Annotated in this window: 57 protein-coding genes and 1 tRNA gene (1 of these 58 running past the window's edge); 20 read left to right on the forward strand and 38 right to left on the reverse strand. The window is 73.4% G+C overall.

Annotated features, from left to right (window positions below; all coding sequences use genetic code 11):
- The 6 genes from Ae505Ps2_RS32815 to Ae505Ps2_RS26905 all read right to left on the reverse strand — a co-directional run.
- On the reverse strand, nt 1–297 hold a 297-nt coding region (locus tag Ae505Ps2_RS32815), incomplete at its 3' end, for a helix-turn-helix domain-containing protein (protein WP_249265403.1).
- Between the two features lie 296 nt (nt 298–593).
- Entirely contained in the window at nt 594–1,379 is a 786-nt protein-coding gene (locus Ae505Ps2_RS26890; protein ID WP_075311161.1) for a hypothetical protein, read from the reverse strand.
- A 1,076-nt stretch (nt 1,380–2,455) separates the two neighbouring features.
- Nucleotides 2,456–2,623: a hypothetical protein gene (locus Ae505Ps2_RS32200; protein ID WP_158071511.1), complete on the reverse strand. Its 168-nt coding sequence runs from the start codon at nt 2,621–2,623 to the stop codon at nt 2,456–2,458.
- A gap of 90 nt (nt 2,624–2,713) precedes the next feature.
- Nucleotides 2,714–2,785: transfer RNA gene (locus tag Ae505Ps2_RS26895), tRNA-Val, on the reverse strand.
- A 13-nt stretch (nt 2,786–2,798) separates the two neighbouring features.
- Entirely contained in the window at nt 2,799–3,263 is a 465-nt protein-coding gene (locus Ae505Ps2_RS26900; RefSeq protein WP_075311159.1) for a peroxiredoxin, read from the reverse strand.
- Nucleotides 3,260–3,691, reverse strand: a complete 432-nt coding sequence (locus Ae505Ps2_RS26905; RefSeq protein ID WP_020624178.1) for a DUF3052 domain-containing protein — start codon at nt 3,689–3,691, stop codon at nt 3,260–3,262. The genes Ae505Ps2_RS26900 and Ae505Ps2_RS26905 overlap by 4 nt, the downstream gene beginning before the upstream one ends.
- A 372-nt stretch (nt 3,692–4,063) precedes the next feature.
- On the opposite strand from Ae505Ps2_RS26905, the gene aceE reads away from it, so the two are divergent.
- Together aceE and Ae505Ps2_RS26915 are read left to right on the forward strand one after the other, a co-directional pair.
- On the forward strand, nt 4,064–6,856 hold the full coding sequence (gene aceE / locus Ae505Ps2_RS26910) for a pyruvate dehydrogenase (acetyl-transferring), homodimeric type (RefSeq protein WP_075554103.1): 2,793 nt from the start codon (nt 4,064–4,066) through the stop codon (nt 6,854–6,856).
- A gap of 224 nt (nt 6,857–7,080) precedes the next feature.
- Nucleotides 7,081–7,284 carry a cold-shock protein gene (locus Ae505Ps2_RS26915; RefSeq protein WP_020624180.1) on the forward strand — a complete coding sequence of 68 codons (204 nt, stop codon included), beginning with the start codon at nt 7,081–7,083 and terminating at the stop codon, nt 7,282–7,284.
- 77 nt (nt 7,285–7,361) lie between these two features.
- Here Ae505Ps2_RS26915 and Ae505Ps2_RS26920 read toward each other — a convergent pair whose 3' ends face one another.
- Complete coding sequence (locus Ae505Ps2_RS26920; RefSeq protein ID WP_075312988.1) at nt 7,362–8,108, reverse strand: pirin family protein; 747 nt, start codon at nt 8,106–8,108, stop codon at nt 7,362–7,364.
- 9 nt (nt 8,109–8,117) lie between these two features.
- On the opposite strand from Ae505Ps2_RS26920, the gene Ae505Ps2_RS26925 reads away from it, so the two are divergent.
- The 5 genes from Ae505Ps2_RS26925 to Ae505Ps2_RS26945 all read left to right on the forward strand — a co-directional run bounded on the left by Ae505Ps2_RS26925 (nt 8,118) and on the right by Ae505Ps2_RS26945 (nt 13,135).
- Entirely contained in the window at nt 8,118–9,497 is a 1,380-nt protein-coding gene (locus Ae505Ps2_RS26925) for a helix-turn-helix domain-containing protein (protein WP_075311155.1), read from the forward strand.
- A gap of 141 nt (nt 9,498–9,638) precedes the next feature.
- On the forward strand, nt 9,639–10,562 hold the full coding sequence (locus Ae505Ps2_RS26930; protein ID WP_075311153.1) for an ACP S-malonyltransferase: 924 nt from the start codon (nt 9,639–9,641) through the stop codon (nt 10,560–10,562).
- 5 nt (nt 10,563–10,567) lie between these two features.
- Nucleotides 10,568–11,548, forward strand: a complete 981-nt coding sequence (locus tag Ae505Ps2_RS26935; RefSeq protein ID WP_075311151.1) for a beta-ketoacyl-ACP synthase III — start codon at nt 10,568–10,570, stop codon at nt 11,546–11,548.
- Nucleotides 11,549–11,601: 53 nt separating this feature from the next.
- Nucleotides 11,602–11,844 (forward strand): acyl carrier protein, encoded by a 243-nt coding sequence (locus tag Ae505Ps2_RS26940; RefSeq protein WP_020623056.1) that lies wholly within the window; start codon nt 11,602–11,604, stop codon nt 11,842–11,844.
- A 43-nt stretch (nt 11,845–11,887) separates the two neighbouring features.
- Entirely contained in the window at nt 11,888–13,135 is a 1,248-nt protein-coding gene (locus Ae505Ps2_RS26945; RefSeq protein ID WP_075554104.1) for a beta-ketoacyl-[acyl-carrier-protein] synthase family protein, read from the forward strand.
- Between the two features lie 43 nt (nt 13,136–13,178).
- On the opposite strand, the gene Ae505Ps2_RS26950 is transcribed toward Ae505Ps2_RS26945, so the two are convergent.
- From Ae505Ps2_RS26950 to Ae505Ps2_RS26960, 3 genes are all read right to left on the reverse strand, one after another.
- Nucleotides 13,179–13,724 (reverse strand): hypothetical protein, encoded by a 546-nt coding sequence (locus tag Ae505Ps2_RS26950; RefSeq protein ID WP_075311149.1) that lies wholly within the window; start codon nt 13,722–13,724, stop codon nt 13,179–13,181.
- 43 nt (nt 13,725–13,767) lie between these two features.
- Complete coding sequence (locus tag Ae505Ps2_RS26955; RefSeq protein WP_075311147.1) at nt 13,768–14,259, reverse strand: DUF3145 domain-containing protein; 492 nt, start codon at nt 14,257–14,259, stop codon at nt 13,768–13,770.
- A gap of 225 nt (nt 14,260–14,484) precedes the next feature.
- Nucleotides 14,485–15,561 carry an MBL fold metallo-hydrolase gene (locus Ae505Ps2_RS26960; protein ID WP_075554105.1) on the reverse strand — a complete coding sequence of 359 codons (1,077 nt, stop codon included), beginning with the start codon at nt 15,559–15,561 and terminating at the stop codon, nt 14,485–14,487.
- A 223-nt stretch (nt 15,562–15,784) separates the two neighbouring features.
- On the opposite strand from Ae505Ps2_RS26960, the gene Ae505Ps2_RS26965 reads away from it, so the two are divergent.
- The 3 genes from Ae505Ps2_RS26965 to Ae505Ps2_RS26975 are packed head-to-tail and all read left to right on the forward strand — an operon-like array spanning nt 15,785 to nt 17,058.
- Nucleotides 15,785–15,997 carry a helix-turn-helix domain-containing protein gene (locus Ae505Ps2_RS26965; RefSeq protein ID WP_020623051.1) on the forward strand — a complete coding sequence of 71 codons (213 nt, stop codon included), beginning with the start codon at nt 15,785–15,787 and terminating at the stop codon, nt 15,995–15,997.
- A 15-nt stretch (nt 15,998–16,012) separates the two neighbouring features.
- Nucleotides 16,013–16,765, forward strand: a complete 753-nt coding sequence (locus Ae505Ps2_RS26970; RefSeq protein WP_075333656.1) for a methyltransferase domain-containing protein — start codon at nt 16,013–16,015, stop codon at nt 16,763–16,765.
- Nucleotides 16,766–16,821: 56 nt separating this feature from the next.
- Nucleotides 16,822–17,058, forward strand: coding sequence for a hypothetical protein (locus Ae505Ps2_RS26975; RefSeq protein ID WP_020623049.1), 237 nt, complete (start codon nt 16,822–16,824; stop codon nt 17,056–17,058).
- A gap of 4 nt (nt 17,059–17,062) precedes the next feature.
- Here Ae505Ps2_RS26975 and Ae505Ps2_RS26980 read toward each other — a convergent pair whose 3' ends face one another.
- Complete coding sequence (locus tag Ae505Ps2_RS26980) at nt 17,063–17,533, reverse strand: NUDIX domain-containing protein (protein ID WP_075311141.1); 471 nt, start codon at nt 17,531–17,533, stop codon at nt 17,063–17,065.
- Nucleotides 17,534–17,610: 77 nt separating this feature from the next.
- On the opposite strand from Ae505Ps2_RS26980, the gene Ae505Ps2_RS26985 reads away from it, so the two are divergent.
- Nucleotides 17,611–18,612 carry an alpha/beta hydrolase gene (locus Ae505Ps2_RS26985; RefSeq protein WP_083695141.1) on the forward strand — a complete coding sequence of 334 codons (1,002 nt, stop codon included), beginning with the start codon at nt 17,611–17,613 and terminating at the stop codon, nt 18,610–18,612.
- A gap of 12 nt (nt 18,613–18,624) precedes the next feature.
- Here Ae505Ps2_RS26985 and Ae505Ps2_RS26990 read toward each other — a convergent pair whose 3' ends face one another.
- The 5 genes from Ae505Ps2_RS26990 to Ae505Ps2_RS27010 form a co-directional block, all read right to left on the reverse strand.
- Nucleotides 18,625–19,266, reverse strand: coding sequence for a hypothetical protein (locus tag Ae505Ps2_RS26990; RefSeq protein ID WP_075554106.1), 642 nt, complete (start codon nt 19,264–19,266; stop codon nt 18,625–18,627).
- A gap of 108 nt (nt 19,267–19,374) precedes the next feature.
- On the reverse strand, nt 19,375–22,245 hold the full coding sequence (locus tag Ae505Ps2_RS26995; protein WP_075311137.1) for a vitamin B12-dependent ribonucleotide reductase: 2,871 nt from the start codon (nt 22,243–22,245) through the stop codon (nt 19,375–19,377).
- A 141-nt stretch (nt 22,246–22,386) separates the two neighbouring features.
- Nucleotides 22,387–22,878 carry a transcriptional regulator NrdR gene (nrdR, locus tag Ae505Ps2_RS27000; protein ID WP_020623044.1) on the reverse strand — a complete coding sequence of 164 codons (492 nt, stop codon included), beginning with the start codon at nt 22,876–22,878 and terminating at the stop codon, nt 22,387–22,389.
- A gap of 626 nt (nt 22,879–23,504) precedes the next feature.
- Nucleotides 23,505–24,356, reverse strand: coding sequence for a hypothetical protein (locus Ae505Ps2_RS32205; RefSeq protein ID WP_075554107.1), 852 nt, complete (start codon nt 24,354–24,356; stop codon nt 23,505–23,507).
- A 163-nt stretch (nt 24,357–24,519) separates the two neighbouring features.
- Nucleotides 24,520–24,744 carry a hypothetical protein gene (locus Ae505Ps2_RS27010; RefSeq protein WP_139318963.1) on the reverse strand — a complete coding sequence of 75 codons (225 nt, stop codon included), beginning with the start codon at nt 24,742–24,744 and terminating at the stop codon, nt 24,520–24,522.
- Nucleotides 24,745–24,986: 242 nt separating this feature from the next.
- Between Ae505Ps2_RS27010 and lexA the strand changes: the two genes are divergently transcribed.
- Nucleotides 24,987–25,745: a transcriptional repressor LexA gene (gene lexA / locus Ae505Ps2_RS27015; RefSeq protein WP_075554108.1), complete on the forward strand. Its 759-nt coding sequence runs from the start codon at nt 24,987–24,989 to the stop codon at nt 25,743–25,745.
- Between the two features lie 28 nt (nt 25,746–25,773).
- On the opposite strand, the gene Ae505Ps2_RS31465 is transcribed toward lexA, so the two are convergent.
- The 5 genes from Ae505Ps2_RS31465 to Ae505Ps2_RS27040 all read right to left on the reverse strand — a co-directional run bounded on the left by Ae505Ps2_RS31465 (nt 25,774) and on the right by Ae505Ps2_RS27040 (nt 30,972).
- Complete coding sequence (locus Ae505Ps2_RS31465; protein WP_075333659.1) at nt 25,774–26,856, reverse strand: hypothetical protein; 1,083 nt, start codon at nt 26,854–26,856, stop codon at nt 25,774–25,776.
- Between the two features lie 35 nt (nt 26,857–26,891).
- On the reverse strand, nt 26,892–28,355 hold the full coding sequence (hflX, locus tag Ae505Ps2_RS27025) for a GTPase HflX (protein WP_233147622.1): 1,464 nt from the start codon (nt 28,353–28,355) through the stop codon (nt 26,892–26,894).
- A gap of 81 nt (nt 28,356–28,436) precedes the next feature.
- Nucleotides 28,437–29,306 (reverse strand): diaminopimelate epimerase, encoded by an 870-nt coding sequence (dapF, locus tag Ae505Ps2_RS27030; RefSeq protein WP_020624396.1) that lies wholly within the window; start codon nt 29,304–29,306, stop codon nt 28,437–28,439.
- Entirely contained in the window at nt 29,303–30,217 is a 915-nt protein-coding gene (gene miaA, locus Ae505Ps2_RS27035) for a tRNA (adenosine(37)-N6)-dimethylallyltransferase MiaA (RefSeq protein WP_075312984.1), read from the reverse strand. Before miaA ends, dapF begins: the two co-directional genes overlap by 4 nt.
- A 56-nt stretch (nt 30,218–30,273) precedes the next feature.
- Complete coding sequence (locus tag Ae505Ps2_RS27040) at nt 30,274–30,972, reverse strand: hypothetical protein (RefSeq protein ID WP_075311127.1); 699 nt, start codon at nt 30,970–30,972, stop codon at nt 30,274–30,276.
- A 312-nt stretch (nt 30,973–31,284) separates the two neighbouring features.
- On the opposite strand from Ae505Ps2_RS27040, the gene Ae505Ps2_RS27045 reads away from it, so the two are divergent.
- Nucleotides 31,285–32,565, forward strand: a complete 1,281-nt coding sequence (locus Ae505Ps2_RS27045) for a DUF349 domain-containing protein (protein ID WP_075312982.1) — start codon at nt 31,285–31,287, stop codon at nt 32,563–32,565.
- Nucleotides 32,566–32,569: 4 nt separating this feature from the next.
- On the opposite strand, the gene Ae505Ps2_RS27050 is transcribed toward Ae505Ps2_RS27045, so the two are convergent.
- Together Ae505Ps2_RS27050 and miaB are read right to left on the reverse strand one after the other, a co-directional pair.
- Nucleotides 32,570–33,016 carry a hypothetical protein gene (locus tag Ae505Ps2_RS27050; RefSeq protein WP_075311125.1) on the reverse strand — a complete coding sequence of 149 codons (447 nt, stop codon included), beginning with the start codon at nt 33,014–33,016 and terminating at the stop codon, nt 32,570–32,572.
- The gene (gene miaB, locus Ae505Ps2_RS27055; protein ID WP_075311123.1) at nt 33,013–34,509 is read right to left on the reverse strand and encodes a tRNA (N6-isopentenyl adenosine(37)-C2)-methylthiotransferase MiaB; all 1,497 of its coding nucleotides are present in this window, start codon (nt 34,507–34,509) and stop codon (nt 33,013–33,015) included. Before miaB ends, Ae505Ps2_RS27050 begins: the two co-directional genes overlap by 4 nt.
- Nucleotides 34,510–34,572: 63 nt before the next feature.
- Here miaB and Ae505Ps2_RS27060 point away from each other — a divergent pair, with 63 nt between their 5' ends.
- Nucleotides 34,573–35,538: a TAXI family TRAP transporter solute-binding subunit gene (locus tag Ae505Ps2_RS27060; protein ID WP_075311121.1), complete on the forward strand. Its 966-nt coding sequence runs from the start codon at nt 34,573–34,575 to the stop codon at nt 35,536–35,538.
- Here the strand turns inward: Ae505Ps2_RS27060 and Ae505Ps2_RS27065 are convergent.
- Genes Ae505Ps2_RS27065 through Ae505Ps2_RS27080 form a run of 4 tightly spaced genes read right to left on the reverse strand, consistent with a single transcriptional unit; the run spans nt 35,532 to nt 39,089 of the window.
- Entirely contained in the window at nt 35,532–36,485 is a 954-nt protein-coding gene (locus tag Ae505Ps2_RS27065; protein ID WP_075311119.1) for an NADP-dependent oxidoreductase, read from the reverse strand. The genes Ae505Ps2_RS27060 and Ae505Ps2_RS27065 overlap by 7 nt on opposite strands.
- A gap of 54 nt (nt 36,486–36,539) precedes the next feature.
- Nucleotides 36,540–36,932, reverse strand: a complete 393-nt coding sequence (locus tag Ae505Ps2_RS27070) for a MerR family transcriptional regulator (RefSeq protein ID WP_075311117.1) — start codon at nt 36,930–36,932, stop codon at nt 36,540–36,542.
- Between the two features lie 3 nt (nt 36,933–36,935).
- A complete protein-coding gene (locus Ae505Ps2_RS27075) occupies nt 36,936–38,390 on the reverse strand; it encodes a HAMP domain-containing sensor histidine kinase (protein ID WP_075311115.1) in 1,455 nt (484 codons plus the stop codon).
- Between the two features lie 15 nt (nt 38,391–38,405).
- Nucleotides 38,406–39,089 (reverse strand): response regulator transcription factor, encoded by a 684-nt coding sequence (locus Ae505Ps2_RS27080; protein ID WP_075311113.1) that lies wholly within the window; start codon nt 39,087–39,089, stop codon nt 38,406–38,408.
- 134 nt (nt 39,090–39,223) lie between these two features.
- Between Ae505Ps2_RS27080 and Ae505Ps2_RS27085 the strand changes: the two genes are divergently transcribed.
- The 4 genes from Ae505Ps2_RS27085 to Ae505Ps2_RS27100 all read left to right on the forward strand — a co-directional run bounded on the left by Ae505Ps2_RS27085 (nt 39,224) and on the right by Ae505Ps2_RS27100 (nt 42,486).
- Entirely contained in the window at nt 39,224–39,952 is a 729-nt protein-coding gene (locus Ae505Ps2_RS27085; RefSeq protein ID WP_020622568.1) for an amino acid ABC transporter ATP-binding protein, read from the forward strand.
- A gap of 41 nt (nt 39,953–39,993) precedes the next feature.
- Nucleotides 39,994–40,878 (forward strand): glutamate ABC transporter substrate-binding protein, encoded by an 885-nt coding sequence (locus Ae505Ps2_RS27090; protein ID WP_043276813.1) that lies wholly within the window; start codon nt 39,994–39,996, stop codon nt 40,876–40,878.
- 97 nt (nt 40,879–40,975) lie between these two features.
- Nucleotides 40,976–41,623, forward strand: coding sequence for an amino acid ABC transporter permease (locus Ae505Ps2_RS27095; RefSeq protein ID WP_020622570.1), 648 nt, complete (start codon nt 40,976–40,978; stop codon nt 41,621–41,623).
- On the forward strand, nt 41,620–42,486 hold the full coding sequence (locus Ae505Ps2_RS27100; protein WP_075311105.1) for an amino acid ABC transporter permease: 867 nt from the start codon (nt 41,620–41,622) through the stop codon (nt 42,484–42,486). The genes Ae505Ps2_RS27095 and Ae505Ps2_RS27100 overlap by 4 nt, the downstream gene beginning before the upstream one ends.
- Before the next feature lie 53 nt (nt 42,487–42,539).
- Here Ae505Ps2_RS27100 and Ae505Ps2_RS27105 read toward each other — a convergent pair whose 3' ends face one another.
- Both Ae505Ps2_RS27105 and Ae505Ps2_RS27110 read right to left on the reverse strand, forming a co-directional pair.
- Nucleotides 42,540–43,280, reverse strand: a complete 741-nt coding sequence (locus Ae505Ps2_RS27105; RefSeq protein WP_075554109.1) for an AAA family ATPase — start codon at nt 43,278–43,280, stop codon at nt 42,540–42,542.
- Nucleotides 43,277–45,280, reverse strand: coding sequence for a prolyl oligopeptidase family serine peptidase (locus Ae505Ps2_RS27110; RefSeq protein WP_233147623.1), 2,004 nt, complete (start codon nt 45,278–45,280; stop codon nt 43,277–43,279). The genes Ae505Ps2_RS27105 and Ae505Ps2_RS27110 overlap by 4 nt, the downstream gene beginning before the upstream one ends.
- Nucleotides 45,281–45,329: 49 nt before the next feature.
- Between Ae505Ps2_RS27110 and Ae505Ps2_RS27115 the strand changes: the two genes are divergently transcribed.
- Nucleotides 45,330–46,238, forward strand: a complete 909-nt coding sequence (locus Ae505Ps2_RS27115; RefSeq protein ID WP_075311099.1) for a LysR family transcriptional regulator — start codon at nt 45,330–45,332, stop codon at nt 46,236–46,238.
- 10 nt (nt 46,239–46,248) lie between these two features.
- Here the strand turns inward: Ae505Ps2_RS27115 and Ae505Ps2_RS27120 are convergent, their stop codons facing one another.
- The 4 genes from Ae505Ps2_RS27120 to Ae505Ps2_RS27135 form a co-directional block, all read right to left on the reverse strand.
- Nucleotides 46,249–46,959, reverse strand: coding sequence for an SDR family oxidoreductase (locus Ae505Ps2_RS27120; protein WP_075311097.1), 711 nt, complete (start codon nt 46,957–46,959; stop codon nt 46,249–46,251).
- A 77-nt stretch (nt 46,960–47,036) separates the two neighbouring features.
- On the reverse strand, nt 47,037–47,897 hold the full coding sequence (locus Ae505Ps2_RS27125; RefSeq protein WP_233147624.1) for a CoA ester lyase: 861 nt from the start codon (nt 47,895–47,897) through the stop codon (nt 47,037–47,039).
- Between the two features lie 2 nt (nt 47,898–47,899).
- On the reverse strand, nt 47,900–48,229 hold the full coding sequence (locus tag Ae505Ps2_RS27130) for a hypothetical protein (protein ID WP_020623684.1): 330 nt from the start codon (nt 48,227–48,229) through the stop codon (nt 47,900–47,902).
- Nucleotides 48,230–48,301: 72 nt separating this feature from the next.
- Entirely contained in the window at nt 48,302–48,970 is a 669-nt protein-coding gene (locus tag Ae505Ps2_RS27135; RefSeq protein WP_075311095.1) for an alpha/beta hydrolase, read from the reverse strand.
- 68 nt (nt 48,971–49,038) lie between these two features.
- On the opposite strand from Ae505Ps2_RS27135, the gene Ae505Ps2_RS27140 reads away from it, so the two are divergent.
- Complete coding sequence (locus tag Ae505Ps2_RS27140; protein WP_075311093.1) at nt 49,039–49,317, forward strand: hypothetical protein; 279 nt, start codon at nt 49,039–49,041, stop codon at nt 49,315–49,317.
- Between the two features lie 80 nt (nt 49,318–49,397).
- Here Ae505Ps2_RS27140 and Ae505Ps2_RS27145 read toward each other — a convergent pair whose 3' ends face one another.
- The 5 genes from Ae505Ps2_RS27145 to Ae505Ps2_RS27165 all read right to left on the reverse strand — a co-directional run.
- Nucleotides 49,398–50,159 (reverse strand): succinate dehydrogenase/fumarate reductase iron-sulfur subunit, encoded by a 762-nt coding sequence (locus tag Ae505Ps2_RS27145; protein ID WP_075311091.1) that lies wholly within the window; start codon nt 50,157–50,159, stop codon nt 49,398–49,400.
- Complete coding sequence (locus tag Ae505Ps2_RS27150) at nt 50,156–52,060, reverse strand: fumarate reductase/succinate dehydrogenase flavoprotein subunit (protein WP_075554328.1); 1,905 nt, start codon at nt 52,058–52,060, stop codon at nt 50,156–50,158. The genes Ae505Ps2_RS27145 and Ae505Ps2_RS27150 overlap by 4 nt, the downstream gene beginning before the upstream one ends.
- Nucleotides 52,061–52,068: 8 nt before the next feature.
- Nucleotides 52,069–52,869, reverse strand: a complete 801-nt coding sequence (locus Ae505Ps2_RS27155) for a hypothetical protein (RefSeq protein WP_075333661.1) — start codon at nt 52,867–52,869, stop codon at nt 52,069–52,071.
- A 239-nt stretch (nt 52,870–53,108) separates the two neighbouring features.
- Complete coding sequence (locus Ae505Ps2_RS27160) at nt 53,109–53,858, reverse strand: succinate dehydrogenase/fumarate reductase iron-sulfur subunit (protein WP_075554110.1); 750 nt, start codon at nt 53,856–53,858, stop codon at nt 53,109–53,111.
- Nucleotides 53,859–53,872: 14 nt separating this feature from the next.
- On the reverse strand, nt 53,873–55,633 hold the 3' portion of the coding sequence (locus Ae505Ps2_RS27165) for a fumarate reductase/succinate dehydrogenase flavoprotein subunit (RefSeq protein ID WP_020623677.1). It continues 207 nt past the right edge of the window; 1,761 of the gene's 1,968 nt are visible here — the last part of the coding sequence; its start codon lies beyond the right edge, outside the window — the gene reads right to left on this strand; it ends in the stop codon at nt 53,873–53,875.

The following is a 55,633-nucleotide window of genomic DNA, read 5'->3' on the forward strand; positions in this document are numbered from 1 at the left end:
ATACTCGGTCGGCAACCGGCCCGCGATCGAGGCCGGTGACCAGCCACGACGCAGCAGAGCGTGCACGATCCCGCGCAACCGCGGATAGCGGTCCACCGCGAGCTGCTTCGGGCGCGCCCGCGCCGCCTGGGCCCGTTCCTGCGCTGCCGCGGCCCGGTACTCGTGGCGTCCGCCGTGGCGACGGACCTCACGAGAGATCACCGACGGATCACGACCCACCACCGAGGCGATCTGCTTGTAGGACAAGCCTTCCGCCAGACCCCTCGAGATCTCCTCCCGATCCGACAACATCAACATTTCACGCACGGAACATCCTGTCCCGCCCAACTCGCCAAGATCAAGTGCTACGACCGGCAGAACTCACCCACCCCTCGGGCTACATCGCATTGATCACAGAGCCTCCGGAGGCAGGATTGAGCCAGGCATCAGGACGCCGTCACCGATGCGATGACGGGAGATCCCCCGCGATGCGTTGGGAGTCCCACAAGGGGCCACGGCGATGACGATCCGCTGATCGACAAAAGGTTCCACCGAGGGTATCGACCCGCCAGACGCGGAGCCGCGGAAGACGCCAGTAACGGCCGGGCACATCCTCAGCGTCTCGCGAACTCATCGACAGACGCGGCGCCGGTCAGTACAGCTTCGAGGTCCGCCGAGAGCTGATCCCACTGCAATTCCCAGCAGAGGACGAACCTCTCGTCGTCTGCACGTACAGCCGCCCTTCCGAGTCGTCGAAACCCGACGTCGCACCAGTCCAGGTCACGCTTCCGATACTTGACGACTGAGGTTGCCGCGTACCGATAGCGGGACTGTGCGGAGTGCGACCGGTTCGGGAGCGCCTCGATCTCCGACAGACTTGGATTCATATCGCCGGCGAAGTCGAGGCGCTGCAGAAGCGGAGATCTACCGTACTCCGCACGAACTGCGACGACACGAAAGAGTGCCACCCTGCCGCTTTCTGACATATACTCCAGAACGTCGCCCGCTTCGAGATCGGTTTCGTATCGCCATTCGCGGCGGATCGTTCTCCGTGCTGACTGCTCGCCTGCAATCTGCTCGGCCACTCTCTCCAGAACTGCCCGGCGTCGATCGACCGTCCTGGGTCCGAAGTCTTCCCAGCGCACCAGGTCCGATCCGTTCGCCATGAAACGCGCCGCTCGCTCGCGGACTTCGCTGCTGAGTCGCCCGACCTTGAATTGAGTCATCGCGAACGCGATCCAGAACTCGGGGACGTCGTCCTCCTCGATCTCTGCATACTCCGCGATGATGCGGGTTTCCACTTCCTCATCCGACACCTTGCCGGAGAGCAGTTCCCGGTACTCATCACGTACATCGCACGCCAGATCACTGGAGAACAAGCCGGTACCCCACGCGCCCATAGGTACGACGATAGGCCGCGCGGCGCCAGGAGCACCGACCCGATCAGAGGAAACCAGAACGGGAAGGGCCACCGCAATCACAACTAGGGCGCGGCCGAAACGATGGGAATGGGCAGACACACCGTGGTCATGCTTCGCTCTCCAGTTCCCGGACACGGGCGCGCATCCGACGGACGACCACACCATGTAGCCCAACAGAACGAGCCAACCGGCGACGAGCCCGAGGTGCAAGTACCGATCCCAGCCATCCCGGCTGACGGCGTTGAGCGCCCAGACAATGACGAGTATCGGGTAGTGCCAGCTCAGCCGGGTCTGCTCGCGACCAACCCGCAGGGCCAGGCCGCGTTGTGCGACCGGGATCGGATCGCCGCGTCTCAACGCCCTCGACAGAGCAGAACGCTCACGGCGGGACGGAAGCTCATTCAAGGCCAAGGTGGGCCAGGGCTCCCCCGGCAGCCACATTCTCTTCCCCAGTCGACGGCGCGACAACGATCGGCCGCTCGCCCCGGCTCCCCGACGAGAACGCCCCCGCAGCAGTTCGGACGCCTGGTGCACCGTGCTCGGCGCGAGCCCCTGCTCCGCGGCCAACACCTTGCCCCTAGGAAGGTGCCCACCCCACCGTCATTGCCCCGGACTCGATCTGCTTCGGCATCTGCGCCCCCGAGTACAGCTAGGCTGACACCGCGCCCACGCCAGTACGCACCGTTCAGCACGAAGTGGAGGTGCCGGATCGTCGCCGGCGCGAGCGGCCGACAGCAGCGCGGACGGCACCGGCCGTCGCACTCGTGCTCCCGCGGCGTCCGGTGATCGACGCGCTACGCCGACCCCGAGCAGTGGTCGCGACAGCGACGCAGCTCGGCGTAGAGCGAGTCCAGCGCCTCCGCCCCGACGGCGCCGGCCTTCGTCCTCCCCAGGAACGGACGGACATGCAGCTCCAGGTACCGGGTGTAGGCCCGGTGCGTGGTCGCGCCAACGTCGAGGGTCTCCAGGTACCGGTCGAGCAGCTGGTCCAGCGTCGCGCTCGTGCGGGGGCTGCGCTGCTCGTCGACGGCGTTGAGGAGCCGGGTGCGCGCGGCCTAGGCACGGGCCTCCTGGCGCGGGCTGGGCTCGATCACCCCGACGAGGGTGTTCCGCTTCCCCGATACCGGCTCCTGCCCGCCGTAGACGCGGACGCGCAGCGGGCCGCTCGGCAGCCTGTCGATCGTCCCGCGCTGCCTCCGGCGACCGGCCCTCGCCCATGTCATCGACCGAGGACACGAGCCCTTCGTGTCACGAAACGTGTCACGAAGACCGAGCGGTGATCTTGATTGCAGTAAACCTGCTGGTCAGATGCGTGGGCGCGGCAGGGTTCGAACCTGCGACCGCTCGGGTGTAAACCGAGTGCTCTCCCGCTGAGCTACGCGCCCGGGACGGACATCTTCACACGGCCGACAGCGCCCGCCGCCACCCGTCCTGGTCCCGCGGCTCCCCCGGCCGGTTCACCTCGGTGAACGAGACGGTGCCGTCCGGTCTGACCAGGAACGTCCCCCGCAACGCCATCCCCTTCGCGGTGTCGAACACCCCGTAGGAGGACGCGACGGCCCCGTGCGGCCAGAAGTCCGACAGCAGCGGGAACCCGAATCCCGCGGACGTGGCCCAGGCCGCCAGCGAGAACGTCGGGTCGCAGGAGATCGCCAGCACCTGGACCGAGGAGTTCTGGAAGTCCCCGAGCGTCGACTGCACGGCCTCGAGCTCCCCGCCACAGATCCCGGAGAACGCGAACGGGTAGAAGACGAGCAGGGCCGAGCGCCCCGACCCGAGCACCGACGCCAGCGAGACCGGCTGCCGGTTCTGGTCGGGGAGCTCGAAGTCCGGGGCGACCGCGCCCTCGACGACTGGGCTCAGCGCTTGCCCTTCCCCTGCTTCGGCGGCACGAGCTTCGACCCCACCCAGTCGTCCCCGAGCGTCGCGTTGGACGTCTGCGACAGCCCGGCGGTCGGAGCCGCCTCGGCGATCTCGGAGGGCTGGATGTGGCCGTCACGGCCGGTCTTGGGTGTCAGGACCCACACGAATCCCTCGTCCGAGAGGGGTGTTCGGGCGTCGACCAGGGTGTCGATCAGGTCGCCGTCCCCGTCGCGGAACCACAGGAGCACGACGTCGATGACCTCCTGGGCGTCCTCGTCGAGGAGCTCCTCACCGGTCGTGTCCTCGACGGCCTCTCTGACCTGGTCGTCGATGTCGGTGTCGTACCCGAGTTCCTGGACGATCATGCCCGGCTCGATGCCGAGCTTTGCCGCGATGTCGGACGCACCGGCATCTGCCGCGGTCACCACTCGTTCCCCTTTCACGCTGCTCACGCAGTCCATCGTCTTCGGTTCCGCGTGCGGGCGCCACCCTTCGCGCGAAATCGGATGGGGCATCCGATCACGGGGGCCCGACCCGATGCAACCGGCCCGGGGTTCGCGCCCCGGTGACGCGCAGGTCACCCCGCCCTCCGTTCAGTTACGTACGAGTAGTACCTATCCTCGCGGCAAGAGCCCGACTTCGTGAACGACGAGTTTCGGGACCGCGCCGGAACAGGCACGATGGACCGAGCCACGGCCACGACTGCCGAGTCCGGCCGGCGACGTCGCCCCACATGCCGGCGGCGGGTACGACAGGGCCGGGCGATCCCGGCCACCGACGGAATCAGGCAGGGAGAACCCTTGACCGCGCAGAGCAGCAGGGCCGGCAACACCGACAACGGGGAGCCGCGCCGCGTCAACGTCATCCGGGACGGGTTGGCAGCCCACCTCCCGGACATCGACCCGGAGGAGACGGCCGAGTGGCTGGAGTCCTTCGACGCGGTCCTCGACAACGCCGGCCGCCAGCGCGCCCGCTACCTCATGCTGACGATGCTGCAGCGCGCCCGCGAGAAGCACGTGGGCGTCCCGTCGCTGACCGCGACGGACTACGTCAACACCATCCCGACCGACCGTGAGCCGTGGTTCCCCGGCGACGAGGACGTCGAGCGCACCTACCGGCGCTGGGTGCGCTGGAACGCTGCGATGACCGTGCACCGCGCGCAGCGGCCGGGCATCGGCGTCGGTGGGCACATCTCGTCCTACGCCTCGTCGGCGACCCTGTACGAGGTCGGCTTCAACCACTTCTTCCGCGGCAAGGAGCACCCGGGCGGCGGCGACCAGATCTACATCCAGGGGCACGCCTCCCCCGGCATCTACGCCCGCGCCTTCCTCGAGGGGCGCCTGTCCGAGGACCGCCTCGACGGCTTCCGCCAGGAGCTCAGCCACGCCGGCCCGGGCGGCGGCCTGCCGTCGTACCCGCACCCGCGCCTGATGCCGGACTTCTGGGAGTTCCCGACGGTCTCGATGGGCATCGGCCCGATGAACGCGATCATGCAGGCGCGGTTCAACCGCTACCTGAGCGGCCGCGGCATCAAGGACACCTCGCAGCAGCAGGTGTGGGCCTTCCTCGGCGACGGCGAGATGGACGAGCCCGAGTCGCGCGGTCTGATCCACGTCGCGGCCAACGAGGGTCTGGACAACCTGAACTTCGTCGTCAACTGCAACCTGCAGCGCCTCGACGGCCCGGTCCGGGGCAACGGCAAGATCATCCAGGAGCTGGAGGCGTTCTTCCGGGGCGCCGGCTGGAACGTCATCAAGGTCATCTGGGGCCGCGAGTGGGACGCCCTGCTGCACGGCGACCGCGACGGCGCCCTGATCAACCTGATGAACACCACGCCGGACGGCGACTTCCAGACCTACAAGGCCAACGACGGGGCCTACGTCCGCGACCACTTCTTCGGCCGCGACCCGCGCACCAAGTCCCTCGTCGAGCCGATGAGCGACGCCGAGATCTGGAAGCTCAAGCGCGGCGGCCACGACTACCGCAAGGTGCACGCGGCCTACGCCGCGGCGACCGCGCACCACGGCCAGCCGACCGTCATCCTGGCCAAGACCATCAAGGGCTACGGCCTGGGCACGCACTTCGCGGGCCGCAACGCCACCCACCAGATGAAGAAGCTCACGCTCGACGACCTCAAGCAGTTCCGCGACGAGCAGCGCATCCCGATCTCGGACTCCCAGCTCGAGGCCGACCCGTACCTGCCGCCGTACTACCACCCGGGCGAGAAGGACGAGGCGATCCAGTACCTGCGGGAGCGCCGTCGCCAGCTGGGCGGGCCGCTGCCGTCGCGCCGGACCGCCAGCAAGCCGCTGGTGCTCCCCGGCGACAAGGTCTACGACTTCGTCAAGAAGGGGTCCGGCAAGCAGGAGGTCGCCACGACGATGGCGTTCGTCCGGCTGCTGCGCGAGCTCATCAAGGACAAGGAGATCGGCGCGCGCTTCGTGCCGATCATCCCGGACGAGGCCCGTACCTTCGGTATGGACTCGATGTTCCCGAGCCAGAAGATCTACAACCCGAACGGCCAGAACTACACCTCGGTCGACGCCGACCTGATGCTCGCCTACAAGGAGTCCGAGCAGGGCCAGATCCTGCACGAGGGCATCAACGAGGCCGGGTCGGTCGGGTCGTTCACCGCGGCGGGCACGTCCTACGCCACGCACGACGAGCCGATGATCCCGGTCTACGTCTTCTACTCGATGTTCGGGTTCCAGCGGACCGGCGACTCGATCTGGGCCGCCTCGGACCAGATGGCCCGCGGCTTCCTCGTCGGCGCCACGGCCGGTCGCACCACGCTGACCGGTGAGGGCCTGCAGCACAACGACGGCCACTCGCTGCTGCTCGCGGCGACCAACCCGGCCGTCGTCGCCTACGACCCGGCGTTCTCCTTCGAGGTCGCGCACATCGTCCAGGACGGGCTGCGCCGGATGGTCGGCGAGAAGCCCGAGAACGTCATCTACTACCTGACGGTCTACAACGAGCCCTACCGCCAGCCGGCCGAGCCGGAGAACGTGGACCGCGAGGGCATCCTGCGCGGCATGTACCGCTTCGCCCCGGCTCCCGAGGGCACCGGCCCGGTGGTGCGGCTGCTCGCCTCCGGCGTCTCGCTGCCGTGGGCGCTGACCGCACAGAAGATGCTCTCCGACGAGTGGGACGTCCGTGCCGAGGTCTGGTCGGTGACGTCGTGGGGCGAGCTGCGCCGCGACGGCGTGGACGCCGAGCACGCCAACCTGCTCAAGCCCGGCGACGAGCCGGTCGTGCCCTACGTGACCCAGAAGCTGGCCGAGGGCGACAACGGCGAGGCCCCGGTCGTGGCGGTCTCGGACTGGATGCGCGCGGTCCCCGACCAGATCCGCCAGTGGTCCCCGGCGCCGTTCCTGTCGCTGGGCACCGACGGGTTCGGGCTGTCCGACACCCGTCCGGCCGTGCGCCGGCACTTCGCGGTCGACGCCGAGTCCATCGTCGTCGGCGCGCTGTCGCTGCTGGCGAAGCAGGGCCTGGTGAAGACCGAGACCGCTGCCGAGGCCGCGGCCGGCTACAAGATCGACGACCCGCAGGCCGCCGGCCCGCAGATCGGCGACGGCGGGGCCGCCTGACCCCACCCGGCCCGCGACGGCCCGCCTCCCCCACCGGAGGCGGGCCGTCGTCCGTTTTCGCCCCTCCCAGGGCGGCGCAGATCACGATAGGCTCCGCGCGACGGCGGTGGCGGTGATCACTCGTCCTCGCGACTCGCCGTCCTGACCAGGGCGTCGACCGTGTGCGCCGCTGGCCCGCGGTCCGGGGCGGAGTGTTCCGGGCCGATGATCTCCAGGGAGCGGTAATGGCAGAAGGCACCGTCAAGTGGTTCAACAGCGAGAAGGGCTACGGCTTCCTCGCCCCCGACGGTGGTGGTGCGGACGTGTTCGTGCACTACTCGGCAATCCAGACGAACGGCTACAAGAGCCTCGACGAGGGCCAGCGCGTCTCGTTCGACATCGAGCAGGGGCAGAAGGGGCCGCAGGCCAGCGCGGTCACGCCGCTCTGAGCCGCCCGGCGCGGTGACCGCAGCAGGCCGCACCGGCCGAGGCCCGCGCCCCGGCCGCGTTCCGCGGTGCCCGGGTGTCACCACCCCAGCGCCGCGTGCATCTCCCACACCAGGAGCTCGGCCCCGGCCGGCCCGGCGGTGACCCGCCGGCCGCCGTCGTCGACGACCCTGGCCGCGTCGCCCGTGGCGAGCGCGTCTCCGGGCACATCCTCCAGCGTCGCGTCCCCGCGTGCCATGAACGCGTGCACGAACGGGGCGGTCGGCAGCACCGTGGCCGATCCCGGCGCGAGCCGTGCCACCGACAGCGCCGCCGCGCGCTGACGCAGCGGCAGCAGGGTCGCGTCGCGGTGCCGTTCCAGCCCCGAGGCCAGGACGACCGTGTCGCCGTGCGCCCACTCGTCCGCCTCCCGCACGAGGTGGCGCGGGTCGCCGCCGGGCTCCTCGGGCACCACCCACATCTGCACGAACCGCACGCCCCCGTCCGGCGTCGCGTGCTCGGAGTGGCGCACACCCGACCCGGCACCCAGGTACTGCACCCCGCCGGGCCCGACCCGTGCGGTCCGTCCGGTGGCGCTGTCGCGGTGCTCCAGCTCGCCGTCGAGGACCCAGGTGAGGATCTCGGTGTCGCGGTGCGGGTGCTCGTCGTAGCCGCGCCCCGGGACGAGCCGGTCCTCGTTGTGCAGCAGGAGCAGCCCGAAGTGGGTGTTGGCCGGGTCGTAGTGCGCGCCGGCGGAGAAGCTGTGCCACGAGTCGAGCCAGCCGGTCCGCGTGCGCGCCCGCGAATCCGCGCGCCGGAGCGTGACGTGTCCTGTGGGTGCGTCCATCGTCGTGTCATGCTGCCCGACGTGCACCGCCACCCGGTCGCGGACGCGACGTTGCGCCGCCTCGAGCTCGCCTCCTCCAGGCTGGCCGCGGCCTGTCTGGCGGAGATGGAGCGGCGCTGCTCGTGGTTCGCCGGGCTGCCCGCCGACCAGCGCGCCGGCGTGGCCCTGGTGACCCAGACCGGCGTCGCGAACTTCGTGTCCTGGCTGCGCGAGCCGGACCGCACCACCCCGCTGACCGCCGAGGCGTTCCGGATCGCGCCGCGCGACCTGGCCCGGCGGATCAGCCTGCGCCAGACCGTCGAGCTCGTGCGCATCGCCGCGGACGTGTTCGAGGAGCACCTGCCCCCGCTCGCCGACGACGCCGAGCGCCACGAGCTGACCGAGGCCGTGCTGCGCTTCGGCCGGGAGATCGCCTTCGCCGCCGCCACCGTGTACGCCGGCGCCGCGGAGTCCCGCGGCGCCTGGGACGCCCGGCTGGAGGCACTCGTCGTCGACGCCGTGCTGCGCGGCGACACCGACGGCGCGCTCGTCTCCCGGGCCGCCGCGCTCGGCTGGGACCCGGCCGCCCCCGTGCACTGCCTGGTCGGCTCCGCACCCGGGTCCGGCCCGGAGTCCCCGCAGCTGATCGTGGAGCTGCGCCGGGTCGCCGCGCGGCTCGGTCACGACGTGCTCGTCGGCGTCCAGGGACGCCGGCTGGTGGTCCTGCTGCACCTGACCGGGCGGCCCGCGCGCCGGGTCGCCGACCGGCTCGCCGAGACCACCTCTGCGCGCCGGGCACCGGCCGGACGCGGACCGGCACCGGGGACGAGCGCGGTCACCGCGCGGGTGCTCGCCGAGGTCGCCGGGCACTTCGGGCCCGGACCGGTCGTCTCCGGCCCGCCCAGCACCGACCTGGCCACCGCGGGCGGCGCCGTCGCCGAGGCGCTGGCCGGACTGGCCGCGGCCCCGGGGCACCCCGACGCGCCCCGCCCGGTCGACGCCGCCGACCTCCTGCCGGAGCGGGCCCTGCACGGCGATCCGGCGGCGCGGCGCCGGCTCGCCGAGGACGTCCTGGCCCCGCTGTACGACACCGGCGGCGAGCTGCTGCGCACCCTGGCCGCCTACCTGGAGGGCGGGGCGAACCTGGAGGGCTGCGCCCGCGCGCTGTACGTGCACCCCAACACGGTGCGCTACCGGCTGCGGCGCATCGGCGAGCTCGTCGGACGCTCCCCCACCGACCCGCGGGAGGCGTTCGTGCTGCGTGCCGCGCTCGTCGCGGACCGCACCGCCCGCGCGTCCGACGGGCCGGCCGTCGCCGCGCACACCCCGCTGACTCCCCTGGACCCGACCGGGGAGCATGATCCCGACGTCGACGGCGTCCGTGTCCCGGCGGGCGGGGCGTTGTCGTGAACCCTACAAACACCGGCCCCTACGGATCGGTAACGAGGCCCCGGTCACACCTGCGTGTCGTAGGTTTCCTACAACTTCGGTGGTCCGACTTCGTCGTAACCGGTATCCCGGCCCCGACCCCGAGAGGTGTGTGATGTCCTCGTGATCGCCCTGCTCGCACCCGGCCAGGGGGCCCAGACCCCCGGCATGCTCGCTCCGTGGCTGGAGGACCCGGCCTCGGCGGAGGCCGTCGCCGGCTGGTCCGACGCCGTGGGGCTGGACCTGACGCGCCTCGGCACCACCGCCGACGCGGAGGAGATCACCGACACCGCGGTCACCCAGCCGTTGATCGTCACGCTGGGTCTGCTGGCCGCGCGCCGCCTGCGCGAGCGGGTCGAGCTGCCGTCCGGGACCCTCGTCGCCGGGCACTCGATCGGCGAGATCACCGCCTGCGCGATCGCCGGTGTGCTGACCGAGGACGCCGCCGTCGCCCTCGCCGGGGTCCGCGGCCGCGAGATGGCCGCCGCCTGCGCCGTCGCGCCGACCTCGATGGCCGCCGTGCTCGGCGGCGAGGAGGAGATCGTGCTGGCCCGCCTCGCCGAGCTGGGTCTCGACCCGGCCAACCGCAACGGGGCGGGCCAGATCGTCGCCGCCGGGACGAAGGAGGCGATCACCGAGCTCGTCGCGTCGCCGCCGGAGAAGGCACGGGTGAAGGCGCTCCCGGTCGCCGGGGCGTTCCACACCGCGCACATGGAGCCCGCGCGCGCCGCGCTGGAGAGCCACGCGTCGTCGGTGCCGGTGTCGGATCCGACGCTCACCCTGCTCTCCAACGCCGACGGCGGGACCGTCGACACCGGCGCCGAGGCGCTGCGCCGGCTCGTCGCACAGGTCACCCGGCCGGTGCGCTGGGACGCCTGCATGCAGACCCTCGCCGACCACGGGACCGGTGCGACCCTCGAGCTGCCCCCGGGCGCGACGCTGACCGGGCTCGTCAAGCGCGCGGTCAAGGGGACCCCGACGCTGGCCCTCAAGACCCCCGAGCAGCTCGACGCCGCCGTCGACCTGATCGCCGAGCACGGGAAGTGAGCCGCATGCGACTGGCCGACACCGTCGCCGGAGCCCGCATCCTGGGCGTCGGCAGCTTCCAGCCGGAGCACGTCGTCACCAACGCCGACCTGGCGAAGCGGGTGGAGACCGACGACGCGTGGATCCGCAGCCGCGTCGGCATCGCCGAGCGGCGCATCGCCGACGCCGAGACCCTACTGCCGGACATGGCGGTCGAGGCAGGAACGGCGGCGCTGAAGGACGCGGGGTTCGACCCGGCCGGGCTCGACGCCGTCGTCGTCGCGACCTGCACCATGCCGAACCCGATCCCGAACGCCGCGGCGCAGGTCGCCACCGGGGTCGGCGCGAACGGCGTCGCCGCGTTCGACCTCAACGCCGCGTGCGCGGGCTTCAGCTACGGCGTCGGTGTCGCCTCGGACATGATCCGCGCCGGCTCCGCCCGGCACGTGCTGGTCATCGGCGCGGAGAAGCTGTCGGACTGGGTCGACTGGGACGACCGGTCGACCTGCATCATCTTCGCCGACGGCGCGGGCGCCGCCCTGTTGGGCCCGGCGGAGAGCCCCGACGAGGTGGGTGTCGGTCCGGTCGTCTGGGGCAGCGCGGGTGACATCGCCTCCACGATCCGGATCCTCGGCGAGAGCACGAACAAGCTGCACCAGGAGGGCCAGGCGGTCTTCCGCTGGGCGACGACGGCGATCGCGCCGGTCGCGCTGGGCGCGATCGAGCGCGCCGGGCTCACCCCCGCCGACATCGACGTGCTGATCCCGCACCAGGCGAACCTCCGCATCGTCGAGGCCGTCGCCAAGAAGCTGCGCCAGAAGGGCGCCCGGGAGGACATGGTCGTCGCCGACGACATCGTGCACTCCGGCAACACCTCGTCCGCGTCCATCCCGATGGCGCTGGACCACATGCGCACGGCCGGCCGGGTACGGTCCGGCGACGTGCTGCTCCTCGTAGGCTTCGGCGCAGGACTGTCCTACGCCGGACAGGTCGTCGTCTGCCCCTGACCGGGCACCCCGACCTGGCACCCGCACCCAACCATCGCGCAAGGAGAACCATCGTGGCTGACAACGCCGAGATCCTCACCGGGCTGGCCGAGATCGTCGAGGAGGTCGCCGGCATCGACACCGCCGAGGTGACCCCCGAGAAGTCCTTCGTGGACGACCTGGACATCGACTCGCTGTCGATGGTGGAGATCGCCGTGCAGGCCGAGGACAAGTTCGGCGCCAAGATCCCGGACGACCAGCTCGCCGAGCTGAAGACCGTCGGCGACGCCGTCGACTTCATCGCCAAGCACCAGTGATCGGTACCGGCGTGCAGCTGTCCGCCGGGGAGAAGGAGACGTCATGACCGACGGAGTGGTCGTCACCGGTTTCGGGGCCACCACCCCGCTCGGCGGGGACGCCGCCTCCACCTGGGAGGCGCTGCTCGCCGGGAAGTCCGGGGTCGGGGCCACCCGGGCCGACTGGGTCGAGCGGTTCGACCTCTCGGTGTCCATCTCGGCCCAGCTCGCCGTGGAGCCCACCGAGATCCTGCCCCGTGTGCAGGCCCGCCGGATGGACCGGTGCGAGCAGGTCGCGGTGGTCGCGGCCAAGGAGGCCTGGGCGCACGCCGGACTCGGCCCGGTCCCCGGCGAGGACGGGGCCGCGGTCGAGGCCGAGCGGCTCGCCGTCGTCATCGGCGCGGGCATCGGCGGCGCACCGACGCTGCTCGCGCAGGACGACCTGCTCGAGGAGCACGGGCTGCGCAAGGTCTCGCCGCTGACCGTGCCGATGCTCATGCCCAACGGGCCGGCCGCGCTCGTGAGCCTGGAGTACAAGGCCAAGGGCGGGGTGCACTCCCCCGCCTCGGCGTGCGCCACCGGCGCCGAGGCCCTGGCCTGGGCCTACAAGCTGCTGCGCGACGGGGAGGTCGACGTCGTCCTCGCGGGCGGCGCCGAGTCCTGCATCGTCCCGATCACCGTGGCCGGGTTCGTGCAGTCACGGACCCTGTCCACCCGCAACGACGACCCGGAGGGCGCCTCCCGGCCGTTCGACACCGGGCGGGACGGCTTCGTCCTCGGTGAGGGCTCGGGCGTGCTCGTGCTCGAACGCGAGGAGTTCGCGAAGGCCCGCGGTGCCACCGTGCACGGCCGCCTCGCCGGTGTCGGCATGACGTCCGACGCCTACCACATCACCGGGCCCGACCCCGAGGGCGAGGGCCAGATCCGGGCGATGCAGAAGGCGGTGGCCGGGGCCGGTCTGACCGCCTCGGACATCGTCCACGTCAACTGCCACGCCACCTCCACGGTGGTCGGCGACGTGGGCGAGGCGACGGCCGTGCGGCGGGCGTTCGGCGACCACCCGGTGCTGACCGCGCCGAAGTCGGCGCTCGGGCACCTCGTGGGCGGGGCCGGGGCCGTCGAGGGGATCATCGCGCTGCTCAGCGTGCGCGACGACATCATCCCCGCGACGCTCAACCTCACCGACAAGGACCCGAAGGTCGAGCTGGACGTCGTCGCCGGCGAGCCGCGGAAGATGACCGTGGACGCCGCGGTCAACAACTCGTTCGGCTTCGGCGGGCACAACGCCTCGCTGGTGTTCACCAAGGCCTGACGCCTGGCGTGCGGGTCCCCGGCCGGGGACCCGCACGGCCCTCTCAGCAGGGGGCGCGCAGGATCCCGTCGGGGTCGCCGACGTCCATCCGCGGCGGCGAGCCCGCCATCGGGAACGCGACCTGCCAGCAGATCCGGCCGACGTGCAGGCCGGGCGGTCCGTCGTTCGGGTCCTGGACGCTGATGAAGCGGACCAGGGCGAGCACACCGCCGCCGCTCGTGGAGTCGATCCGGTCGATGCGGATGGTGCCGTCGACGGTGGACCCGATCCCCTCCAGCCACGCCTCGCGGGGCTGCCGGTCGGCGGTCTCGGGGTTCACCACGCGGGTCCAGGTCGCGTGGTCGCGGCCGTTGACCGCGTTGAAGTAGAGCTGCACCTGCTGCATCACCAGCTGGGCGGCCGGGTGCTCGGCGGCGCCCGCGCTGATGGTCACCTCGCTGCTGCCCGCGCCGTCGTCGGGCACCGTCTGCGGCGCGGACGCGGGGGCGACGCCGGAGCGGGTCGTCCCGGACACCGTCCACGCGACACCGCCGACGGCCACCAGTGCCACCAGCAGGACGCCGACCGTGATCGCGGCCCGGCCGTTCACTCCTCGCCCCCATGGGACGACAGTCTGCCCGGCCCGGGCCGGCTCAGCCGACCCGGTGGGTCAGCAGCGTCACCGCCGCGCCGTCACCGGCGAAGCGGAAGGACTCCAGCTCGTCGTCCCAGGCGGTGCCCAGCAGCTGGTCCAGACGCCGGGACAGCCCGGCGCCGCTGTGCTCGGCCATGACCGTGCGCAGCTGGTCCTCGGGCAGCACGACGTCGCCGTTGGCGCTGGTGCGACCGTGCCACATGCCGAGGCCGGGGACGTGCATGAACCGCTCCCCGTCCACGCCGGGGCTCGGCTCCTCGGTCACCTCGAACCGCAGCATCGACCAGGCCCTCAGCGCCCCCGCGAGCGCCCCGCCGCTACCGGCGGGACCGCTCCAGGTGCACTCGGCCCGCATCTGACCGGACGCCACCGGCTGCGCGGACCACTCGAGGGAGACCCGCGTTCCGAGAACGCCCGAGAGCGCCCACTCGACGTGCGGACAGACCGCAGTCGGCGACGAGTGGACGAACACCACTCCGCGTGTGCTCACTGCCAACCTCCGCTGTCGTCGACGAGGATCGTCTTCCCCTACGTCCTCGGCGCAGCGCGGTCGGTGCTGGGACCCGCGGTACAGATGTGCTGGGTGTGGGTGTGGTGACCTCCGTGGCGTGAGTGGACTCCGGTGACCTCACTCTGCCCGATTCCGCTCCGGGGAGCCACCCCGACACGACTACCGGGTGAACGGTGCGCGGCGTGTCGCGGCCCGGCGCGCGGGTCAGGCCGTGTAGGTGGCGACGGCGACCCCGGTGGCGGCGTCGGGAACCTCGGTCCGGCGCAGCTCACCGAGGTCGGCGAGCACGTCGAGGTGCGCCCCGGTCTCCAGGACCGCGAGGGTCCGGTTGAACAGGTCCATGTCCTCCAGCCGGCGTTCCCGCCGGGTCCAGCGCAGGACCCGGGCGACCGCGTCGGCGGTCGGATGGCCCGCGGCGACGGCGTCGCGGCACTGGGCGAGCCGGACCTCGTGGTGGGCCAGCAGCTCGTCGACGCGAGCGTGCGCGCCGCCACCGACCGGGCCGTGCGCGGGCAGCAGGGTCGCGTCCGGCCGGGACCGGACCAGGCGCAGCGAGTCGAGGAACTGCCCGAGCGGGCTCGCCACCGGCGACGGCTGCAGGCCGATCGACGGGGTGATCCGGGGCAGCACGTGGTCCCCGGCGAACAGCAGCTCGTGGGCCTCGTCGGCGAACACGAGGTGCCCACGGGTGTGCCCCGGGGTCTCCACCGCGGTCAGGGTGCGCGTGCCGGCCGGGTCGGCGACGGCGATGGCGGCGCGGTCGGCGACCCACTCGTCGGGGGCCTCCCACTCCTCGGGGAGCGGACGCGGCCACGGCCCGGCCCGGCCGAGCTCGTCGACGATGCCGGCGGCACCGGCACGCAGCAGCCGGGACCGGTCGGGTTCGCCCGGCGGCCGGGCCGGGTCGGTGATGACCTCCAGGTTCGGGCGCTCCCCCGCCCCGAGCAGCACCCGGGTGCCGTACTCGCGGCGCAGCACCGAGGCCAGCGTGTAGTGGTCGCGGTGAGCGTGGGTGACCAGGAAGCGGCGGACGTCGCCGAAACCGGAGCCCAGCGCCGCCAGCGCCTTGCCCAGCAGGTCGCGGGCCTCGTCGATCGCCCAGCCGGAGTCGATCAGGGTCCAGCCGGTGTCGTCGGCGAGTGCGTAGACGTTCACCGCCCGCAGCCCGTCCTGCGGCAGCGGCAGCGGGATCCGGTACCCCCCGGGGGCGCTGCGGAACACGCCCGGCGCGGTCCAGTCGCCGTCCGGGTCGTCATCGGTCACGGTGGAAGCGGCGGTCACCGCCCGACGATAGATGACCGGATCCGGGGGCGCCGCACCCTCCTGCGGGGCACATCATCACCCCACGTGTCGGGCCGGGCACCGACAGTCGACATTTTCCGGACAGTCCACCCGAGGGTGGTACACGATCGCACCGGGAGGGTGGCCCGATCCGCGCTACCGTCCCTGCGTTCGGTGATCAGAGGGTCGGCCTGGGGGCGGGTCGGCGAAGGAGGGACGCAGCATGGCGGCAGGGATCCCGGAGCAACGGTCCGGGCAGGACGCGCCGTTCCTCACCGTGGCAGAGGTGGCGGACCGGATGCGGGTCTCCCGGATGACGGTGTACCGGCTGGTGCACTCCGGGGAGCTCCCCGCGGTGCGGTTCGGGCGCTCGTTCCGAGTGCCACCGGAGTCGGTGGAGGCGCTGATCGAGTCGGCGCGCTACACCGGCGGTTGAGACTAGGGAGCCGGAATGCTGCCGGTCGACGCCGCGAGCGCACGGAGGGTCGCGGACACCTACGACACCCCCGAGGCCCGGACCGAACGGGAACGGACCCTGGAGCTGCTGGGCCCGCGGGCCGGCGAGCAGATCCTGGTCGTCGGGACCGGACCGGGACAACTGCTCGACGACGTCGCCAGGGCCGTCGGTCCGGGTGCCACGGGGGTCGACCCGGACCCGGTGATGGTGACGCTGGCGCGACGCCGGTGCGGCACCCGTGCCGTCGTCACCCAGCGCGCGCTGGCCGGTCCGGGCTCGCTGCCCGGCGGTCCGTACGACGCCGTGGCCTGCCTGCAGGTCCTGGAGTTCGTCGACGACCTGCCGGCCACCGTCACCGAGCTGTACCGGGTCCTGCGCCCGGGTGGGCGGCTGCTCGTGCTGGACACGGACTGGACCTCGCTGCACTGGCCCGGGCCGGGGCAGGACCGGCACCGCCGCATCCGCGACGCGTGGTGCAGCACGGTGCCGCGGTCGCGGCTGCCCTACGAGCTGGGCCCGCTGCTGCAGCGCGCCGGGTTCGACGGGGAGTGGACACGACGGATGCCGATGCGCGGGCCGGCCTCCACCGGCTACGGCGCCGCGCTGCGGGAGATGGTCGCCGAGGCCGCGCCGGGCCGGTGCGGCCTCACCCGGGCCGAGGTCGACGCGTGGGCGTCGGGCGTCGCGTCCTGCGGCGACGAGCCGTTCTCGGTGGACCGCTGGTTCCTGGGCGCCGTCCGGCCCTGAACCGCGTGCGGACGGGGCGTGGCGCGCTGCGCTCCGGTCGGGCAGCATCTCGGGCCGTGGGCTCCCCGTCGTCGCAGACACCGATCACCGCGCGGGTGAGGATCGGGCAGCAGCCCGACTTCGTCCGGCTGTTCCAGACGCTCCCCCGGGCCGGGGAGTGGGTCAACTTCGCCCCACCCGGCCGGCGGCGCGACGACTACGAGGTCGACTGGGTGCTGCACTGGGCGATCGACCCCGACGACAGCGACAGCCCGGACGTCACCGTCGAGATCCAGCTCGTCGACCCGGAGTAGGCCGCTACCGGAAGCCGTGGCTGCGGACCGCGGCCACGTCGCCGTCGCGCAGGGCGTCGAGCACCGCGCGTTCGTGCGGGACCGTGTCGGCGGGCAGGTCGGCGAGCGCGAACCAGTCCAGGCCCGCGGTCTTCCCGTCCTCGGCGCGGCGTGGCTCGCCGGTCCAGCGACGGCAGGTGAAGAAGAAGTCGACGCGTTCGTCGACCGGGTCCCCGGTGCGCCCGGTGCGGTGCACCGCCGTGAGCGGGACCAGGTCGGCGGGGTCGACGGTGACGCCGAGCTCCTCCCGGGCCTCGCGCACCGCGGCGGCGGCCGCGTCCTCGCCGGCCTCGACGTGCCCGGCCGCGGCGGCGGCCCAGTGGCCGTCCATGAACCCGGTGCCGGCACGCATCTGGAGCAGCACCTCGGTGCGCTCACCGGTGCCGCGCAACAGCAGGACGTAGGACGCCGGGACGACCCGGTAGCGCTCGCTCACGCCGCCGACCCTAGGTGCCGTGGCGCCGTTCGCCGACGGCAACACCGGGGTAACGCGGCGGTCCTACCGTCGGTCCGATGGCGGCCCCCACCTCGCGCCCGGCACCGGTCGGCGACCGGCTCGGCGTCGTGCCGCCGCGGGACTCGGAGCTGCGGTTCCGCACCGTGCACGGCTACCGGCGGGCGTTCCGGGTGGCCGGGTCCGGGCCGGCGGTGGTGCTCGTGCACGGCATCGGGGACAGCTCGGCGACGTGGGAGGCGGTGTTCCCCGCGCTGGCCCGGCGGCACCTGGTGATCGCCCCTGACCTGCTGGGGCACGGGCACTCGGACAAGCCGCGCGCGGACTACTCGGTCGCCGCCTACGCCAACGGCGTGCGGGACCTCCTCGGCGTCCTCGGTGTCCCGCGCGCGACGCTGGTGGGGCACTCGCTGGGCGGTGGCGTCGCCATGCAGTTCGCCTACCAGTACCCCGACCGGACCGAGCGCCTGGTGCTGGTCGGCACCGGCGGGGCGGGCCCGGACGTGACGCCGCTGCTGCGCGCGGTCAGCCTGCCCGGTGCGCAGGCGGTGCTGGCGGCCTCGCAGCTGCCGCCGTTGCGGTGGCAGATCGGGTGGGCCCTCGACGCGCTGCGGCTGGTCGGCGCCGACCTCGGCCGTGACGCCGCCGACCTGCTCCGGCTGGTCGACGCGCTGCCCGACGCGACGTCGCGGGCGGCGTTCATCCGGACGCTGCGGGCCGTCGTCGACTGGCGCGGGCAGGTCGTGACCATGCTGGACCGCTGCTACCTGACCCGCGGGATGCCGACGATGCTGGTGTGGGGCGCCCGGGACGCGGTGGTGCCGCTCGCGCACGCCCACACCGCGCACGCGGCGATGCCGGGCAGCCGGCTGGAGGTGTTCGACGACGCCGGGCACTTCCCGCACCACAGCGACCCGGCCCGGTTCGTGGGGGTGCTGGAGGAGTTCCTCGACTCCACCGACCCGGCACGGTGGAGCCCCGAGCAGTGGCGTCAGCTGCTGCGCTGCCCTCCCCCGCCCGCCGGTGCCGGGGCGCGGCCGGGTCCGGTGTCGGCGACCTGACCCGGGCCGGCGTCAGAGGACGACGCCGAGCCAGCTGCCGGCGCACCCGTGGCAGGCGCCGTGCACCGTCGCGGCCCGGTGCACCGGGCGCAGGCAGATCACGCAGTGGGTGAGCCGGCGCCGGGCCCGGCGCAGCAGCCCGTCACGCACCTGGCGGATGGCGAGCCCGGGGTCGCCGTCCGGGTCGTCGCAGCCGGGCAGGACCGGCACCTCGACGGCGTCGGCCGGGTCGAGCACCGGGAGGTGGCCGTCCCAGCGGGGCTCCGGTCGGGCGAGCAGCACCGGCCCCGACGGGTCGAACCCGAGCATCAGCTGCGGCGGCTCCCCCGCGACGAACCAGGCCACCGGGTCCGGCTCCGCGCCGGGTGGGAGGAGCCCCGCCGAACGCAGGTCCGCATCGGTCCAGCCGCCGCGTCGCAGGTCGGCCGGGGTGAGCCCGAAGTGCCGCAGCCCGTCGGTCGGCAGGTCGAGCTCACGCAGCTCCGCCGGGGACGGGACGTCCACGTAGACGGTGCCGCGCTCCCCCGGCGGCTCGGCGACGGGCGCGGTGTCGTGGCCGTCCGCGACGCGCCACGGGGCGGCGACGAGCACGGCGAGCACCCGCGGGTCGACGCGCAGGCGCCCGGCCACCTCCGCGGTGCGGTCCTCGGTCACCCGGTCTCCGATCCCTGCACCGACGATCCCTGCACCGACGATCCTGCACCGCCACGCGCGCCGGGGCGGCCCCGATGTCGGAGCCGCCCCGGTGTGGTGCGGTGTCGCTCAGCTGCAGCCGCTGGTGGAGCCGCAGCCCTCGCAGAGGTAGCAGGACCCGGCGGGGCGCATCTTCGTCCCGCAGGTCATGCACAGCGGGGCGTCGGCGGCCTTGCCCAGCCGCAGTTCGAGCAGCTCGGTGGAGCTGCCGACCTCGACCGGTGCGGGCTCGGCACCGGCCTCCTTGCGCTCCTCGATCGTCGGCACCGAGGAACGGAACTCCTCGATGTCGAGCTTCTCGCCGGTGCCGTAGTCGTTCTCGACCTGGGCGGACCGCTCGTCGGAGGAGAAGATGCCCAGCTGGGCGCGCTTCTCGTACGGCAGGTGGTCCAGCGCCAGGCGGCGGAACAGGTAGTCCAGCACCGAGGTCGCGATCCGCACGTCCGGGTCGTCGGTCATCCCGGCCGGCTCGAAGCGCAGGTTGGAGAACTTCGAGACGTAGAACTCCAGCGGGATGCCGTACTGCAGGCCCACCGAGATCGACATCGAGAAGGCGTCCATCACACCGGCCAGGGTCGAGCCCTGCTTGCCGAGCTTGACGAAGATCTCGCCGAGGCCGTCGTCGGGGTAGCTGCCGGCGGTGAGGTAGCCCTCGGCGCCGCCGACGGTGAACGACACGGTCTCGCTGGGCCGCTTCTTCGGCAGCCGCTTGCGGACCGGCCGCTGCTCGACGACCGTGACCTTCTCGGCCTCCGCGGTGTCACCGCCGGCCTTCTTGTCGCCGCCCTTGCCCGCGGACAGCGGCTGGCCGACCTTGCAGTTGTCGCGGTAGATCGCCAGGGCCTTGAGACCGAGGCGCCACCCCTCGAGGTAGATCCGCTCGACGTCCTCGACGGTCGCCCGCTCGGGCATGTTGACCGTCTTGGAGATGGCGCCGGACAGGAACGGCTGCGCGGCGGCCATCATGCGGACGTGGCCCATCGGGGCGATCGTCCGGTCGCCCATGGCGCAGTCGAACACCTCGTAGTGCTCGGGCTTCATGCCCGGGGCGTCGACGACGTGGCCGTGCTCGGCGACGTACTCGACGATCGCCTCGGCCTGCTCGGCCTGGTAGCCGAGGTTGTCCAGGGCCCGGCGCACCGACTGGTTGACGATCTGCATGGAGCCGCCGCCGACCAGCTTCTTGAACTTGACCAGCGCCAGGTCCGGCTCGATGCCGGTCGTGTCGCAGTCCATCATCAGGCCGATCGTGCCGGTCGGGGCCAGCACCGACGCCTGCGCGTTGCGCCAGCCGTTGACCTCACCGATGTCCTGGCACTGCTTCCAGACCTGGGTGGCGAGCTTCTGCACCGGGGTGCTGGAGGCGAAGGTGCGGATGCGGTCGTTCTCCGCGGCGTGCTTGCGGATGACCCGCTGGTGGGCCTCGGCGTTGCGGGCGTAGCCCTCGTACGGACCGACGACACCGGCGAGCTCGGCGGAGCGCTTGTACGCGGCACCGGTCATCAGCGAGGTGATGGACCCGGCGAGCGCGCGGCCGCCCTCGGAGTCGTACGCGTGGCCGGTCGCCATGAGCAGCGCGCCGAGGTTGGCGTAGCCGATGCCCAGCTGGCGGAACTTCCGGGTGGTGTCGGCGATCGGCTCGGTCGGGAAGTCCGCGAAGCAGATCGAGATGTCCATCGCGGTGATGATCAGCTCGACGGCCTTGGCGAAGGTCTCGGCGTCGACCCGGTCGTCGGAGTCGAGGAACTTCAGCAGGTTCAGCGACGCGAGGTTGCAGCTGGAGTTGTCCAGGTGCATGTACTCCGAGCACGGGTTCGACGCGCTGATGCGGCCGGACTCCGGGGTGGTGTGCCAGTCGTTGATCGTGCCGTCGTACTGGATGCCCGGGTCGGCGCAGTTCCAGGCCGCCTCGGCGATGCCGCGGAAGAGCTTGCGGGCGTCGACGCGCTCGATGACCTCACCGGTCATCCGGGCACGCAGACCGAAGTCGGTGCCCTCCTCGACCGCGCGCATGAACTCGTCGGTGACGCGGACGGAGTTGTTGGCGTTCTGGTACTGCACCGAGGTGATGTCGGAGCCGCCCAGGTCCATGTCGAAGCCGGCGTCGCGCAGGACGCGGACCTTGGCCTCCTCCTTGGCCTTGGTCTCGACGAACTCCTCGATGTCGGGGTGGTCGACGTCGAGGACGACCATCTTCGCCGCGCGCCGCGTGGCGCCGCCGGACTTGATGGTGCCCGCGGAGGCGTCGGCACCGCGCATGAACGAGACCGGGCCCGAGGCGGTGCCGCCCGAGGACAGCAGCTCCTTCGACGAGCGGATGCGCGAGAGGTTCAGGCCGGCACCGGAGCCGCCCTTGAAGATCAGGCCCTCCTCGCGGTACCAGTTCAGGATCGACTCCATGGTGTCGTCGACCGAGAGGATGAAGCAGGCGCTGACCTGCTGCGGGCTGGCGGTGCCGACGTTGAACCACACCGGCGAGTTGAAGCTGAACACCTGGTGGATCAGCATCCAGGTCAGCTCGTGGTCGAAGATCTCGGCGTCGCCCTCGGTGGCGAAGTAGCCGTGCTCGAGACCGGCCCGCTTGTAGGTGCCGACGACCCGCTCGACGAGCTGCTTCAGGCTCGACTCACGGGTGTCCGAGCCCACCGCGCCGCGGAAGTACTTGCTGGTGACGATGTTGGTGGCGTTGACCGACCAGCTGCGCGGGAACTCGACGCCGCGCTGCTCGAAGTTGACCGTGCCGTCGCGCCAGTTGGTCATGACGACGTCGCGGCGCTCCCACTCCACCTCCTCGTAGGGGTGGACCCCTTCGGTGGTGAAGACACGCTGGACGGTCAGGCCGGGCGCGCGCTTGGCGCCGGTCTTCCCGCGGCTGCGCGCCGGCTTGGTAGCCGCGCTCTCACCGGTGTCTGTCGTCGGGCCCCCGACGGTCTCGGTCATGCATGCCTCCGCACTTGTCACCGTGTACCACCCGCGCGCTGGGGTGCGCGGACGGTCTTCCCCTCCGGTACGACCTGCGACGACGGCCGGTACCGGTCGCCCCCTCGCGGGGTGCGCGCCGGACCCGTGCCGCCGAGCGGCTCACCCGTCCCGGTTGTGGCCGGCCTCGTCGTCGGCTGCTTCCCCGGCAGCCGCCGAACGCAGGTCGGCGATCTCCTTCTCGAAGTCCTCGATGGAGGAGAAGGAGCGATAGACGCTCGCAAATCTCAGGTACGCGACCTCGTCGAGCTCACGCAGCGGCCCGAGGATCGCCAGTCCGACCTCGTGGCTGGGAAGCTCCGCCGCCCCGCGTGCCCGCACGGTCTCCTCGACCCGGTGGGCGAGCTGCTGCAGGTCGTCCTCGTCGACCGGCCGGCCCTGGCACGCCCGCCGAACCCCGCTGACGACCTTCTGTCGACTGAAGGGCTCGGTCACCCCGCTGCGCTTGACGACGGCGAGCACGGCCTCCTCGACCGTGGTGAACCGGCGTCCGCACGAGGTGCAGGACCGGCGCCGACGGGTGCAGGTCCCGTCGTCGGCGGTCCGTGAGTCGATCACGCGGGAATCCGGGTGCCGGCAGAACGGGCAGCGCATGGACGCTCACACCCTCTCCCGTAACGTTCCGGAAACTCTCCGCAGCAATCCATCCCCCCAACCAGTGGCGGAACAACGTCAATGTAACCCCTACATCTAGGGGTCCGCCATCCCGGGGCCCACGCCGCGCCGAGCTTCGCCCGATCGGGATCCGAGCGTTGCACACCACGTTCCGCGACCGGCTCGTCGCCGACGATCATGGAGGGGGACATCGGCGCTGGTGGCGCCGAGGAACGTCACGCGCGGCGCCGTCCGTCGCGCCGCGGGGACCGCGACCGGCGGCCACCCGATGCGGGGACACGCCCTGCCGACGCGCCCGGCGGCTCACCGCCGACGATCCGGCGACATCCCGGCGACCGCCGCCCGACATCCGCGTGCCGGCCCGGCGCATGCCGTCACCCGATGCGACGCCGACACGGCGCCGGATCGCTCCACACCGTCACCGCACCGCCACCGCCGTGACCACGGTCGCCGCGCCGGCACCGCACCACGGCACGCCCGACCGGCTCCGCCCCGGGAGCCCGACACGTCGGCACCGCACCACTGCATGACCCGGGCCGGACACGCCGGCACCACTCCGGGCCACCGGCCCAGCCCACGAGACCGCACCGCGGCCCCGACACTCCTCAGCGCACGGCACCGACCGACGGCACGGCGGCCGCGGGGGCGTTCCAGCCCGCCGCCGCGTCGCCCAGCAGCCCGAGCGCCACCACCGCGGTCGTGGCGCACAGCAGCACCGCGACCCCGGTCAGGAACCGCTCCAGGCGCCCGCGGACCCGGCTGCGGGCCGGGCGGGGGCGGGCCGGGACCAGGCAACGCCGGTCCAGCGGACGGACCGTGCGCGGCGCCGGCACGGCCACCGACCGCGGACCGGACGGCGCCGCGACCCGGGCGGGCCGCACCAGGGTCGCCGTGGAGCCCGGCGCCGAGGTGGTGCAGCGGGGCGTCCGGACCGCGACGTTCGGACCACCGGTGACGCCACGCGGGACCGCCGGACCGACCGGTGCCGCGGTCCGGGCCGCACGCCCGTGAGCCGTCGGACCGTGAGCCGTCGGACCAGGCGCCGTCGGACCGGACGTCGGAACACCGGGCGCCGAGACACCAGGCACCGGGACACCAGGTACCGGGACACCAGGCACCGGGACACCAGGCACCGGGACACCAGGCACCGGGACACCAGGCACCGAGACACCGGCTGCCGAGACACCGGACGCCGTGGCGCGCCCGGAACGGGCGGCGGGGTGCCGCGCGACCGACTCGGTCAGTGCGCGCTCCCGTGCACCGTGGGCGGCCCACCGGTGCGCGGCGCGCGCGACGGCCGACGAGCCGGCACCGGCCGGACCGGCCACACCCTCCGCCGCCCGCACCCGCTCCCGGGCGGCGCGCCGGGCGCGCGAGGTGGGGGTGCCGGGCGCGGGGGCACCGGTCAGGCAGCCGACCGCGCCGTGGTCGCGGATCCGCTCGTCGAGCTCTCGCATGGTTCCTCCTGCCGTCGGACCGCCCGTCCCCCGGGCGGTCTCGTCTCCCCCGCTCCCGACCGGCCCTTCCCCGAGCCCGGTCGAACGGGCGTACGAGCGGTGTAGCACCCGACACCGACAACAACCGCGTCTCCGCAGGTCACCGCACGTGCCGGAGACGCTCTCAGCGTGGCGCGCCGACCGCGGGCGGCACGGCCGGGCCGTGGGCGGCGACGTCGGCGACCACCCCGAGCGCGACGACCGCGGCCGCCGAGGCCAGCAGGACACCCACCGCCGCCACCACGCGGCGCACGGGACCCGGCGTCGGCACGGGCCGCACCGCGCCGGCCGCGGTGCCGACCGGAGCCCGTCCGATGACCGTCATACCCCCGATGACCGCTGCGTCCACGATCGCCACCCCCACTGCCGTTCCCGCTGCCGGTCGCCCCGCGCGGCCGGACGGCGACGCGGACGGCATCCGATCGAACCAGACCGATCGAACCGGTGTTCGATCGAACGCCTGTGCGATGTTCTACCACCACGGCCCGACGGAATCCACGACACGCCCCGGGCGACTTCGAACGCATGTTTGGCGAACGGGCCCGCGACGGCTAGGGTCGTCGCCGTAAGTACCCCGAGGAGGCGAATGCGATGGCAGCGGACGACACCGGACACGGTGGTCCCGGCGTGACCGGCACCGCCGCGGACCGGGGATCCGCGACGGTCCGGGAGTTCCCCGACCCCGCGACCGACACCCGCGGCCTGACCCCGCGGCAGAAGAAGGTCCTGGCCGTCATCCGGGACTGGGTGGACCGGTACGGCTACCCGCCCAGCGTCCGCGAGATCGGTGACGCGGTAGGCCTCACGTCCACCTCGTCGGTGCACCACCAGCTCCGGACCCTGGAGCGCAAGGGCTTCCTCCGGCGCGACCCGAACCGCACCCGCGCGGTCGACGTCCGCAGCCCGGAGCAGATCGCCGGCACCGACGGGTCGGACTCCGACGCCGACACCGCCGAGCTGCGTTCCGCGCGGCCGGCGCCGGCGTTCGTGCCGCTCATCGGCGACATCGCCGCCGGTGGCCCGATCCTGGCCGAGCAGGCCGTGCAGAACGTGTTCCCGCTGCCGCGCGAGATCGTCGGCGAGGGCACGCTGTTCCTGCTCAACGTCAAGGGTGACTCGATGGTCGACGCCGCGATCACCGACGGCGACTGGGTCGTCGTGCGTCAGCAGCCGGTGGCCGAGCAGTGCGAGATCGTGGCCGCGATGATCGACGGCGAGGCGACGGTGAAGACGTTCCGCCGCAAGGACGGGCACATCTGGCTGATGCCGGCGAACGACGCCTACGACCCGATCCCGGGTGACGACGCGTCGATCCTCGGCCGCGTCGTGGCGGTCCTGCGCCGCCTCTGACCTCCTCGGCGGCGCCCGGTTCCCGCGGTCAGCGGGACCGGCGGCGCCGTCCGTGCAGGGACATCGCGACGGCACCGGTCACCAGCAGCACCGCGAGCACCGCCGCCCCGCCCGCGGCGGGCAGCCACGACGGGTACGTGCGGTACTCCGGCACCTCGGCGGGCTGGGCCACGACCGGTGCCCGTGGGCCGGTCGCCGCGGGCACCGCGCCCGGGACGACGGTGATCGCCGCCGCGGTCGGGCCCCGGGCCTCGCTGCCGGAGTGCAATGCACCCCGGCCGTCCGGGGCGATCGCCTCGCCCTGGGCCTCGTCCGGCAACGGCACCGGCAGTGGTGCCCCGCCCAGCGCCGCGACCAGCACGTCGGCCGTCGCCGGTCCGCCGACGGGCAGCGGGAACACCCACGCGTCGGTGTAGGTCCGCAGCACGGCGGCGCGTCCGCCGTCGGCCCCGGTCGGTGAGACCCCGCCGCCGGTGATCGTGCGGGATCCGGCAGCCCCGAGCGGCCCGCCACCGGTGCCCGACCAGGGCAGCACGACCTGTGCCACCCGACGCAGCGGGACCGGGCCCCCGCCCTCGCGCAGCGGTGCGTCGGGTCGGTACACCCCGGCGGCCCCGGTGGTCTTGTCCACCAGCAGGGGCACGCCGTCGTCGCCGACCAGCAGCGCCTCGACGTCGCGCGGACCGTCCGGATAGTCCAGGTCGTACACGCGTGGCGGCCCGGCCGGGGGCAGCACGACGAGCCGGACCGAGCCACGCTGTGCCCCGTTGTCACCGGTGTCGGCGAGCCAGAGATCCCCGCCCGGCCCGAGCCCGAGGTCCTCGACGTCGGTGACCGGGACGTCGGCCTGCCGGGTTCCGGTGACTGCGCAGCCGGACGGGTCCAGGGTGAACGTCCGCGCGGTCCCCCCGCCGTCGACGATCGCGTGGTACCGCTGCGGGGCTCCGCCGGGCGGGCCCTGCGCGACCAGCCCGGACAGCTCCGCCAGCCGCGGATCGTCGACGGTGCAGACCGGGTGCGCCCCGGGCGGCGGCGCGGCCGCACCCGTGAGCGCACCGGCCAGGCAGAGGACAGTGGTCAGGCAGACGACAATGGTCAGGCGGCGGGCCACGACCCCCGGACGCGGCCGCCCACCCGGCCGCCCATTCAGTGGCCCGCTGCCGTCGCCGGCAGGTCGGCGCCGGTCCCGATCGGGACGGCAGAGCCCGCCACCGCGAACGGCAGCACCGCGGTGCCCAGCTCCGGCTTCACCCGCGCCCGGATCCGGGTGCCGTCGGCGGTGTGGGACTCGGCGAGGATCTCGCCGTCGTCGTGCAGCCGCGCGACCAGCGCACCCTCGGTGTAGGGCAGCAGGAGGTCGACCTCGTAGTCCGGGCGCGGCAGGCGCTCGGCGATGTGCTCGCGGAGCCGGTCGATCCCGGTGCCGCTGTGTGCCGAGACGAACACGGCGTCCGGCTGGGCGTGCCGCAGCCGGGCCAGCGCGAGGTCACCGGCCGCGTCGATCTTGTTGATCACGAGCAGCTCGGGGGGCATCGTGTCGCCCGCGGCCTCCCCCACCTCGACGAGCACCTGACGGACCGCGGCGATCTGGTCGTCGGGCAGCGGGTCGGACCCGTCGACGACGTGCACCAGCAGGTCGGCCCGGGCGGCCTCCTCCAGCGTGGAGCGGAACGCCTCGACGAGCTGGTGCGGCAGGTGCCGCACGAACCCGACGGTGTCGGTGAGGGTGTAGTCGTGCCCGTCGGGCGTCTGTGCCTTGCGGGTGGTCGGGTCCAGCGTCGCGAACAACGCGTCCTGCACCAGAACCCCGGCGTCGGTGAGCTGGTTGAGCAGGCTCGACTTGCCCGCGTTGGTGTAGCCGACGATCGCGACCGAGGGGATCTCGTTGCGGCGACGGCTGCCGCGCTGGGTCTCGCGGACCTGGCGCATCGCACCGATCTCGCGGCGCAGCTTCGACATCCGCGCGCGGATGCGGCGCCGATCCAGCTCGATCTTCGTCTCACCGGGGCCACGGCCACCGATACCGACGCCGCCCGCGGCCCGGCCACCGACCTGCCGGGACAGCGCCTCACCCCAGCCGCGCAGCCGCGGCAGCAGGTAGGACAGCTGCGCGAGCTCGACCTGGGCCTTGCCGTCCCGGGAGCGGGCGTGCTGGGCGAAGATGTCGAGGATCAGCGCGGTCCGGTCGATGACCTTGACCTTGAGCCGCTCCTCCAGCTGACGGAGCTGGCCGGGTGACAGCTCGCCGTCGCAGATCACGGTGTCGGCGCCGGTGGCGCGGACGACCCCGAGCAGCTCCTCGACCTTGCCGGAGCCGATGAACGTGGCCGGGTCCGGGCTGGAGCGGCGCTGCACGAGGCCGTCCATCACCTCGGAACCGGCGGTCTCGGCGAGGCGGGCCAGCTCGGTCATCGAGTTGTCGGCCTGCTCGGCCGTGCCCTCGGTCCAGACACCGACGAGCACGACCCGCTCCAGCTGGAGCTTGCGGTACTCGACCTCGGTGATGTCGGTGAGCTCGGTGGACAGCCCGTGGATCCGGCGCAGCGACGTGCGCTCCTCCAGGTCGAGCTCGCCACCCGTCGGAACCGGGTTCGACGTGGAAGGGGTCACGGAGGGGTGCGTGTGGGCATCAGTCATCTTGCCCCCATCCTCCCACGTCGCGGGACTCGTGTCCGCCCCGATTCGCGGGCCTCAGGCGGGAGCGTCCCACCACGCACGGTCCAGCTCGCCGGAGGCGAGCAGCACCGCGGGGCCGTGCAGCGTCGTGGGCCCGGTCCGCTCGTCGGTGCCGGCCTCCACCGTCACCCGCAGCAACCCGCCCGGAACGGTGACCTGCACGTCCCCGGCGGTGTGCCCGGCGTGCCGCAGCGCGGCCACGGCGGCCGCGACGGTCCCGGTGCCGCAGGAGCGGGTCTCCCCCACACCGCGTTCGTGCACCCGCATCCGGATGCGGCCGCCGTCGGCGGGGCCGTCCAGCGGGGTCAGGAACTCGACGTTCACCCCGTTCGGGAACAGCGCCGGGTCGTAGGAGGGCGCGCGGGTCAGGTCGAGGGTGTCCGGGTCGGCCGCGGTGACGCAGGCCAGGTGCGGGTTCCCGACGTCGAGGGCGATGCCGTCGAAGCGCGCGTCGCCGCTGGTGGCGACCGACGCCGGGCCGACGCCGACCGTCCCGAGCCCGACCGAGACCCCGTCCGGCCCGACGGCGGTGTCGAGCACCCCGTTGCGGGTGCCGACCGGGCCACCCGTGGCCCAGCCGCGCTCGTGCAGGTAGCGGGCGAACACACGCAGGCCGTTGCCGCACATCTCGGCGAGCGAGCCGTCGGCGTTGCGGTAGTCCATGAACCACTCGACGCCGTCGACGGGCTCCCCGACGCCGGGCTCACCGGCGAGCTTCGCCCAGCGCACGACCCGCAGCACCCCGTCCGCGCCGAGGCCGCGGCGGCGGTCGCACACCGCGGAGACCCGGGCCGGGGTGAGGTCGAGCGCGGCGTCCGGGTCGGGCAGCACCACGAAGTCGTTCTGCGTGCCGTGCCCCTTGCTGAACGCGATGCCGCCGGTCATGCCACCAGCCTACGAGCGAGCACCGCACGCGCCGAGGCCACCAGGTCCGGGTCGGCGCCGTCGAGCCAGTGGATGCGCCGGTCCCGGCGGAACCAGGAGCGCTGGCGGCGCACGAACCGCCGGGTCGCGCGGACCGTCTCCTCCCGGACGACGGCGAGGTCGGGGTGGTCGGGGTCGCGGTCGAGGGCCTCGATCACCTGCCGGTAGCCCAGCGCGCGGGACGCGGTGCGGCCGTGGGCGAGCCCGCGCGGGAGCAGCGCGCGGGTCTCGTCGACCAGGCCGTCGTCGAGCATCCGGTCCACCCGCAGCGCGACCCGCTCGTCGAGCTCGGCGACGTCGCGGTCCACGCCGAGCAGCACGGCGTCGTAGCGGGGGACGCCGGCACCGGGCAGGGTCGCGCGGAACGGCCTGCCGGTCAGTGCGATCACCTCCAGCGCGCGGACGATCCGCCGGCCGTTCGAGGGCAGCACCTGCTCGGCGGCGACCGGGTCGGCCGCGGCGAGGCGGGCGTGCAGCGCGCCGGACCCGTCACGTTCCAGCTCGGCCTCCAGCTCGGCGCGCAGCTCCGGGTCGGTGCCGGGGAACTCCAGCTCGTCGAGCACGGCCTGCACGTAGAGCCCCGAGCCGCCGACCAGCACCGGGGTGCGCCCGGCGGCGCGCAGCTCCTCGATGACCGCGCGGGCCGCCCGCTGGTAGGCCGCGACCGAGGCGGTCTCGGTGACGTCGAGGACGTCGAGCTGGTGGTGGACGACGCCGCGCCGCTCGTGCGGGGCGAGCTTCGCGGTGCCGATGTCCAGACCGCGGTAGAGCTGCATGGCGTCGGCGTTGACGACGTCGCCGTCCAGCGCCAGTGCCAGCTCCAGGCCCAGGTCCGACTTCCCGGTCGCGGTCGGCCCGACGACGGCGACCAGCGGCGGTGCGGCCGGTGCCGGCGCGGCCGGCGGTGGTGCAGCCGGTGGTGGCGCGCTCACGCCGGTTCCCACAGCGCCACGTGGTAGGCGACGCCGTAGGGCATCGAGGTGTGCCGGTGCGCCGCCGTCCAGGAGCGCCCGCGCGCGGCACCGGCCAGCACCTGCCACGGCGCGCGGCCCGAGGCCCAGAGCGCGGCGGCGCCGTCCGGGTCGAGCCGGGCGAGCGGCTCGGGATCACCGGCGTCGAACGCGGCGGCGACGACGGCGTCGAACGCTTCGGCCCGGCCGTCGAACCCGCCGGGGGCCTTCGCGGTGTGCTTGGCCGCGCCGTCACCGACGACGAGCAGCCCCACCCCCTCGCCGGCCAGCTCGGCGCCCAGCGCCAGGCAGTCCGCGACCGGGGTGTCCGGTGCGACGAGCTCGCCGCGCGCCGAGCCGACCCCGGCCGGGGCCGCCCAGGCCGCGACCAGCAGCGGCAGCGGCAGCTCGGCGCCCTCGTCCGGACCGGCCGGGCCGGGCAGCGCGACGGGGACGTCGCGGCCGTAGCCGGCGAAGGTGCCGCGGGTGCCCGGGTCCACGGTGCGCCGCCCGCCGGGGTCGGCGCCGACGACGACCCAGCGCTGGGCCGCCGCGGCGAGACCCGTCACCGCGGCGACGACGGCCTCGCGCAGCCCCTCGGTCTCGACCGCCGCGTCGCCGCTCAGGGCGGGGACGAGGAGCGGGGGCTGGGGCAGGACGGCGATCGCGGCGGGCACGGGCTCCGAGGGTAATCAGCGCCCGCGGCCACGACTCCCGTACCCGGCCGGAGGGCACGCGGTTCCCCCGAGGGCGGTGGACCTGCTTGAATCGCCGTTCCGGCCTCCGCACCGCGCGAGGATCCGGTGCGCGCACGGCCCCGGACGGACGTCCGCACGGGGCGCCCGCCCCGCGGCGGGCCGAACGAGGAGGACCTACCGGTGTCCGAGACCCACGCGACCGACGCTGCAGGACAGGGTGCCGAGCCCACCCGGCCCACCCCGCCGAAGCCGGGGCCGCCCCGGCCCGGACCGCCGCCCGCCGCCCGACCCGTGCCCACCCCGGCCGCGGTCGCACCACCCGCACCGCCCGCCGCCCTGCCGTCCCCGGTGCCCTCCGCGGCAGACGACCCGGGCCGCTGGGGCCGCGCCGACGACGACGGCACCATCACCCTGGTCACCGCCGACGGCGAGCGGGTCGTCGGCTCCTACCAGGCCGGGCCGCCCGCCGAGGGCCTGGAGCACTACGCGAAGCGGTTCGACGCGCTGGTCACCGAGACCGAGGTGCTCGCCGCGCGGATCGCCGGCGGCGGGGATGCGAAGGCGTCACTGACCGCGCTGACCGCGCTGCGCGACGGCCTCGACTCCGCGCACGTGGTCGGGGACGTGCCCGCCCTGCGCACGCGGCTCGACGAGCTGGTCGGCCTCGCCGAGCAGGGCGTCAGCGCGGCGAAGGAGGAGCGCGAGCGCGCCCGGCACGACGCCGTCGCCCGCAAGGAGGCGCTCGCCGTCGAGGCCGAGAAGATGGCCGTGGACTCCACCCAGTGGAAGCAGGCCGGGGACCGGTACAAGGCGATCCTCGACGAGTGGCGCACCATCCGCGGCGTCGACAAGAAGACCGACGAGCAGCTGTGGAAGCGCTTCTCGAAGGCCCGCGAGGCGTTCAACCGGCGGCGCGGCTCCCACTTCGCCGACCTCGACCGCCAGCGGGTCACCGCGAAGGCCCGCAAGGAGGAGCTCGTCGCGCAGGCCGAGGCCCTCGCCGACTCCGACGAGTGGAACGCGACCGCGGCCGCCTACCGCGACCTGATGACCGAGTGGAAGGCGGCGGGCCGCGCCCACCGCGAGGCCGACGACGCACTGTGGGCCCGCTTCCGCGGCGCGCAGGACCGCTTCTTCGCCCGCCGCGGCGAGCACTTCTCCGCCCGCGACACCGAGTTCGCCGAGAACGCCGAGGCGAAGCGGGCGCTGCTCGCCGAGGCCGAGACGATCGACCTGTCCGACCCGGACGGCGCACGGGCCCGGCTGCGCGAGATCCAGGAGCGCTGGGAGGCCATCGGCAAGGTCCCGCGCGAGGAGATCCGCACCTTGGAGGGACGGCTGCGCGGGATCGAGGACAAGGTCGCCGCCGCCGCGGACGCGCAGTGGCGCCGCACCGACCCCGAGACCCAGGCACGCGTCGAGCAGTTCCGGGCGCGGGTCGAGCAGTTCGAGGCGCAGGCGGAGAAGGCCGGGGCGGCCGGTGACCGCAGGCGCGCCGAGCAGGCCCGCGCGCAGGCGGCACAGTGGCGGGAGTGGCTCACCGCCGCCGAGCAGGCGGTCGACGAGCGGTAGGGGGTCAGTCGCGCTGCAGCGCGGCGCCCGCCCACACGAAGGTCAGCAGCACCACGGCGACCACGCCGAGGACCATCCCGAACCCGGGCCCGGCCTCGGCGCCGGTCTGCTGCGACCAGATCGCCCACAGCCCGTTCACCGAGGAGATCCCGCAGCCGAAGGCCGCGAACCACGCGAGTGCCCACAGCCGGGTCAGCAGCGCCGCGGCCGACACCACGACGGCGAACCCGGTCATCGTGAACGAGAACAGCGTCGGGAGCGGCCCGGAGGTGCCCGAGGACAGCACCTGCCAGCCCGGGGTGCCCGCCACCCACGGCAGCAGCAGCGCGGCGACCGCGGCGACGATCGCCACCGCGATCAGCATGGCGCGCGAGCCGGGGTCGATCCGGCGGGCGACGCCGCGCCCGGCCCGGTCGATCTCGGCGCGGGTCTGCGGGGACACGTCGCTCATCGGGGACCTCCGGTGGTGGCGGGGACGCCGCAGGACGGCGCGGCGGGAGCCGGCTCGGACGCCGGAGCGCCGAACGCCGGCAGCCCCAGCGTGGTGGGTGCCCCGGACGGGCGCTCGCCGGCCTCGGCGGCGTCGCCGGCGCGGGTGCGGCGGTGGGTGAGCACGCCGCCGTCGGCGACGAGGTGGTGCGGGGCGCCCCGGTCGATCCGGACGGTGACGACGTCCCCGGGCCGGATGCCGGTCGCGGTACCGGGGGCGAAGTGCACCAGCCGCCCGTCCCGGGCACGACCGGTGAGGCGGGCGGTCGCCGCGTCCTTGCGGCCCTCGCCGGTGGACACCAGCAGCTCCACCACCGTGCCCTCCTGCGTGCGGTTCTCCTCCCAGGAGATCCGCTCCTGCAGCGCGACGAGGCGCTCGTAGCGCTCCTGCACGACGGCCTTGGGCAGCTGGTCGGGCAGGTCCGCGGCCGGGGTGCCGGGCCGCTTCGAGTACTGGAAGGTGAACGCCGCGGCGAACCGGGCCCGCTCGACGACGTCGAGGGTGTCGGCGAAGTCCTGCTCGGTCTCGCCCGGGAACCCGACGATGATGTCGGTGGTGATCGCCGCGTGCGGGATCGACTCCCGCACCTCGGCCAGGATCGAGAGGAACCGCTCCGAGCGGTAGCTGCGACGCATCCGGCGCAGGACGTCGTCGGAGCCGGACTGCAGGGGCATGTGCAGCTGCGGGCAGACGTTCGGGGTCTGCGCCATCGCGGCGATGACGTCGGAGGTGAAGTCGCGCGGGTGCGGGCTGGTGAACCGCACCCGCTCCAGCCCCTCGACCTCGCCGCAGGCCCGCAGGAGCTTCGAGAACGCCTGCCTGTCACCCATGTCCGAGCCGTAGGCGTTCACGTTCTGCCCGAGCAGGGTCACCTCCAGCACGCCGTCGGCGGCGAGGGTCTGCACCTCGGCGAGCACGTCGCCGGGGCGGCGGTCGCGCTCCTTGCCGCGCAGCGACGGCACGATGCAGAACGTGCAGGTGTTGTTGCAGCCCACCGAGATCGACACCCAGCCGGCGTAGGCGGAGTCGCGGCGCGCGGGCAGCGTCGAGGGGAACACCTCGAGCGCCTCGGCGATCTCGACCTGGGCCTCGTCGTTGTGCCGGGCGCGCTCCAGCAGGGTCGGCAGTGCGTGCACGTTGTGCGTGCCGAACACGACGTCGACCCACGGCGCCCGCCGGGTGATCGTGTCGCGATCCTTCTGGGCCAGGCAACCGCCGACGGCGATCTGCATGTCCGGGTTGGCGACCTTGCGCGGGCGCAGGTGCCCGAGGTTGCCGTAGAGCTTGTTGTCCGCGTTCTCCCGCACCGCGCAGGTGTTGAACACGACGACGTCGGCGGTGTCGGGGTCCTCGGCCCGGGCGTACCCGGCGTCCTCCAGCAGACCTGCCATCCGCTCCGAGTCGTGCACGTTCATCTGGCACCCGTAGGTGCGCACGGTGTAGCTGCGGCTCACACACCCGAGGGTAGGCGCCCCGGCGAACGGCGCCGGGACGGGGCCGTCGGGGATGATGGCCCGATGCACCGGTCCGGTCCCCCGCTGACGCGGCGCGCCCTGCTGGGTGCGGGCGTCGTACTGGGTGCGGGGGCGGTGCTCCCGGGCTGCACCGGACCGCGGCCCGCCGAGCCGCTGGTGATCGCGGGCGGGGTGCAGCCGGGGGTGTACATCAACCTCGCGCGCACGCTGTCCGAGATCTGGCACGAACGCCTCGGGCTCCCCGCCGCCCCCCGGGTGCTGGAGACCGCGGGCAGCGCACAGAACATGGAGCTGCTGACCGACGGGCGGGCGGCGGTCGCGATCAGCCAGGTCGACGTGGCCGCCGACGTCGCCGCGCGCGTCACCGGCCCGACCGAGCCCCGCGCACTGGCCCGGCTCTACGACGACGTCACCCACCTCGTCGTGCGTGCCGACTCCGGCCTGCGCAGCATCGCCGACCTGCGCGGACGACGGGTGTCGATCGGCCCGGGCGGCAGCGGCTACCAGCCGATCGCGATCCGGCTGCTCGACGTCGCCGGGATCGGTGTCGCGGGCCTGGGCACCCGCGCGGAGCTGGGGCTGCCGGACGCGGCGACGGCGCTGGTCGAGGGCCGTCTCGACGCGTTCTTCTGGTCCGGCGGGGTGCCCACCGACGGCGTGCGGGAGCTGGCCGCCCGGGTCCCGATCCGGCTGCTGGAGCTCGGCGGGGTGCTCGACCGGATGCGCGAGCGGTACCCCGTCTACTCCGTGGCGACGGTCCCGGCGAACACCTACGGGCTGCCCGGCCCGGTGTCGTGCCTGTCGGTGCGCAACGCGCTGCTGGTCACCGAGGGGATGGACGCCGACCTGGCCCGCGCGCTGATCCGGGCGGCCTTCGACGAGCAGCCCCGGCTGACGCAGGCCAGCCCGGCCGCGGTGACCGTCGACTCGCGCTCGGCCATCGGCACCCAGCCGATCCCGCTGCACGAGGGCGCCGTCGAGTTCTACCGGGCCACCAAGGGCTACTGACCTCGCTGACCTCGCTGACCCCGCGCGGACAGGTCGAGCACCGTCTTCCCCGTCGCGTGCCCGTCCTCCACCCGCGCCAGGGCCTGTGCCGCCCGGTCGAAGGGGTACACCGCCGTGACGTGCGGGTCGAGGACGCCCTGCACCATCAGCGCCGCGACCCGCTCCAGGGTCCGGCGGTCGGTGTGGCGCTCCACGACGACGCCGCCGACCTCACCGACCGTGGGGTCCCCGACCGAGACCACGGCCCGTGGCGTGGCGGCGAGCGGTGCGACGGCACGCAGCGACGCGCCGCCCACGAGGTCCACGACGCCGTCGAAGCCGCCGGGGGCGAACGCGCGCAGCCGGTCGATCGCACCGGGCGCGCGGTGGTCCACGAACACCGCCCCGGTCCCGGTGACGACGTCGCGCTTGGTCACGCCCGCGGTACCGATCACCTCGAGCCCACCGGCGCGGGCCAGCTGGGCGACGGCCAGCCCCACGCCCCCGCCGATCCCGTTGACCAGCAACCGGCCACCGCGCGGCAGTGCCAGCTGGTCGACGACGTCGAGCGCGGTGGTCCCGGCGACCGGCACGGTGGCCGCCCACTCGTCGGACAGCGCGTCCGGCGTTCGGGCCGTGGCCGAGCCGAGCAGCAACGTGTCGGTGGCGTAGGTCCCGGCGCCGGTGAGGGCGAACCCGAACGCCCTGTCCCCGACCGCGAGGCCCGTCACGGCGGTCCCGACCGCCGTGACCACCCCCGCGGCCTCCATCCCGAGGACCTGGGGGAACGGGAGGTGCCCGTTGATCATCGGCACCCCGCCGGCGCGCAGGACGTGGTCGAGGGGGTTGACCCCGGCGACGGCGACGGCGAGCGCGACCTCGTGCGCACCCGGCACCGGGGCGGGGCGGTCGAGGAACTCCTGGACGTCGGGGCCGCCGAAGGCGCGGTATCCGTATGCGTTGACCACGCCGGCACGCTATGACCTGCCACCGGTGTCAGGTTCCAGTGATCGTGTCCCAGGTCACCGGTCGGCGGACCCGGCCGGGCGCGCGGCGGCGAGGGCGGCCCGGTGCTCGCTGTTCCCGGCCATGAGGCGTTCCAGGGCGTCGACGGCGGTCCCGAGGGTCCCCATCGCCTCGCGCAGCCGGTCCCGCTCACGGGCCATCGTCGCGAAGGCGTCCTCGGCGGTCCGCAGGCTCGGGGTGTCCACGCACGGCAGCAGCCGGGCGATCGTGCGGCTCGACAGGCCGGCGTCGAACAGCGTCCGCAGCAGGGCGACGCGCTCGACCTCCGGTGTCCCGTACTCCCGCTGGCCGCCGCTGCCGCGGGTCGGGGCGAGGAGACCCTGCTGCTCGTAGTAGCGCAGCATGCGTGCGCTCACGCCGGTGCGTTCCGCGAGCTCGCCGATCCGCATTCCTCACACGTCCTCTCCGGGGGCCGGGGGTCGGTCACGCACCGCGGAGGGCGCGGGCCGCAGCCACAGTGTGACCCGGAGCCCGCCGCCGGGTGCGTCGCTCAGCTGCAGGCTCCCGCCGGCCGCGGCCGCGGTCCGCACCGCGATGGCCAGGCCGAGCCCGCTGCCCTCGACGTTGGCCTGCCCGGGTGCCCGCCAGAACCGGTCGGTGGCGCGCGCCCGGTCCTCGCGCGCGAGGCCGGGGCCGCCGTCGACGACGCTGACCCCGATCCGGTCGGCGGTGCGCAGCGTCGCGACCCGCACCCGTCGCCCGGGCGGTGTGTACTTGAGCGCGTTGTCCAGCAGCGCGTCGAGCACCGACTCCAGCGCGGGCTCGCCGATCAGGGCGTGCAGGCCGCGTGGGCCGCTGCGGCGCAGCTCGATCCCGGAGTGCTCGGCGAGCGGCCGCCAGTTGTCCACCCGTTCGGCGACGACGACGTCGAGGTCGGTGTCCTCGGCGACGCCCGGGTCCTCCACCGCGCGCTCGGCGCGGGCCAGCGCGAGCAGTCCGTCGAGCACCCGGGACAGTCGCTCGGCCTCCTCCATCGCCGCGAGGTGGTCGTCGGCGGCGGCCGGGTCGACGTGCCCGTCGAGGTTGGACAGCCGCAGCCGCAGCGCGGTGAGCGGGTTGCGCAGCTGGTGGGAGGCGTCGGCGACGAACGCGCGCTGGGCGCCGAGCGCCTCGCGCACCGTCTCGGTCATCCGGTCGAACGACTCGGCCAGCGAGCGCAGCTCCGGCGGGCCGCTGCGCCGCGACGGCGGACCGGGCGGCCCCCCGGCGAGGACGGCCGTCCCGACCCGGTCCATCGCCTCGTCGAGCCGGCGGACCGGGCGCAGCACCCAGGCGGTCAGCGGCAGCGCGACCAGGATCCCGGCGAGCAGCGCGAACACCGCGGCCCCGGCGATCAGCGACCAGGTGCGCACCGCCTCGGCCCGCAGGGCGTCGGTCGGGGACACCGTCACCACCGCGCCGACGACCTCGCCGTCGACGAGTACCGGCTCGGCCAGCACCAGCGGCCGGTCGTCCCACGGCATGAGCAGCGGGTAGGTCGAGGAGCGGCGCCCGGCGAGCGCGACCTCGGTCCGGTCGACGGCGTAGTCGCCCAGCTCGGGCAGCCGGTCGGCCGGGCGGGAGGCGGTCACCGTGCGCCCCGTCCGGTCGAGGACGAGCACCGCGACGCCGTAGACGTCGTCGTAGCGGGTGATCTCGTCGGTGAACGTGGCGAGCGCGGAGCTGCCCGCGGGGGTCTCGATGAGCGGGCGCTGGGCGGTGGAGGCGAAGGAGATGGTGTCGGTGAGGCGGTCGGTGAAGACCTCCTCCTGGGCCCGCTGGGCGGCGGTCCAGGCCAGCGGGACGCCCAGCCCGGCGGCGAGCAGCCCGACGAGCACGAGCACGACCAGCAGCAGCCGGCTGCGCACGTCGCCGTTCCCCTCTCAGTCCTCGGTGGCGGCGAAGCGGTACCCGACGCCGCGGACGGTCCGCACCAGCTCGGGGCGGCCGAGCTTGGTCCGCAGGGTCGCCACGTGCACGTCGAGGGTCCGGTTCGCGCCCGCCCAGCCGCGCCCCCACACCTCGGCGACGATCTGGGCGCGGGTGCAGACGGCGCCGTCGGCGCGGGCGAGCAGGGACAGCACCTGGAACTCCTTGCGGGTGAGCACCACCTGCTCCCCGGCGACGGTGACCTCGTACCGCTCGGGGTCGACGCGGACGTCGCCGACGGTCACCGGGGCCGACCCGGCCGGGACGACGGTGCCGTCGTCGCCGATCTTGCGGCGGCGCTGCACCGCGTGCACCCGGGCCACGAGCTCCCCGATGTCGTAGGGCTTGACCAGGTAGTCGTCGGCGCCGGTGTGCAGCCCGGCGATGCGGTCGGTGACCTCGCCGCGAGCGGTCACCATCAGCACCGGGACCTCGGAGACGGCGCGGATCGCCCGGCAGACGTCGAGCCCGTCGGCGTCGGGCAGCCCCAGGTCGAGCAGCACGACGTCGACGCCGTCGAGGTGGTCCACAGCGCCGCGGCCGTGGTCCAGGCGGGTCGTGGTCATCCCGTGCCGGTGCAGTGCCGGGCGCAGCGCGGCGGCGACCCGGTCGTCGTCCTCGATCAGCAGGATGTGCACCGGTGGCCGCCCTTTCCGTTACGTGGCCGAGACCCTAAAGGTTCCTCAAGGTGGTGGACTCGCATGTCCGTTCCGTCCAGGCTCTCGCCATGTCCGGAGGCAGCATGACCAGCCCGCCCGCGTCCAGCACACCCATGGTGCGGATGGCCGGGGTGCAGAAGCACTTCGGCGACCTCCACGTGCTGCGCGACATCGATCTGGACGTCGCCCGTGGGGAGGTCGTCGTCGTCCTCGGCCCCTCCGGTTCCGGCAAGTCCACACTCTGCCGCACGATCAACCGGCTCGAGCCGATCGACACCGGCACGATCGAGATCGACGGCACCGCGCTGGCGGCGGAGGGCAAGGCGCTGGCCGCCCTGCGCGCCGACGTCGGCATGGTCTTCCAGTCGTTCAACCTGTTCGCGCACAAGACGATCCTGGAGAACGTCACCCTCGCACCGCTGAAGGTGCGCGGGGTGTCCAAGGCCGAGGCCGAGAAGACTGGTCTGGCGCTGCTGGAGCGTGTCGGCATCGCCAACCAGCGCGACAAGTACCCGGCGCAGCTGTCCGGCGGCCAGCAGCAGCGCGCGGCGATCGCCCGCGCGCTGGCCATGAAGCCGAAGGTGATGCTCTTCGACGAGCCGACCTCGGCGCTCGACCCGGAGATGGTCAACGAGGTGCTCGACACCATGACCTCGCTGGCCAAGGAGGGCATGACGATGGTCGTCGTGACCCACGAGATGGGCTTCGCCCGCCGGGCCGCGCACCGCGTCGTGTTCATGAGCGACGGCGAGATCGTCGAGGACGCGACCCCGGACGAGTTCTTCACCGCCCCGCGCAGCGACCGTGCCAAGGACTTCCTCGGCAAGATCCTCTCGCACTGAGGACGCCTTCCACCACCACCCCCCGACGAGCGGAGCGAACCGTGAAGAGAACCCGCATCCTGGTGGCGGCCGCCCTGGCCGCCACCCTCGCCCTGGCCGGCTGCGGCCGCGAGGGCACACCCGGCGCCGAGAGCTCGGGCTACCAGCCGACCGTCGCGCAGAACGTGACCGTCGAGGGCTCCCCCACGTTCGACGCCATGAAGCAGCGCGGCCGCGTCGTGATCGGTGTCAAGGACGACCAGCCGAACCTGGGCTTCCGCGACGCCACCACCAACGAGTTCTCCGGGTTCGACATCGACATCGCCCGGATGGTCGCGGGCGGTCTCGGCTTCTCCCCCGAGCAGATCGAGTACAAGGTCATCCCGTCGGCGGCCCGCGAGGACAACATCGAGCGCGGCGACGTCGACTACTACGTCGGCACCTACACGATCAACGACAAGCGCAAGCAGCGCGTCGGGTTCGCCGGGCCGTACTACGTCGCGGGCCAGAGCCTGCTCGTGCGTGCCGACGACAACACGATCACCGGCCCGCAGACGCTGCAGGGCAAGCGGGTCTGCTCGGTCACCGGCTCCACCCCGATCCAGCGGGTGAAGGACCAGAAGCTCACCGACCAGGTCGTGGAGTTCCAGACCTACACCCAGTGCGTCGACCAGCTGATCAACAACCAGGTCGACGCCGTCACCACCGACGACGCGATCCTGCTCGGCTACGCCGCGCAGAACCCGGAGCAGCTGAAGGTCGTCGGGGAGAAGTTCTCCTCCGAGCCCTACGGCATCGGCGTCCCGAAGGCCGACACCGCGCTCCGCAACAAGATCAACGACCTGCTGCAGGCCGCGATCGACGACGGCACCTGGAAGACCATCTACGACGGCACCCTGGGCAAGTCCGGTACCCAGGCCCAGCCGCCGGCCATCGAGCGCTACTGATCCCGACCGCGGCCCGGTGGGGCGGTGACCTCGTCACCACTCCGCCGGGCCGCGTCGGGTCCAGACACGTCGGGACCAGAGAAAGGAGAGCCGCCCGGTGGATGTCCTGCTGGACAACCTCGACCTCTACGTCGGCGGGTTCGCCGGCACGATCGGCCTCTTCGTCGTCGCCGCGATCGGATCGCTGCTGCTGGGCACGCTGATCGCGGGCATGCGGGTCAGCCCCGTCCCCGCGCTGCGTGCCTTCGGCACCGGCTACGTGCAGATCCTGCGGAACACCCCGCTGACGCTGGTGCTGTTCTTCTTCGCGTTCGCCTACCCACGGCTCGAGCTCGTCCAGCTCAGCTTCTTCGCGCTCGCGAGCGTCGGCCTGAGCCTCTACACCGCCGCGTTCGTGTGCGAGGTCGTGCGGTCGGGCATCAACACGGTCCCGGTCGGGCAGGCGGAGGCGTCGCGGGCGCTGGGCTTCACCTTCACCCAGACCCTCGGCCAGGTGGTGCTCCCGCAGGCGGTGCGCGCCACCGTCCCGCCGATGACGAACATCCAGATCGCGCTGCTGAAGAACACCACGATCGCGTCCGGCTTCTCGGTGTTCCAGGCCGGCGGCATCTACCAGAACCTCTCCGAGCGCGGCTACAACGTGCTCGTCGGGCTGCTGTGGGTGGCGCTGATCTTCGTGATCCTGGTGGCCCCGCTGACCTGGGTCCAGCGCCGCCTCGACGCCCGCTGGGGGGTGGCCCGATGAGCTCGGTCCTCTACGACATCCCGGGCCCCGCGGCCCGCGCCCGCAACCGCACGATCGGCGTCGTCGGGGTCGCGGTGATCCTGGCGGCCCTCGGGTTCGTCCTCTACCGCTTCTGGGCCACCGGCCAGTTCAGCGGCCGGATGTGGGACTGGATCACCTACGAGGCGATCCAGGTCCGCATCCTCGACGGGCTGTGGAACACCGTCCGTGCCTTCCTCGTCGCGGCGGTCCTGTCGCTGGTGTTCGGGGCGGTGTTCGCCGCCGGACGGCTGTCGGACCACGCCTGGGTCCGGGTCCCGTGCACGGTGGTCGTGGAGTTCTTCCGCGCCGTCCCGCTGCTGGTCCTGATCTTCATCATGTACTACGGGATGTCGCAGGGCGCGGGCATCGAGATCTCCGCGTTCTGGGCCGTCGTGCTCGGCCTGATGCTCTACAACGGCTCGGTGCTCGCCGAGGTGTTCCGCGCCGGGATCAACGCGGTCCCGCGCGGACAGAGCGAGGCCGCCTACGCCCTGGGGCTGCGCAAGACCCAGGTGATGTCCTCGGTGCTGCTCCCGCAGGCGGTCCGGTCGATGCTGCCGACGATCCTGTCGCAGCTGGTGGTGGTCCTCAAGGACACCGCGCTCGGCTTCCTGATCCTCTACGAGGAGCTGCTGCTCGTGGCCCGCCAGCTCGGCAGCCAGGTGCAGCTCGGATCGCCGATCCTGCAGGTCGCGCTGGTCGTCGCGGTCCTCTACATCGGGCTGTGCCTGATCCTGACCGGCCTGTCGCGGCTGGTGGAGAAGCGGCTGTCGCAGGGGCCGCGCAAGGCCACCCCGCAGGCCGCTCCGACGCCGGCACCCGCCGGCGGCGCCCCGGTCTGAGCCCCGGTGCCCGGGCCCGGGAGGACACCTCGTCCTCCCGGGCCCGTCGCCGTCTACAGGTGCCGCAGGAACGCGTCCGGGTCGGCGAGGAAACTGCGGGTCAGGGCGACCGGGAGCGCCTCGTCGTAGCCGACGCGGCGGACCGCGCCGTCGTCGTCGAGCTGCAGGATCGTCGCGCCGGGCAGCGCGAGCAGGACCGGCGAGTGGGTGGCGACCACGAACTGGCTGCCCCGCGCGGTCAGGTCCACCATCCGGGCCAGCACCGCCAGGGCCCCGGTGACCGACAGCGCGGCCTCCGGCTCGTCGAGCAGGTAGAGCCCGCGCGGGGTGAACCGGTGGGTCATCAGCGCGACGAACGACTCCCCGTGGCTGCGCTCGTGCGGCGTGCCGCCGAACGCCTGGGCCAACGGCGGCCCGCCGCCCTCCCGGTCGAGGCGCTCCACCTCCGTCGCCACGTTGTAGTACGACTCGGCGCGCAGGAAGAAGCTGCTCCGTTCCCGGCCGGGCCGGCGCGCCAGCCGCAGGTGCGACCCCAGGTCGGACTCGCTCGCCCGCGGCGCGAACCGGAACGACCGCGAGCCGCCCTCGGCGTTCAGCCCCAGCGCGACCGCCAGCGCCTCGACGAACGTGGACTTGCCGGAACCGTTCTCCCCCACCAGGAACGTGACACCCGGGTAGAGGGCGAGCCCGCCGTGCGCCCGCAGCCACCGCACGACCCCCAGGTCGAACGGGTAGCCGTCGGTGGGCGCGTCCGGGTCCAGGGTGACGCGGGCGACGAAGTGCCCGGGACTCACAGGTTCTCGACGGGGACCGGCTCGATGCCCTCCTCCGGCGGCAGCGCGAACCCGAACACCCGGGAGTAGAACGCCAGCTCGGCGTCGAGCGCCCGGCGGATGTTCGCGGCCTGCCGGAAGCCGTGCTGCTCACCGGCGAACAACAGATAGGCGACCGGCACCCCACGCTCGCGCAGCGCGTCGACGATCATCTCCGACTGGTTCGGCGGGACGATCGCGTCCTCGTCGCCCTGCAGCACGATCAGCGGGGTCGAGAACCGCTCGACGTGGGTGAGCGGGGACCGCTCGATGTAGACCGCCTCCGCGTCGGGCCACGGCCCGACCAGCCCGTCGAGGTAGCGGGACTCGAACTTGTGGGTGTCCCGGGCGAGCGCGGCCAGGTCGGCGACGCCGAAGTGGTCGGCCCCCGCCGAGAACGGGGTGTCGTCCCGGGCGAGCGCGGCCAGGGTGGTGAACCCGCCCGCCGAGCCGCCCCGGATCGCCATCCGGGCCGGGTCGACGCGTCCGGCGTCGGCCAGCGTGCGGGCCGCGGCCAGGCAGTCGGCGACGTCGACGATCCCCCACGCCCCCTTCAGCTGCTCGCGGTAGGCGCGCCCGTAGCCGGTGGAGCCGCCGTAGTCGACGTCGACGACCCCGAACCCACGGCTGGTCCAGTACTGCACGGCGACCGAGAGGACCGGCGTCGCCGAGCCGGTCGGGCCGCCGTGGATGACCACCAGCAACGGCGGCAGCTCGCCCTCGGGGGCCTCGTGGGCCCCCAGCGGCGGGTAGAACAGCGCGTAGCCGGTGCGCGGGCCGCCCGCGGCGTCGGTGGACAGGAACGTGATCGGCTCGGGCACCGACACCGTCTCCGGGTGCAGGCCGAGGTCGCGCGGGGCGCGCAGGGTCTGCACCCCGGCCGCGCCGGGCTCCCCGGCTCCCTCCGGGGCGGGCACCACGCGGTGCACGCCCGGCTCGGCGGTGGGCGACCCGGCGACGCAGACGACGGCGTAGGGCCCGTCGGCGCGCACCGAGCCGATCGCGGTGAACGGGGTGTCGAGCTCGATGATCCGGCCGTCGACCTCCCGCACGACCAGGGCGTCGAAGCCTCGCGAGGAGCGGGCGAACACGACGCGTCCGTCCTCCAGGACGGCGTAGCGCGACCCGCCCAGCGCCCAGCCGGGCACACCGATCTCGGCGTCGATGCGCACGAGCGCCTCGATGTCCTGGCCGGGCGGCCACCGGTAGAGGTTCCACCAGCCGGTGCGATCGCTGAGGAAGGTCAGCGACCCGTCGGGCTGCCACTGCGGCTCGGTGACCGACTCCCCCGGCCCACCCGCGACGACGGTGTCCACCCCGGACGCCAGGTCGCGCACGGTGAGCTCGACGTCGTCCCACGGCATCGACGGGTGGTTCCAGGACAGCCAGGCCAGGGTGCCGCCGTCCGGCGAGATCCGCGGTGCTGCGACGAAGTCCGGGCCGCTGACCAGCACCTCCGGCTCCGACGGGACGCGGGCGTCGAGCCGCACGATCTCGTTGACGACCTCGGCCGCCGGGGTGTGCTCGGCGTGGTGGTGCTCGCGGACCGCGACCATCCAGGTGCCGTCGGGGGCGACGTCGCCGTCGGCGTAGCGGTCACCGCGGGGCACCGCGGGCTCCGGGGTGAGCGCGACCGGCTCGCCGCCGCGGTCGAGCCGGTACAGGCGCTGGTCGGCCCACTCGACGTAGAAGACGGTGCCGGGGCTGCCGGGGTGCAGCCACCACGCGCCGCCGCCGTACTCGTGGACGGCCGAGCGCGCGTTCGCCCCGGCCGGCAGCAGGTCGGTGCGGGTGCCGTCGTCGGTGCGGCGCACCAGCTGGGTCCGCCCGCCCTCGGTGGCGCGGCCCTCGGCCCACACCACCCCGGTGTCCTCGGTGCCGGGCGCACCGTCGGGGCGGACCTCCCCGAGCCGCACCGCGGCCGTCACCACCACTTCGGACGTGACCGGTGTCGGCCACGACCCGTACCCGGAGATCGTCACGGCGACCACGCTAGTCATCACCGTGCCGCCGTGCCCGTAGGTTGTCGCCGTGCCGACACTGCGTGCGCTGGAATGCCTGGTGGCCGTGTTCGACCACGGGTCGGTGACCGGGGCGGCAGCGGCCCTGCACCTGTCCCAGCCCGCCCTGTCCCACCAGCTCGCCCAGCTCGAACGCGAGGTCGGGACCCCGCTGCTGGAGCGGCTGCCGCGCGGGGTGCGCCCGACCGTCGCGGGGCGGGCGGTGCACGCCGACGCGGTCGCCGCGCTGGAGGCCGCGGGTCGGGTGCTGACCACCGGGCGCACGGTCGCGGCCGGCGGCGCCGGGGTGCTGCGGGTGGCGTGCGCGGAGACGATGACCGCGGGTCTGCTCGCCCCGGTGCTGCGGGCCGCCGCCGGTGCCACCGCCCGGACCCGGGTGGAGCTCACCGAGCTGACCAGCGCCGACGAGATCGCCGCCCGGGTGGCGGACGGCGCGGCCGACGTGGGGGTGTGCCCGCCGCCCGGCCGTGACGGCGCCGACGCCGAGGTGCTCGGCCGCGAGCCGCTCGTCGCGGTGCTCCCCCGCCGCCATCCGCTCGCCGGGGCGCCGGGGCCGGTCCCGGTCGTCGCGCTCGGCGAGGGCCCGGTGGTGCACTACGACCCCGCCAACGGCCTGGCCGGCTGGCTCGACACCCTCGCCGCCACGCACGGCGTCCGCCTCGACGCGGTGACCCGCACCCGGAGCGCGACGACCGCGGCCCGGCTCGCCGACGCCGGGCTGGGCGTCGCGGTGGTGCCGGTGACGGCACTGCCCGCGGGTGCCCCGGGTGTGGTGCGGGCGCTGGCCCCGGCGCAGGACCGGGAGGTCGTCGCGCTGACCCGGCCGGGCCGGGACCCGGTGGTGGCGGCGTTCGTCGCCGCACTGCGACGGCGCGGGGTGCCCGTGCCCGCCGCCGTCGCCGCGCAGCTCGCCCCCTGAGCGGCGCCGGTCAGGCCAGCCGGCCACCGCCGTCGACGTGCAGGGTCGTGCCGGTCACGAAGGGGTTGGTGAGCAGCGACCGGGCCGCGGCGGACAGCTGGGCCGGGGTGCCGGTGCGCCGCGCCGGGTTGGCCGCGGCCGTGGCGGCGAGGAAGGCGTCCTTGCCGTCGCCGAGCCGGTCCCACTGGCCGGAGTCGACGATGCCGGGCGAGAGCGCGTTGACCCGGACCGGGGCGAGCTCGACGGCGAGCGCCTCGGCGAGGAACGCGACGGCGCCGTTGGTCGTCGCCATCACCGAACGGCCGGGCGCCGGGCGCCAGGCCGCGACGCCGGAGAACAGCAGGAACGACCCGCGCACGAGTGGGGCGAGGTGCTTGGCGAGCAGCAGCGGGCCGACGACCTTCGCGTCGAACGCGGTGTGGACGGCGTCGCGGTCCAGCTCGCCGACCGGCCCGTTGGCGGGCGCGGCGGCGAGCGACACGACGTGGTCCAGCGGCCCCGAGGTCGCCGCAAAGGCGGCGATGCTCGCCTCGTCGGTCAGGTCGATCCGGGCGGTGGCGGCGCCCACCGCGTCCGCGACCGGGGCGAGCCGCTGCGGGTCGCGCCCGGCGAGGGTGACCGTCGCCCCCTCGGCGACGGCGTCGGCGGCGAGCGCGCGGGCGATGCCCGAGCCGCCGCCGACGATCAGCAGGTCCTGTCCGGCCAGTGTGGTGATGTCCATGTCCGGTACAGCGTCGCCGGACCGACGCGCAGTCCCGTCGCGCGATCGATGCTTCCGAGCTCTGCCATAGACGCCGTCTATGCCTCGGCGCGGCGCAGGACCGCCCTGGCCCGGGCGAGCACCGGCGCGTCGACCATCTCCCCGCCGAACCGGAACACCCCGGGGTGGCGCTGCGCCTCGGCGAGCAGGGCGCGGGCGTGCTCGGCCTCGGCGTCGGTGGGCCGGAACCCGCGGCGCACGACCTCGACCTGCGACGGGTGGATGCAGGCCTTCGCCGCGAACCCCGCGGCCACCGCGTCGAGGGTGTCGGCGAGCAGGGTGTCGGTGTCCGCGATGTCGGTCAGCACGGTGTCGACCGGGTCGAGGCCCGCGGCACGCGCGGCGTAGAGGATCCGGGTGCGGGCCTCGGTCAGCGCCGGGCCGTAGCCGCCGCCGGACGCGCGCCCGGTGCGGCCGCCCAGGTCGGCGAGCAGGTCCTCGCTGCCCCACATCAGGCCCGCGCAGTTCGTCGCCCGCGCGATCGACGGCGCCTCCAGCACCCCGTGCGCGGTCTCGCACAGCGCGATCACCGGGTGCGGAGCCAGTGCCTCCACCGCGGCCGCGCTCGTCGCCATCGGCAGCATCAGCGTGAGGTCCGGGTGGGCGGCCAGCGCAGCGACGTCGCCGTCGTGGGCGGGGGTGCCGGGCGCGTTGACCCGGACGACCACCCGGGTGTGGTCCAGCCCCGCCAGGGCGTCGACGACGGCGGCACGGGCGCCGTCCTTGTCGTCCGGGCCGACCGCGTCCTCCAGGTCGAGGACGACGGCGTCGGCCGCGGCGAGTGCCCTGGCGAACCGGTCGGGCCGGTTCCCGGGGCAGAACAGCAGGCCGGGGCCGTGGTCGAGCGGGCGGGCGACGGTGTCCACGAGCGGGACCTCCTCGTTCCGGGGACGGACCACGATCATCGACCTGCCGTCGCCGCCGCGCGCAGCAGGCGCACCGCGGCCGGCAGCGCCCCGGGTCGCAGGACCGGAGCCAGGCCGACCACCCCGCTCATCCCGGTCCACCAGCGGACCTGCCCGTCGGTGCGGAGCACGCCGACCGCCGGCGTCCGGCACCCGGCGACGGCGGCCGGGAGGTTCGGGTAGATCTCGGCCAGCCGCGGCTCGCGGCAGGAGCGCGCCCGGACCCGGACCCGCACGCAGCCCGGCAGCTCCTGTGCGATCCGCGAGCACGGCGCACAGGCCGCGTCGTGCACCACCACGAGCTCCCGGATCCGTGTGCGCGCCACCGCGTCATCATCGCCTGCCACCGGCCCCCGCCCTCGGGGCCCGTCCTCGGGGGCCGTCCTCGGGGGCCGTCCTCAGCGGCCGAGCAGCGCCGCGGCCAGCTCCCCGGGGTGCGACAGCATCGGGTGGTGCCCGCCCGACACCATCTCGGGCACGACGCCGCGCAGCCGGCGGGCGAGCATCGTCCGGACGAACGCGGCCGGGAACAGCTTGTCCTCGCGGCACAGCAGGTACCGGGTCGGCACCTCCGGCCAGGACTCCCGCGGCCACGGCTGGTTCCACGGCGTCGCGGACTGGTCGCGCTCGTGGCGCAGCGCCTCGTTCGCGACCGCCTCGTCGACGTCGTGGTAGAAGAGCCCGACGACGTCGTCGGGGTCGCGCCCGTCGCGCGCGGCCTGCTCGGCGAGCGCCGCACCGGAGCCGGTCGCGGCGCCCCACTGCGCCGCGGACTCGCCCGGCTGCGGCACCATCGCCGTCACCAGGACGAGCTCGCGCACCGCGATCCGGTCGCACACCAGCGGCGCGCTGAACCCGCCGAAGGAGTGCGCGACGACCACCAGGTCCTCGGCACCCTCGACCGCGGCCACCACGGCGTCGGCGTAGTCCTCCAGTCCGGCGGCGTCGTCGTCGCAGGGCAGCTCGACCGGCACGGCGCGGTGGCCGCGCCGGGTCAGCTCCCGTACCAGCGGGCCCCAGTACCAGGTGTCGGTCCCCGCCCCGGGGACCAGCGCAAAGGTCGTCATACCGGTGTGGACCGTCCGCGCGCGGCGTTCTCATCGCCTACCGTCGACGGCGGAACCGAGGAGGCCCGATGACCGATCCGACCCGCCTGCCCGCCGTCCCCGACCCGGAGCCTGCCGACCCCGCCGTGCCCGACCCGGTCGAGCCGGTCACCGACTACACCGACGACGGCGTCCCCACGTTCTCCTACGTGCGCGATCGCATCGAGGGACGCGCCGCGACCGCGGCGGCCGCCGAGGACCTCGCAGGCGGCGACGTGCGCGCCGCGGAGGCCCAGGACGCGTTCGCCGAACGCGAGCGCAGGGCGGCCGAGCGGCTCGCCGAGATCCGCCGGTCGATGGAGGGCTGAGCGGCCCGTCGCACCTCCGGCGCGGTCCCCGCACCCCGTGCGGCGGGTGCGACGGCCGTCGCCGGGGTGCGGGGACACGTTCAGCTCCCGGTGCGACGGAAGATCTTGTCCCCCAGCCACACCAGCGGGTCGTACTTGCGGTCCACCGCGCGCTCCTTGAGCGGGATGAGCGCGTTGTCGGTGATCTTGATGTGCTCAGGGCACACCTCGGTGCAGCACTTGGTGATGTTGCAGAACCCCAGTCCGTGCTCCTCCTGGGCCTCGACGGCGCGGTTGCCGTGCGCGTCGAGCGGGTGCATGTCCAGCTCGGCCATCCGCATCAGGTAGCGCGGCCCGGCGAACGCCTCCTTGTTCTCCTCGTGGTCGCGGACCACGTGGCAGGTGTTCTGGCACAGGTAGCACTCGATGCACTTGCGGAACTCCTGGCTCCGCTCGACGTCGACCTGCGCCATCCGGTACTCGCCCGGCGCGACGCCCTCGGGCGGGGTGAAGCTGGGGATCTCACGGGCCTTGGTGTAGTTGAACGACACGTCGGTCACGAGGTCGCGGATCACCGGGAAGCTGCGCAGCGGCGTGACGGTGACGACCTCGCTGTCGTCGACGGTGTTCATCCGGGTCATGCACATCAGCCGCGGCCGACCGTTGATCTCCGCGGAGCACGAGCCGCACTTGCCCGCCTTGCAGTTCCAGCGCACGGCCAGGTCGCCGGCCTCGGTGGCCTGCAGCCGGTGGATGACGTCGAGGACGACCTCGCCCTCGTTCACCTCCACCGGGTAGTCGACCAGCTCGCCCTTGGTGTCGTCGCCGCGCCAGACGCGGAAGTGGTGGAGATGGCTGCTCATCGCGGTCCCTCCGCATCGGCCCGGTGACCGCCCAGCTCGTCACCGGTGTAGTACTTCTTCAGCTCGTCCATCTCGAACAGGTCGAACAGGTCGGGCCGCATCGGGAGCTGCTCCTGACGGGTCAGCTCGATGCCGTCCTCTCCGACGGCGCGGCAGACCAGCAGCACATGGCGCCAGTCGGAGTCCATGACCGGGAAGTCGTCGCGGGTGTGCCCACCCCGCGACTCCTGGCGCTCCAGGGCCGCCTTCCCGGTGCACAGCGCGACGAGCAACATGTTGCGCAGGTCCAGGGCCAGGTGCCAGCCCGGGTTGAAGCGGCGGTGCCCCTCCACCGAGACGGTGCGGGTGCGGGTCGCGATGTCCTCGAGCTTCTTGAGCGCGAGCTCCATCTCCTCGCCCTTGCGGATGATCCCGACGAGCTCGTGCATCGTCTTCTGCAGCTCCTGCTGGACGACGAACGGGTTCTCCCCACCGGCGGTCGCACCGGAGAACGGCAGCATCGCCCGCTCCAGCGCCGCGGTGACGTCGGCCTCGGCGACGGCCGGCCGTCCCCGGTCCGCGTGCTGCGCGGCGTGCAGCCCGGCGCGACGGCCGAACACCAGAAGGTCCGACAGCGAGTTGCCGCCGAGCCGGTTGGAGCCGTGCATGCCGCCCGCGACCTCACCGGCCGCGAACAGGCCGGGCACCCTCGACATCGCGGTGTCCGGCTCGACCTCGACCCCGCCCATCACGTAATGGCAGGTCGGGCCGACCTCCATCGGCTCCTTCGTGATGTCGACGTCGGCCAGCTCCTTGAACTGGTGGTGCATCGACGGCAGCCGCTTGAGGATCTCCTCGGGCTTGAGCCGGGTGGACACGTCGAGGAACACCCCGCCGTGCTCGGTGCCCCGGCCCGCCTTGACCTCGGAGTTGATGGCCCGGGCGACCTCGTCGCGGGGCAGCAGCTCGGGCGGGCGCCGGTTGTTGTCCGGATCGGTGTACCAGCGGTCGCCCTCCTCCTCGGTGGTGGCGTACTGCTCCTTGAACACGTCCGGCACGTAGTCGAACATGAACCGCGTGCCGTCGGTGTTGCGCAGCACGCCGCCGTCGCCGCGGACGGACTCGGTGACCAGCAGGCCCCGCACCGACGGCGGCCACACCATGCCGGTCGGGTGGAACTGCAGGAACTCCATGTTGATCAGCGTCGCGCCGGCGCGCAGGGCCAGCGCGTGGCCGTCGCCGGTGTACTCCCAGGAGTTCGACGTGACCGAGTAGCTCTTCCCGACGCCGCCGGTGGCGAGCACGATCGCCGGGGCGTCGAAGCGCACGAACCGACCGTCGCCGCGGAAGTAGCCGAAGCAGCCCGAGATCGCGCCGTCGGTGGTGAACAGCTCGGTGATCGTGCACTCGTGGAAGACCCGGATCCGGGACTCCGCGTCGCCGGTCTCGGCGAGGTCCTCCTGCTGCAGCGAGACGACCTTCTGCTGCAGGGTGCGGATCAGCTCCAGGCCGGTCCGGTCGCCGACGTGCGCCAGCCGCGGGTAGGTGTGCCCGCCGAAGTTGCGCTGGCTGATCTTCCCGTCCTTCGTGCGGTCGAACAGCGCGCCGTAGGTCTCCAGCTCCCAGACCCGGTCCGGGGCCTCCTTGGCGTGCAGCTCGGCCATCCGCCAGTTGTTGAGGAACTTCCCGCCGCGCATGGGGTCGCGGTAGTGGACCTTCCAGTTGTCGTTCGGGTTGGCGTTGCCCATCGACGCCGCGCAGCCGCCCTCGGCCATCACGGTGTGTGCCTTGCCGAACAGCGACTTGGAGATGATCGCCGTCCGCTTGCCCTGCAGCCGCGCCTCGATCGCCGCCCGCAGGCCGGCACCGCCGGCCCCGATGACGACGACGTCGTAGTCGTGCCGCTCGATCTGCTCGTCCATCTCGGTGCTCACCCCACGATCCGCAGGTCGCTGATCCAGCCGGCGGAGACGGCCATGACGTAGAAGTCGGTGACGGCGAGGCTCACCAGCGTCGCCCAGGCGAACTGGTTGTGCCGGGTGTTCAGCTTCGAGACCTGGGTCCAGAGCTTGTAGCGGACCGGGTGCTTGGAGAAGTGGTTGAGCCGCCCGCCGACGGCGCTGCGGCACGAGTGGCACGACAGCGTGTAGCCGAACAGCAGCACCACGTTCACGACCAGGATGATGTTGCCCAGCCCCAGGCCGAACCCGCCGCCGGGCTTGGCGAAGGCCAGCACCGCGTCGTAGGTGTTGATCAGCGTGATGATCCCGGCGATGTAGAAGAAGTAGCGGTGCGCGTTCTGCAGGATCAGCGGGAAGCGCGTCTCACCGGTGTAGCGCCGGTGCGGCTCGGCGACCGCGCAGGCCGGCGGGGAGAGCCAGAACGCCCGGTAGTAGGCCTTGCGGTAGTAGTAGCAGGTCAGCCGGAACAGCAGCAGGAACGGCAGGGAGACCGCCGCGTAGGGCAGCCACCAGACGTCGGGCAGGAAGCGGCCGAAGTGCGCTGCCTCCTCGAAGCAGCCGGTCGAGACGCACGGCGAGTAGAACGGCGTCAGATAGCCGTACTCGGGGACGAAGTAGTGGTCCTGCATGAACGCCCGCACCGTCGCGTACGCGACCCAGGCGACGAACGCCACGAAGGTGGCCAGCGGGGGAAGCCACCATCGGTCCGTGCGCAGCGTGCGCGCGGCGATGGTGGCCCGGCCGGTGGACGCGTCAGTGGTGGATGACACGTACGGGAGCTCCTGTCGTCTCGACGACGCCGAAGAGACCTGACACGACGTCGTGTCCTCGTGAACACCCGCCGCACGCACGGTGCGGTGGTCGCCAGAGAGTACGACGCAGATCACATGTGATCTACGTCGGGATGGCGATTGGCCGTTCCATCGAGACGTGGGTCACACGTCGCACGACGCACGACGGCCCGGGCACCCCTCGGAAGGAGTGGCCCGGGCCGTCGCGACGGTGCGTCCTACTTCTTGCGGCCGCCCACCGTGGCCGCGAGGTAGTCGCGGTTCAGCTGGGAGATCACGTCGAGCGGGATCTCCTTCGGGCAGGCGGTGGCGCAGGCGCCGGTGTTGGTGCAGCCACCGAACCCGGCGGCCTCGTGCTCCTCCACCATGCTGACGACGCGCTCGTAGCGCTCCGGCTGACCCTGCGGCAGCTCACCCAGGTGGGTCAGCTTCGCGCCCAGGAACAGCGACGCGGACCCGTTCGGGCAGGCCGCGACGCAGGCACCGCAGCCGATGCAGTTCGCCGCGGCGAACGAGCGGTCCGCGGCGGACTTCGGCACGGCGTTGGAGTTGGCCTCCGGCGCCGACCCGGTGTTCACCGAGACGTAGCCGCCGGCCTGGATCATCTTGTCGAACGCGGCGCGGTCGACGACGAGGTCCTTGATGACCAGGAACGAGCCCGAGCGGAACGGCTCGATGACGATCGTGTCGCCGTCGGAGTAGTGCCGCATGTGCAGCTGACAGGTGGTGGTCGCCCGCTGCGGGCCGTGCGGACGGCCGTCGATGACCATGCTGCACGAGCCGCAGATGCCCTCGCGACAGTCGTGGTCGAACGCGACCGGCTCGTCGCCGGACAGGATCAGCTTCTCGTTGAGCACGTCGAGCATCTCGAGGAACGACATGTCCTCGTCGGCGTCGACGGTGTAGGTGACCAGGCGCCCCTTGTCGACCGCGTCGCGCTGGCGCCAGACCTTCAGGTTGAGCTTCATGTCCGTCGGTCCTCCTACTTGTAGCTGCGCTGGGTCGGGTGCACGTACTCGAACGTGAGCTCCTCCTTGTGCAGGACCGGAGCCTGCCCGCGTCCGGTGTACTCCCAGGCCGAGGTGAAGGAGAAGTTCTCGTCGTCGCGCTGCGCCTCGCCGTCCTCGGTCTGGCTCTCCGCGCGGAAGTGACCGCCGCACGACTCGCGACGCACGAGCGCGTCGAGACACATGAGCTCACCGAGCTCGAGGAAGTCGGCCACCCGGCCGGCCTTCTCCAGGCTCTGGTTCAGCTCCGCGCCGGTACCCGGCACCTTGACGTTGCTCCAGAACTCGCGACGGAGCTCGGGGATGCGGTCCAGCGCCTTGCGCAGACCGTCCTCGGTGCGCTCCATGCCGCAGTAGTCCCACATGATCTGGCCCAGCTCGCGGTGGAACGAGTCCACCGTGCGGGTGCCGTTGATCGACAGGAACTGGTCGATCCGGTCGGTGACCGACTGCACGGCCTCGACGACCTCGGGCGCGTCGTCGGAGACGGCGTCGAGCTCGTTCTTGGCCAGGTAGTCGCCGATCGTGACCGGGAGGACGAAGTAGCCGTCGGCCAGACCCTGCATCAGCGCGGACGCACCGAGGCGGTTCGCGCCGTGGTCGGAGAAGTTCGCCTCGCCGGCCACGTAGAGGCCCGGGATGGTCGACTGCAGGTCGTAGTCGACCCAGAGGCCACCCATCGTGTAGTGCACGGCGGGGAAGATCCGCATCGGGACCTCGTAGGGGTTCTCCCCCGTGATCCGCTCGTACATCTCGAACAGGTTGCCGTACTTGTTCTCGACGGCCTTGCGGCCCAGCCGCTGGATCGCGTCGTCGAAGTCCAGGTAGACACCCAGACCCGACGGACCGACACCGCGCTTCTCGTCGCAGACCTCCTTGGCGGCCCGGGACGCGATGTCACGGGGCACCAGGTTGCCGAACGCCGGGTACTTGCGCTCGAGGAAGTAGTCACGCTCCTCGTGCGGGATCTCGTTCGGCCCGCGGTCGTCGCCGAGCCTCTTCGGGACCCAGACGCGGCCGTCGTTGCGCAGCGACTCCGACATCAGGGTCAGCTTCGACTGGTGGTCGCCGGAGACCGGGATGCAGGTCGGGTGGATCTGGGTGAAGCAGGGGTTCGCGAACAACGCGCCCTTGCGGTGCGCCCGCCACGAGGCCGTGACGTTGCAGCCCTTGGCGTTGGTCGACAGGTAGAAGACGTTGCCGTAGCCGCCGGAGGCGAGCACGACCGCGTCGGCGGTGTGCACCTCGATCTCGCCGGAGACCATGTCGCGCGCGACGATGCCGCGGGCGCGTCCCTCGACGACGATCAGCTCCAGCATCTCGTGCCGGGCGTACATCTCGACGGTGCCGGCCTTCACCTGGCGTTCCAGCGCCTGGTAGGCGCCGATGAGCAGCTGCTGGCCGGTCTGACCGCGGGCGTAGAAGGTGCGGGAGACCTGCACGCCGCCGAACGAGCGGTTGTCGAGCAGACCGGCGTAGTCGCGGGCGAACGGGACACCCTGCGCGACGCACTGGTCGATGATCTGCCGCGAGATCTCGGCGAGCCGGTGGACGTTGGACTCCCGCGCGCGGAAGTCGCCGCCCTTCACGGTGTCGTAGAACAGCCGGTAGACGCTGTCGCCGTCGTTGCGGTAGTTCTTCGCCGCGTTGATGCCACCCTGCGCGGCGATCGAGTGCGCACGCCGCGGGCTGTCCTGGTAGCAGAACGTCTTGACGTGGTAGCCGGCCTCGCCGAG

Source organism: Pseudonocardia sp. Ae505_Ps2, assembly GCF_001932425.1.
In the GTDB taxonomy this organism is placed as follows: Bacteria; Actinomycetota; Actinomycetes; order Mycobacteriales; family Pseudonocardiaceae; genus Pseudonocardia.

What these genes read in the sequence shown, in the direction of transcription:
- Ae505Ps2_RS26890 (WP_075311161.1), bottom strand. Translation starts at nt 1,379, where the DNA reads ATGGGCGCGTGGGGTACCGGCTTGTTCTCCAGTGATCTGGCGTGCGAT.
- Ae505Ps2_RS32200 (WP_158071511.1), bottom strand. Translation starts at nt 2,623, where the DNA reads ATGACATGGGCGAGGGCCGGTCGCCGGAGGCAGCGCGGGACGATCGAC.
- Ae505Ps2_RS26915 (WP_020624180.1), top strand. Translation starts at nt 7,081, where the DNA reads ATGGCAGAAGGCACCGTCAAGTGGTTCAACAGCGAGAAGGGCTACGGC.
- Ae505Ps2_RS26920 (WP_075312988.1), bottom strand. Translation starts at nt 8,108, where the DNA reads ATGGACGCACCCACAGGACACGTCACGCTCCGGCGCGCGGATTCGCGG.
- Ae505Ps2_RS26925 (WP_075311155.1), top strand. Translation starts at nt 8,118, where the DNA reads ATGCTGCCCGACGTGCACCGCCACCCGGTCGCGGACGCGACGTTGCGC.
- Ae505Ps2_RS26935 (WP_075311151.1), top strand. Translation starts at nt 10,568, where the DNA reads ATGCGACTGGCCGACACCGTCGCCGGAGCCCGCATCCTGGGCGTCGGC.
- Ae505Ps2_RS26945 (WP_075554104.1), top strand. Translation starts at nt 11,888, where the DNA reads ATGACCGACGGAGTGGTCGTCACCGGTTTCGGGGCCACCACCCCGCTC.
- Ae505Ps2_RS26965 (WP_020623051.1), top strand. Translation starts at nt 15,785, where the DNA reads ATGGCGGCAGGGATCCCGGAGCAACGGTCCGGGCAGGACGCGCCGTTC.
- Ae505Ps2_RS26970 (WP_075333656.1), top strand. Translation starts at nt 16,013, where the DNA reads ATGCTGCCGGTCGACGCCGCGAGCGCACGGAGGGTCGCGGACACCTAC.
- Ae505Ps2_RS26985 (WP_083695141.1), top strand. Translation starts at nt 17,611, where the DNA reads ATGGCGGCCCCCACCTCGCGCCCGGCACCGGTCGGCGACCGGCTCGGC.
- Ae505Ps2_RS26995 (WP_075311137.1), bottom strand. Translation starts at nt 22,245, where the DNA reads ATGACCGAGACCGTCGGGGGCCCGACGACAGACACCGGTGAGAGCGCG.
- nrdR (WP_020623044.1), bottom strand. Translation starts at nt 22,878, where the DNA reads ATGCGCTGCCCGTTCTGCCGGCACCCGGATTCCCGCGTGATCGACTCA.
- Ae505Ps2_RS32205 (WP_075554107.1), bottom strand. Translation starts at nt 24,356, where the DNA reads ATGCGAGAGCTCGACGAGCGGATCCGCGACCACGGCGCGGTCGGCTGC.
- lexA (WP_075554108.1), top strand. Translation starts at nt 24,987, where the DNA reads ATGGCAGCGGACGACACCGGACACGGTGGTCCCGGCGTGACCGGCACC.
- dapF (WP_020624396.1), bottom strand. Translation starts at nt 29,306, where the DNA reads ATGACCGGCGGCATCGCGTTCAGCAAGGGGCACGGCACGCAGAACGAC.
- Ae505Ps2_RS27050 (WP_075311125.1), bottom strand. Translation starts at nt 33,016, where the DNA reads ATGAGCGACGTGTCCCCGCAGACCCGCGCCGAGATCGACCGGGCCGGG.
- Ae505Ps2_RS27060 (WP_075311121.1), top strand. Translation starts at nt 34,573, where the DNA reads ATGCACCGGTCCGGTCCCCCGCTGACGCGGCGCGCCCTGCTGGGTGCG.
- Ae505Ps2_RS27070 (WP_075311117.1), bottom strand. Translation starts at nt 36,932, where the DNA reads ATGCGGATCGGCGAGCTCGCGGAACGCACCGGCGTGAGCGCACGCATG.
- Ae505Ps2_RS27085 (WP_020622568.1), top strand. Translation starts at nt 39,224, where the DNA reads ATGGTGCGGATGGCCGGGGTGCAGAAGCACTTCGGCGACCTCCACGTG.
- Ae505Ps2_RS27100 (WP_075311105.1), top strand. Translation starts at nt 41,620, where the DNA reads ATGAGCTCGGTCCTCTACGACATCCCGGGCCCCGCGGCCCGCGCCCGC.
- Ae505Ps2_RS27120 (WP_075311097.1), bottom strand. Translation starts at nt 46,959, where the DNA reads ATGGACATCACCACACTGGCCGGACAGGACCTGCTGATCGTCGGCGGC.
- Ae505Ps2_RS27135 (WP_075311095.1), bottom strand. Translation starts at nt 48,970, where the DNA reads ATGACGACCTTTGCGCTGGTCCCCGGGGCGGGGACCGACACCTGGTAC.
- Ae505Ps2_RS27140 (WP_075311093.1), top strand. Translation starts at nt 49,039, where the DNA reads ATGACCGATCCGACCCGCCTGCCCGCCGTCCCCGACCCGGAGCCTGCC.
- Ae505Ps2_RS27145 (WP_075311091.1), bottom strand. Translation starts at nt 50,159, where the DNA reads ATGAGCAGCCATCTCCACCACTTCCGCGTCTGGCGCGGCGACGACACC.
- Ae505Ps2_RS27150 (WP_075554328.1), bottom strand. Translation starts at nt 52,060, where the DNA reads ATGGACGAGCAGATCGAGCGGCACGACTACGACGTCGTCGTCATCGGG.
- Ae505Ps2_RS27160 (WP_075554110.1), bottom strand. Translation starts at nt 53,858, where the DNA reads ATGAAGCTCAACCTGAAGGTCTGGCGCCAGCGCGACGCGGTCGACAAG.